This is a genomic window from Azospirillum sp. B21, from assembly GCF_008364825.1.
In the GTDB taxonomy this organism is placed as follows: domain Bacteria; phylum Pseudomonadota; class Alphaproteobacteria; order Azospirillales; family Azospirillaceae; genus Azospirillum.
This window is the reverse complement of sequence record NZ_VTTO01000001.1, coordinates 224,737-280,825: the sequence shown is the minus strand read 5'-3', so window position 1 is coordinate 280,825 and position 56,089 is coordinate 224,737. Positions and strand designations below refer to the sequence as shown.

The window sequence follows — 56,089 nt, the reverse complement described above, 5'->3', positions numbered from 1 at the left end:
ATCGTCCACAATCTGGTGGTCGGCGTTCTGAAAGGAGCGATCACGGTGGACAGCATGCCGGACCAAGGGACCAGCTTCACGCTGCTGTTCCCGTGCCGGACGCCGGGTCAGGACTGACTTATCCTTGTGCCGCGCCCGTCACCCGGATCGGGGCGGAGAAGACATATCCGACGCCATGTACCGACTTCAGCGGGGCAGGGCCGCCGATGGCGCCCTCCACCTTGTGGCGCAGGCGGCCGACGACGGTGTCGATGGAACGGTCTTCCGGGTTCCAGCGGCGATTGTACAGAGCCTGGGAAATCTGGTCGCGAGTCGCCGGCTTGCGCGCCTGGGCGGCCAGCAGGCTGGTCAGCTTCATTTCCATGCTGGTCAGGCTGATGCGGATGCCGGCCGGATTGGTCAGGCTCCATTCCGTGGGGTCCAGCGACCAGCGCGCCTCGTCGATGCCGTCATGGACGGTGTCGGCTGGTGCGGCGGTACCGGCGGCCTGGACTGCCGACTCGGCGGCACGCTCGCTCAGCCGGCGCAGCAGCGATTTAACCTGCGCTTCCAGTTCGCGCAATTCGACCGGCTTCACCAGATAGGCGTCGGCGCCGATCTCCAGCCCGACCACGCGGTCGACGGTGGAACTGCGGGCGGTGACCATGATGATGCCGGCGCCATGGCCGTCGCGCAGACGTGCCGCGATCTTGAACCCGTCCTCGTCCGGCAGGTTCACATCCAGGACCACGATGGACGCGTCGTTGCTCTGGAGCAGACGGTCGAGTTCCGCACCATCGCGTGCGCCGATCGCATGAAATCCGCAGCCCGTCAGGTATTCCACCATGTCGGACCGGAGCGAACTCTCATCTTCGACCACGACGATCGTCGGACCTGCCATGCCGTGCTCTCCCTGTTGCCGCGCCTATGCACACCACTCCAACGGGTGGAACATACCCTAGGATGCCTAAATTTTAAAACAAAGTTGATAAGCCTCGAAAGCGAGCCGTGAACCTGTCCCTGACCTGTCGCAGATGGCGCGTCACAACCTGTCACAAAAGGTGACATCTCTGTAACAGATTCGCGCAAACGGTCCAGGCCTTTCATGCGGCCTGCCGGCCGGTTCGCTGCTGGGGAGCGGCCGCTGCGTCGGTCAGCCGCACGCGGAACCCGAACAGTGTGATGTCGTCGCGCTGTTCGCGGCCCGACTGAAAGCGGTCGAGGGAGGATTCCAACTCCGATTTCAGCCTGTCCAGTGGGCCGGTGCCGCCCTGCCGGAGAATTTCCCGCAGGCGGGCTCTGCCGAAGCTGCGTCCGCGTTCGCCGCCGCTCTGATCGGCCAGTCCGTCGGTTCCCAGGATGAAGGTTTGGCCCGGTCGCAGGAGAATGCTGTGATTCGTGAAGGACGACTCGGCCCCACACCTCCCGGCGGGCTGCCCGGCCGGACGGTAGCCCAGGCTGCGCCGGTCGCCGCGCAGTTCCGTCACGCCATCGCCGGTGACGACCAGCAGGGGAATGCGTGCCCCGGCATAAACCAGCCTCCCTTCGGCCGGTCGGATGTGGCAGAGCGCGAGATCAAGACCGTTGTCGAAGCACTCGTCTCCACTGCGGGCTTCCCCCTCCTGGTGCAGGGTGGCGCGGACCTTGCGGTCGACGGCGGCAAGCACCGCCGCCGGGTCGGACGCGCCCAGAAGGTCCAGTGCGTTGTTCAGCATCGCACTGGCGGTCATCGTCATGAAGGCGCCGGGCACGCCATGCCCCGTGCAGTCGGCGACCGCGACGACATATCCGTCCGGCACCTCCCGGCAGACATAGAAATCGCCGCTGACCACGTCGCGCGGGCGCCACAGGACGAAATGCTCAGTGAGGCCGGCCGACAGCGTGTCGGCGGACGGCAGGATGGCGGATTGGATCAGCTGCGCGTAGTTGATGCTGTCCATGATGGCGCGGTTGGTGGCGGCCAGCGCCTCGGTCCGTTCGCGGACCCGGCTTTCCAGCGTGCCGGTGTGGTCCTGCACGGTGGCCGCCATGCGGTTGAAGCCGTCCGCCAGCACGCCGATCTCGTCGGTGCGGCCGGTGTCCATGCGGGCGCCATAGTCGCCGCGCGCCATGGCGCTGGCCAGTTGGGTCAGCCGGCGCAACGGGCGCAGCACCATGCGGTTCATCGTCAGGCCCAGCACCGCCATCGCCCCCAGCAGCGACAGCACCAGCAGCCCGACCACCGGCACCAGCGCATCCAGGGTGGCTTGCCGGACCTCCGCCGTCGAATAGGCGATCCGCAGGGTGCCGACCGTCTGGACCCGGCCTTCGCGCCCATGCAGGACGATGGGGCGTTCGACGGTGATGCGCTCCGCCTTATCCTCGCTGGTCGCCGTGATCTCCGCCAGCGGCACGTCGCGGTCGGTCTCGAAAACCGTAATGGAGCGGATGGCGGGATCGCGGCCGGTCAGCGCCTCGATCATCCGCTGGGCGCTGCGGTTGTCCAGTTCCCACACCGGGCCGCTCAACGCGTCGGCCTGGGTCGCCGCGACCAGTTCGGCCCGGCGCAGCAGGTCCTGGTGGCGCTGGCCCTCCACGATCCACTCCGACAGCAGCACGGCCGCCGATCCGACGGTCGCGGTCGTCAGCAGGATGGCCCCGGCCACCCGCGCCAGCAGTGAGGAGCGGCGCCTCACGACACGATCCCGCTCCGCCGCCACAGCAACTCAAGGCGCCCGTCCTCGGCAAGGCGGTCGAGCAGCGAATCGAGCCAGGCGGTCGCGACGGCTCCGCCCTGGCGCGTCAGGATGGTGTGCTCGTAGATCTGGTCGGTGCGCTCGGACACCACCAGCTGCCGGGCCAGTTCGGGCTCGCGCTGCAGGAAGCGGGTCAGGAAGGAGCGGGTGACGATGGCGAGATCGGCCCGGCCGGCGACGACGCTGCGGACGTTGCCCTCATGCGTCACCGTGACGCGGGTGCGGAACCGCTGTTCGAGGATCTTCGGATCGGCCTCGAACCCTGCGAATGCGTAATGGAAGCCGAGCCGTCCGAGAATCGACTTGCCGGTCAGATCGTCGAAATAGCGCTGGTCGATGCCGGGGGCCACCCGGGCGATGAACACCTCGGCGTCGCGCAGGAACGGCCGGCTGGCTTCGACCGGGCGGCCTTGCCAGCCCCAATTGCGGCATTCGAAGGCGATCATGTCGAACCGCCCTTGTTCCAGGTCGTCGTACCGCCGCTGCGGCGCGGTGCGGACCATTTCGAACCGGAGTTCAGACTGGGCGGCGTTGAACAGGTCCAGCAGGTCGCGGGTGACGCCGCCACCCGATTCGTCGACGTAAGGGGGAAATTCGTAGGCGCCGACCTTGATGACTGCCGGAGCATTTGCAGGCGCCGCGTGCGACGGACCCGGGCGGCCCGCCAGCAGGGGCAAGAGGGCGAGGAGGGGCAGCGCGGTTCGCAGAACCGTGCGGCGGGATAGCGGTCCCGTCATCGCGTCCCCCCCTCATGTTACCTCACTACAACCAAGATTAATCTACCCCGGTATGCACCTATGTCGCAATGTGGGACATTTCCTGCCGGTGGACACGGCTGGCGACTGACGGAAGTCGGTAAACAGGCGGGCCGAAAATTCCGACCATAACCCCCCGAACTCCCGAGGACTCAGGCCGCTTCCGTTGCGCGCTCCTGCTGGCTGTCGGCCAGTTCGGTAATCTCGCCTCCGCTCAGGGTCTCGCGCTCCAACAGGGCCTTGGCGATGCCGTCGAGCGCGGCGCGATCGGTGCGCAGCAGGCGGCGGGCATGCTCCATCCCTTCATCGGTGATGCGGCGGACCTCTTCGTCGATGCGCCATGCGGTACGCTCGGACCGCGCGCCCGGCTCGGCGGCGGCATGGGCGACATAGCCGATCTCCTCGCTCATCCCCCACGCCGTGACCATGCGGCGGGCAAGGTCGGTGGCGGCGCGGAAGTCGGCCTCGGCACCGGTGGTGACGTGATCGAAGCCGAAGACGATCTCCTCCGCCGCCCGGCCGGCCATGGCGACGGCGATGTCCGCCATCAGCTTGGCACGCGAAACCGAAACGCGGTCGCCCTCCGGCAGCCGCACCACCATGCCCAGCGCGCCGCCGCGCGGGATGATGGTGGCCTTGTGGATCGGGTCGGCCTGCGGGCAGCGCAGGGAAACCAGCGCGTGACCGGCCTCATGGACCGCGATCAGCCGCCGCTCGTGCGCCGACAGGGCGAGGCTGCGGCGCTCGGTGCCCATCAGCACGCGGTCCTTGGCCGCTTCGTAGTCCGCCATGGTGACGACGACCCGGCCCTGGCGCGCCGCCGACAGGGCAGCCTCGTTGGTCAGGTTGGCGAGTTCGGCGCCGGAGAAACCGGGGGTGCCGCGCGCCACGGTGCGGGCGCAGACGTCGGGCGCCAGCGTCAGCCGGCCGGCATGGACGCCCAGGATGGCCTCGCGTCCCGCCACGTCGGGCAGGCTGACATGGATGTGACGATCGAAGCGGCCGGGGCGGAGCACCGCGGCGTCCAGCATCTCCGACCGGTTGGTGGCGGCGATCACCACCACCTCGCCACCCTCCACAATGCCGTCCATTTCCACCAGCAGCTGGTTCAACGTCTGCTCGCGTTCCGAATGGCTGTTCGATTCGCCCCGCTTCCCGGCCAGCGCGTCGATCTCGTCGATGAACAGGATGCAGGGGGCATTGGCGCGGGCCGTCTTGAACAGGCTGCGGACGCGCGCCGCACCCAGTCCTACGAACATCTCGACGAAATCGGAACCCGATGCGGCGAAGAAGGGCACGCCGGCCTCGCCCGCAGCGGCCTTGGCCAGCATGGTCTTGCCGGTGCCGGGCGGGCCGACCAGCAGGATGCCCTTCGGCACGCGGGCGCCGGCCATGGCGAAGCGGCGCGGATCCTTCAGGAACTGCACCGTTTCGCGCAGTTCTTCCTTCGCCTCGTCCACGCCCGCCACGTCGGCGAAGACGGTGTTGGTGTCCTCCGGGCGCACGCGGGTGGCGCGTCCCATGCCGAAGAACTGCCCGCCGCTGAGCAGCAGCCCGCCGATCAGCAGGGCAACCACCAGGAAGGGAGCCGCGCGGTCGAGCACGCGGACCGTCTGCGCCATCAGCCCGTCCGGCCCCTCGTCGAAGGCGATGGCGACCTTGTGGCTGCGCATCTCCTTCAGCAGGTCGTCGGTGACCGGTATCACGATGCGATAGCGGCTGCCGTCGGTGGCCACCGCATGGCCCGTCCCATTGGCGAAGGTTACGGATTCGATCTCGCCGCGGCCGGCCCGTTCGATCAGCGCGCTGTAGGTTGCCGGCTGTTCGTCCGCCCGTTGGCTGTGATCGTACCACGCCGCAAATCCGAGCCACGCGGCGAGCAGGGCGGCCAAGACGGCAAGCGCAATCATCGGGCGTTTCGGCAGCGTAGGCATCTCGGCTCCGCGAAAAGATAGGGACTGGCTTTCGGTCTATGACATTGATGCGGGACATGCCGCCGCCGCGGCAACCGTTAACGCCCCCGGTCCCTTCTTTGACACCGTAAGCGGTGCGTTTGCGGAATGGCCCCTTTTGGATTCGACGGTGATCTCAAGAGGTTGCCGATATGCTTCTGTTCGGACAGTATGCTTTCCCAACCAAAGTGATCCGCCCGAACGATAAGGACCACACCGATATGGCCGAGGCCGCCGCGGCGCCCGCCCTCCAGCTGGACGGCGTGACCTGCACCTTTCCTTCACCCGACGGCCGGGGACGTTCCTATACTGCCGTACAGGGAGCCAGCTTCACCGTCGCGGACGGCGAGTTTGTGTCGATCGTCGGCCCGACCGGCAGCGGCAAGTCGACGATGCTGAACGTCGCCGCCGGCCTGCTCAAGCCCAGCGAGGGCCGCGCGCTTTCCTTCGGGCAGCCGGTGACCGGCATCAATCCCAAGGCTGGCTACATGTTCCAGGCAGAGGCGCTGATGCCCTGGAAATCGGCGCTCGACAATGTCGCCGCCGGGCTGGAGTTCCGCGGCGTCTCCAAGGCGGAGGCGCGGGAGCGTGCGCTGCCCTGGCTGTCCCGCGTCGGGCTGGAGGGGTTCGGCGACCGATTTCCGCATCAGCTGTCGGGCGGCATGCGCAAGCGCGTGGCACTGGCCCAGACGCTGATCGTCGATCCCAAGATCATCCTGATGGACGAGCCCTTCTCGGCGCTCGACGTCCAAACCCGCCAGATGATGGAGAACGAGCTGCTCGACCTCTGGGCGGCGGACCGCAAGTCCGTGGTCTTCATCACCCATGACCTGGAGGAGGCCATCGCCATGTCCGACCGGGTCCTGGTGTTGTCCGCCGGCCCCGGCGCCCGGCTGATCGGCGAGTACCGCATCGACCTGGAGCGCCCTCGCGACGTGGCGGAAATCCGCATGACGCCGCAGTTCCTGGACCTTCACAAGGAAATCTGGGGCCAGCTGCGCGACGAAGTTCTGAAGGGCTACGCCCAGACCAAGCTGCGGTGACGACATCATGAGATCCCATGCCAAACGCCTGCCCGGCCGTCCGGTCATCCTGCTGCTTCAGTTGGGCGTTCTGATCGCCTTCTTCCTGATCTGGCACGTCCTGACCGACACCAAGATCCTCAGCCCGTTCTTCTTCGGCACGCCGGGGGCGGTGCTGGCCCGCACCTGGGCGGATTTCGCTTCGGGCGTCATCTGGTATCACCTTGGCATCACGCTGCTGGAAACGGCGCTGGCCTTCGTCATCGGGACCGTTGCCGGCATCGCCTTCGGCTTCTGGTTCGCCCGCGCGCCGTTGGTCTCCCTCGTCTTCGACCCCTACATCAAGGCGGTCAACGCGCTGCCCCGCGTGGTGCTTGCACCGATCTTCGCGCTGTGGCTCGGGCTCGGCATCTGGTCGAAGGTGGCGCTGGGGGTGACGCTGGTCTTCTTCATCGTCTTCTTCAACGTCTACCAGGGCGTGAAGGAGGTCAGCCCGGTCGTGCTGGCCAATGCCCGCATGCTGGGCGCCAGCTCCCGCGACCTGTTCCGGCACGTCTATCTGCCATCGGCCCTGTCCTGGGTCTTCTCCTCGCTGCACACCGCCGTCGGCTTCGCCATGGTCGGTGCGGTGGTGGGGGAATATCTGGGCTCCGCCGCCGGGCTCGGCTACCGCATCCATCAGGCGGAGGGCGTGTTTGACACCGTCGGAGTCTTCTCCGGCATGCTGGTGCTGACGATCTTCGTCGTCCTGATCGATGCCGCCGTCACCATGATCGAAAAGCGGCTTCTGCACTGGCGCCCGCAGGATACCAGCGGCGGGCAGCACTGATTTCAATTTTCGGGGGGAGGAAAACAATGAAGCTCAAATCGCTGATCGCGGCCGCCGCGGTCGCCCTGACACTCGGAACGGCCGGACTGGCCGCAGCTCAGCAGACGCTTGAGAAGACCGACATCAAGATTGCCGTTGGCGGCAAGCCGCTGCTCTATTACCTGCCGCTGACGCTGGCCGAGCGGCTGGGCTACTTCAAGGAGGCCGGCCTGAACGTCGAGGTCAGCGACTTCGGCGGTGGCGCCAAGAGCCTGCAGGCCCTGGTCGGCGGCTCGGCCGACGTGGTGACCGGCGCCTACGACCACACCATCCAGATGCAGGCCAAGGGTCAGCCCATCGTTGCGGTGGCCCAACTCGGCCGTTATCCCGGCATCGTGCTGGCCGCCGTCAACAAGTCCGGCGCCGTCAAGTCGGTTCAGGATCTGAAGGGCAAGAAGGTTGGCGTGACCGCGCCCGGCTCCTCCACTAACTTCATGCTGAACTATGTGCTGACCTCCATGGGCATGAAGCCTGAGGATGCCTCGGTGATCGGCGTCGGCGGCGGTCCCAGCGCCATCGCGGCGATCAAGCGCGGGGAAATCGACGCCATCGTCAACCTGGACCCGGTCATCAGCCAGGCCCAGGCCGATGGCGACATCACCGTCCTGCTCGACACCCGGACGGAAAAGGGCACCATGGATGTATATGGCGGTCCCTATCCCGCCGCGGTGCTCTACATGAAGCCTGACTTCATCAAGGAGAATCCGAAGACCACCCAGGCGCTGACCGACGTTTTCGTCCGCACCATGCTGTGGCTGAACAAGGCCAGCACCGATGACGTGCTGAAGGTGATGCCGGAGGAGTATTTCCTGGGCAACAAGTCGCTCTACGCCCAGGCTTTCGAGCATTCGAAGCCGACCTATTCGCCGGACGGCCGCTTCACCCAGGTCGGTGCCGATGCCGCGCTGAAGGTGCTGAAGGCCTTCGACCCGGCGGTGGCGTCGACCAGCATCGATTTGTCCAAGACCTACACCAACCAGTATGTCGAGGATGCCCTGAAGCGCCTGCAGAAGTGAGCCTCGCGCTCTGTTCCCGAATACCCATATAAAAAATGTGGGCGCGACATTCCGTCGCGCCCTTTTTCATGCTGCGCTGCCGTTAGACTGGACGAAATCGGTCCTGATTGAACCCCGGTCAGGACCGTCCACCCGACAGCGGAGTGCCCAATGGCCGAGGTGATTTTCTACGGAATGGCCGGTTGCCCGGCGAACGCCAAGCAGAAGCAGCAGCTGACCGCCGCCGGTCACACGCTGGTCGAACGCGATCTTGCCACCGCCGAATTGACCGCCGCCGACCTCCGCGCCTTCTTCGGCGACAAGGACGTCGACGCCTGGTTCAACCGTCGCGCCGCCGCAGTGAAGTCGGGCGCCATGAATCCCGACGGCCTCGACGAGACCGCGGCACTGTCCGCGATGCTGACCGACCGCGACCTGATCCGCCGCCCGCTGATCCAGGTCGGCGACCGCCGCGAGGCCGGCTTCGACCCCACTACGCTGCATGGCTGGATCGGCCTGACCTCCGGCGAAAGCTGCGACGACAAGCACGCCCGCGGCCAGTGCGATCACGGCCACCAGCATTTCGTCAAGGCGCCGGCGGCGTAAGGACAGGCAACCGCCTGACCGCGACTTGCGGCAAGCGCCGACAAGAATCGACACGGATTACACGGATTGGAGCCGGATTTCACGGAACTGTGCAGTGCAGCGCTTTCCGTACCCGCGGGTGCGTTCTGCGGAAACAACCCGATCCGTGTAATCCGTGTCAAAATCCGTGTAATCCGTGTTCCAGCTTGCCCGCGACGATGCGGCTTGGCATTCCAACCACCGCCCCGGACCAGACGAACCTCACTCCGGCGGCACTTCGCGCGGCTTGCGGTCCTCGCCGATGGCGACGTAGGTGAACACGCCCTCCGTCACCTTGATCGGGTCGGAGCCGGAACGCTCGCGCCGCACCCAGGTCTCGATGCGGACGCGTAGCGAGGTGCGGCCGACCTTCTCGATCCGGGCGAAGCAGCTGACCTCGTCGCCGACGAAGACCGGCTTGTGGAAGGTCATCGCCTCGATTCCAACGGTGGCGACGCGGCCGTGGCTGCGCCGCACCGCCACCGTGCCGCCGGCCAGATCCATCTGAGCCAGCAGCCAGCCGCCGAAGATGTCGCCGTTCGGATTGGTGTCCGCCGGCATCGCGATGGCCCGCAGGGCGGGACCATTGTCGAAGTCGTATGCGTGCGCTGCGCTCATGCTTCCTCCGGCGTCACGAAAATTTCCTGCACAAAAGCTTGTGGTACCGCACTATAAACGGCACAGGATGCGCTTGCGCACCCCTGACGAAATTCCTATCATCCCGTCATGAGCGATCTTTTCGAGAACACGGCCCCCAAGGCCGACAGCTACTCCGCCCAGGATATCGAGGTTCTGGAGGGGCTGGAGCCCGTCCGGCGCCGGCCGGGCATGTATATCGGCGGCACCGACGACCGTGCGCTGCACCATCTGGTGGCGGAGGTGCTGGACAACGCCATGGACGAGGCGGTGGCCGGACATGCCAGCCGCATCGACCTGGAGTTGGCCGCAGACGGCACGGTGATGGTCCGCGACAACGGGCGCGGCATCCCCATCGACGACCATCCGAAATATCCGGGCAAGTCGGCGTTGGAGGTCATCATGACCACGCTGCACTCCGGCGGCAAATTCTCCAACAAGGTCTACCAGACTTCGGGCGGCCTGCACGGCGTCGGCCTGTCGGTGGTGAACGCCCTGTCGGACCGGCTGACCGTGGAGATCGCCCGCGAAAAGCAGCTCTACGTCCAGGAATACAGCCGCGGCCTGCCGCAGGGGCCGCTGGCCCACCGTGGCAACGTCAACCGCCGCGGCACCACCATCCGATTCCACGCCGACCCCGAAATCTTCGGCGAGACCGCTCATTTCGAACCGCACCGGCTGTACCGGCTGGCGCGTTCCAAGGCCTATCTGTTCCGTGGGGTGGAGATCCGGTGGAGCTGCGATCCGGCGCTGCTGTCGGTCGACGCCACCACGCCGGCATCGGAGACCCTGCATTTCCCGGGCGGACTTCAGGATTATCTGACCGCTGCGCTGAAGGATCGCAAGACGCTGACGCCGTCGCCCTTCGCCGGTGCGCTCGACTTCCCCAACGGCCAGGGCCGGGTGGAGTGGGCGGTGGCGTGGCCGGACGACGACGAAGGCTTTTCTCACACCTACTGCAACACTGTCCCGACTCCGCAGGGCGGCACGCATGAGGCCGGCCTGCGCACCGCGCTGACCCGCGGCCTGAAAGCCTATGGCGAGCTGACGAACAACAAGCGAGCCGGGCAGGTCACCGCCGACGACGTGATGGGCGACGCCTGCATCCTGCTGTCGGTCTTCATCCGCGAACCGCATTTCCAGGGCCAGACCAAGGAGAAGCTGGTGACGGCGGAGGCACAGCGCCTCGTCGAGACCGCGGTGAAGGACCATTTCGATCATTGGCTGTCCGGCGATCCGCAGAGCGCCAACGCCCTGCTGGAGCGCCTGATCGAAAAGGCGGAAGAGCGGGCGCGCCGCAAGCAGTCGAAGGAGATGACGCGCAAGTCGGCCACCCGCCGTCTGCGCCTGCCCGGCAAGCTGGCGGACTGCTCGCGCAACTCCCCCGAGGGCACCGAACTGTTCCTGGTGGAGGGCGACTCGGCCGGCGGCTCCGCCAAACAGGCGCGCCAGCGCGAGACCCAGGCCATCCTGCCGCTCCGCGGCAAGATCCTGAACGTCGCCAGCGCGTCGGTCGACAAGATGAAGGCCAATCAGGAGCTGAACGACCTGACCCAGGCGCTGGGCTGCGGCATCGGCAAGGATTTCTCGACCGACAAGCTGCGCTACGAGCGGGTCATCATCATGACGGACGCCGACGTCGACGGCGCCCACATCGCCTCGCTGCTGATGACCTTCTTCTACCGCGAGATGCCGGGCCTGATCCAGGAGGGCCACCTGTATCTCGCCCTGCCGCCGCTCTACCGCCTCAGCCACGGCAACAAGCAGGTCTACGCCCGCGACGACGCCCACAAGGACGAGCTGCTGTCGAAGATGTTCAAGGGCAAGAAGCCCGACATCAGCCGCTTCAAGGGCCTGGGCGAGATGATGCCGGCCCAGCTGCGCGACACGACGATGGACCCGTCCAAGCGCTCGCTGCTGCGCGTGGTGGTGCCCAACGCCGCCGATCCGGAGGAAAAGCCCGAATTCGAGCGCACCCGCTCCCTGGTCGAGGAGTTGATGGGCAAGAAGGCGGAGCTTCGCTTCCGCTTCATCCAGGATAACGCGAAGTTCGTGAAGGCGGACGACATCGACGTGTAGGTCATGCTCTTGTCGACGGACCTGTCATCGCCGAGGGCAAGGCGATGAGAGGCCCGGTCTCGGCCGGGGGTTGGGTGGAAAAACCACAAGAGTTTTCTCTGTTTTGGGGAGGACTTAGCCTGGTCTATCATCTGGATCACAGATGTTCCGGGAATTTACCCGCAACGTCTTCCGACCCCGCAGGAGACGCATGCACCCCTTAGCCTTCCCTGGAGCGCACATCCCGGCTGACGCCATCCCGCCGGAGATGGTTGCCGAGGCGCTGTCGTCGCTCACCCCCTTCACCACCGACCTGTTCGTGCCGCGCTACCAGCCTTGCGAGGTCGGGCGCTGGCAGTTGCGGGTGGCGCCGATGCTGGTGAGCTCCGGCTATTGGAGCCCGGCGCTGATGACGACCGGCACCGCCGCCCTGTTCCGGCGCGAGGCGGATGGCGACCCCCGCTGCTGGATGTCGATGACGCCGATGGAGATCGAGAGCCAGGAGATCGGCGTCCGCGCGGCCGCCGGCCATACGGTGGTGATGGGCATGGGCATGGGCTGGGCGGCGGTGAATGCGGCGCTGCGGCCGGAAGTGACGCGGGTCACCGTGGTGGAACTCGACCCTGACGTGATCGAGGTCAACCGGCGCATCGGCCTGTTCGACCAGCTTCCGGCAGAGGCCGTGGCGAAGATCGTCCTCGTCAATGCCGATGCGCTGGAATTCAGAACCGAGGAACCGGCCGACACGCTGATGACCGACATCTGGCTGCCGATCAACGGTGACGAGCGCATGGAGCAGTCCCGGGTCATGGCGCGCAACACCGGCGCACGGCGCGTTTATGTCTGGGGCCAGGAACTGGCGATCGCCCGCCGCGCCCGGATGCTGGGGGTGGAATTGACCGACGCGATGGTGGCGCGCATCGTTGCGGAGTTCGACCTTCCCCTGATCGGGCCGGAACGTCCGGATTATCCGGTCTTGATCGCGTCTGCCGCGGACAAATGGCTGCGGGACATGTAACGGATCCGGTCCATGGCGCAGGGGAGCACTCGCCCATCAGGCAACCGCTCCCCATATCCCGCCCAGCGATACCAACGGACGATCCGATCATGCGCATGCTCCCGCCGCTCGCCGCCCTACTGCTGGGTGCCTCGGTCCTCTCCGCCTGCTCCAACGAGAGGGTGGTGGCGAGCGAACCGGCTCCGGCCTATACGCGTAGCGAGGTCTCCTATGCGGCGGGGAACCGCGACCTGCGGGTGGTCCTGCATGGCGATCCCTTCGGCCTGCCGCCGGAGCGCTTCGCGGAAAAGGTCCTGCCACACATGCAGAACCGCGTGTCCGGGGTGAAGACCAACCTCACCACCACGCCGAACGAGACGGCACGGCGGGATTACAAGGTGGTTCTGGCCTTCAACGTCGCGGAGAACATGCTGAACTCGTCCCTCTGCACCGACGGTCCGATCCCGACGTCGCCGCCGGGTGGCCCCATCGTCGTGCAGGGGGCGTTCTGCCGCTCCGGCGGCGCGCTGACCTCGGCCACCGGCTGGCTTGACCGGCCACAGGGGCCGGACGATCCCGATTTCCGTAGCCTGATCAGCGACATGACCTTCACCCTGTTCCCCAGCCGGCGGGCCGACCTGTTCTGCGGCGCCATCGACTGCTGACGGCAGTCGCGGGCCGTCAGTGCCGCAGCAGCCAGTCGCGCATCAGGGCGGTCACCGCCTGCGGCTGCTCCATGGCCGACAGGTGCCCGCAGTCCTCGAGCAGCACCAGCCTCGCGCCGGGGATTGCCGCCGCCATCTCCTCGTGCAGGGCCGGCGGGGTCAGCAGGTCCTGGCGTCCGCAGACCACAAGCGTGGGGCAGCGGATGGCGGCGAGGCCGGGCCGGCTGTCCGGCCGGCTGATGATCGCCTCCTGCTCGCGGGCATAACCGTCGACCCCCACCCGCTCCATCTGGTCCAGTACCGACTGGACGAAACCTTCGTCCGCCATGCGGTCGGGGTGGATCAGGCGGGGCAGGGCGGCGCGGATCACCTGCCCATAGCGGCCCTGGCGGGCGAGCGCCACGGCCTCGCGCCGGGTGGCGGTCGCCTCCGCCGTGTCGGGGCGGGCATTGGTGTCGAGCAGCGCCAACCTTTCCACCCGCTCCGGCGAGCGGCGCAGCATCTCCAGGGCGACATAGCCGCCCATCGACAGGCCGGCGACGGCGAATCGGTCGGGCGCTGTGGCCAGCACCCTGTCGGCCATTGCGGCGATGGACTCGCACTCCGCCAGTTCGACCACTTGCGGGTCGGCGATGTCTGCGAGGTGGCGGACCTGATGGTCCCACAGAGCCGCGTCCAGCGGCATGCCGGGCAGCAGGATCAGGGCAGGGCGACCGGACGAGAGGCTGTTCGACATCGGGCTTCTCCTGCGCTCACTTGACCAGGGCGCTGACGACCTTGAAGACCGGCGTGCCGGCCCGTTCCATCCACTCGAACAGCACCATCTCGGTGGTGACGATGGTGACGCCGGCGGCGCGCATCCGCTCCAGCGCGGCGGCGTGGTTGGCGGGGGTGCGCGAGGACACCGCGTCGGCGACCAGATAGACCGCATGGCCCTGCTGGCGCAACCCCAGTGCCGTCTGCATGACGCAGACATGCGCCTCCGTCCCGCACAGCACGATCTGCGGACGCTTCAGTTCCTCCACCGCGGCGTTGAAGGCCGGTTCACCGGTGCAGCCGAAGGTAATCTTCTCGATCACCGGGGTGCCGGGCGGCAGGTCGGCGCGCACCGCCTCCACCGTCGGCCCAAGGCCGCGGGGATACTGCTCCGTCACCAGCACCGGCACGGACAGGGCGGCCGCAGCCTTCAACAGCATCCCGGCATGCCGGATGACGCGGTCGGATTCGTGGATGGCCGGCAGCAGGCGTTCCTGGACGTCGACCACCACCAGCACCGATTCCTGGGCACGAAGAATCATCAAATGCACTCGACCGTTCCATTTGGGGCTTGGCGCCCTTACCCAGGGCGCCGGCAATGTCCGCGACTCGCAGCAATGCCGTCGGACAGCCTAGCGCAGGGGATCGATTTCGCCAACGCGGCGTGTTTTCGCGCCTATTTTCAGGTTCGGAACATCGGATCTATTGACATGGCGCTTTGTCTACCTATTCTTCGGCCTCATCCAGGCGTCGAGCGATGACCGCTCGATTTGCGCACTCCAGAACAGAAACAGGTTGGATGCTTTTTTCGGAACTTGGGCTTGGCCCTGACGTCCTGCGCGCCATCGAGGACAAGGGTTACACCCAACCGACGCCCATTCAGGAACAGGCAATTCCCTGTGTCCTGCAACGCCGCGACGTGCTGGGCTGCGCGCAGACGGGCACCGGCAAGACGGCGAGCTTCACCTTGCCCATGATCGACATCCTGGCGTCGGGCCGTGCCCGGGCGCGGATGCCGCGGTCTCTGATCCTGGAGCCGACGCGCGAGTTGGCCGCCCAGGTGTCGGAAAGCTTCGAGACCTACGGCAAGCACCACAAGCTCAGCATGGCGCTGCTGATCGGCGGCGAGACCTTCACCGAGCAGGTGAAGAAGCTCGACCGCGGCGTGGATGTGCTGATCGCGACTCCGGGTCGTCTGATCGACCTGTTCGAGCGCGGCAACATCATGCTGAACGACATCAAGGTCTTCGTCATCGACGAGGCCGACCGCATGCTCGACATGGGCTTCATCCCCGATATCGAGCGCATCGTCAGCAAGCTGCCGAAGAATCGGCAGACCCTGTTCTTCTCGGCAACCATGCCGCCGGAAATCCGCCGTCTGGCCGATGCGTTCCTCACCGATCCGATGGAGATCAGCGTCGCGCCGCCCGCCTCGCCGGCGGAAACGGTGACGCAGGCGATGGTCCTGGTGCACGAGATGGACAAGCGCAAGGCGTTGCGCCATCTGCTGCAGACCGAGGACGTCAAGAACGCCTTCATCTTCTGCAACCGCAAGCGCGACATCGCCGTGCTGCAGAAGTCGCTGGAACGCCACGGCTTCAATGTCGGCGCGCTGCATGGCGACATGGTGCAGTCCAAGCGGACCGAGACGCTGGAGCGCTTCAAGCAGGGCGAAATCACCCTGCTGGTCTGCTCCGACGTCGCCGCCCGCGGCATCGATGTGCAGGGCCTCAGCCACGTCTTCAATTTCGACGTGCCGCTGACCCCGGACGACTATGTCCATCGCATCGGCCGTACCGGCCGCGCCGGCAAGCAGGGCCGCGCCTTCATGCTGGCTACGCCCGACGACACGAAACTGGTCGGCGCCATCACGCGCCTCATCAAGCGGGAGATCCCCATGATCGCCATCGACGGCCTGGAGACGGCCGAGTTCGGCGAGGAAGACAGCAGCTCCCGCGGGCGTGGACGCGGCCGTGGCGGCCGCGCTGCCAAGTCGGAGGGCCGTCCGCCCCGCGGCGGTCGCGAAGAGCGCGCCCCGCGTGAGGAGCGCGCGCCCCGTGAAGAGCGTGCCGCCCGTGAGGAGCGGCCTGTTCGCGAGGAACGGCCCGTCCGTGAAGAGCGGTCCAGCCGCGACGACCGTCCGGTTCGCGAGGAGCGTCAGCCCCGCGAATCGCTGGCCGCCGCCGAAGCACGCCGCAACAACGACCCGCGCCGCGATCGTGATCGTGACCGTCGCCGTCGCCGTGACGACGACGACGATGACGTGCCGGTGATCGGTTTCGGTGACCACATGCCGGCCTTCATGCTGCGCTCCGCCCGTCCGCGTCCGTCCGCCGAAACCTCGACCGAACAGTCGCAGGAGGGCTGAGCCCGTGCAGACCATCTTCGTCATGGTCAAATGCGATCTCGGCAAGGCCTATGAGGTCGCCGATCAGGCGGTGCAGCTGATTGAACAGGTGTCGGAGGTGCATTCCATCTCCGGCCAGTACGACCTGCTGATGAAGTGCTATCTGAAGCAGGACGACGACATCGGCCGCTTCGTGACCGAGCATGTTCAGACCCTGCCGGGAGTCCGCGACACCTTCACGCTGATTGCGTACAAGGCCTTCGCCTGAGTACAAGTGGTTTGAAATTGGAAAGGCCGGGCATTTGCCCGGCCTTTCTGCTTTTCGGAGAGGATCGGCAGCGGCCGGCCTTACCAGCCCACCACGATCCGCGCATGCGACGGTACCGGCACGATCCCGTCCACCGCCTGCGCGTCGAACCGCCGTGCGATGTCCGCCTCCAGCGCGCCGCGCCGTGCTGCGTCCAGGCCGCCCAGCCGGTGGCCGAAGCTCATGTCCAGGGCAGCGCGCCAGAATGGCTGGCCGGCCGGCGCCTTGCGGACCGGGGTCAGGTCGGTCTCCGCGGTCTCGCCGAATCCCGCGGCACGCATAGCGTCGGCGAGCAGTCCGGGCTCGGCAAAGCGGAACAGCGGGTCCAGACTGCCATCCTCGCCCAAATGGGCGGCCACGACATCGCCGATCTCGGCGAACAGGCCATTGCCGGCGCGCGGTCCCCACACCATGAAGGCAGCCCTTCCACCAGGGCGCAGCACACGACGGACTTCACGCAGCGCGGCTTCCACCGCCGGCACGAACATGATCCCGAAGCGGCAGGTCACGCGGTCGAAGGCGGCATCGGCGAAGGGCAGGGCGGTCATGTCCGCCGCGGTGAAGGCTGGCGCCGCTCCATCGACGTCACGGGCACGGCGCACCGCGCCTGCCATCATGCCGGGCACGAGATCGCTGCCGACCACCAGCCCGTCCGGCCCGACCCGACGAGCGGCGCTCAGCGCCGGCTCGCCCGCACCGGACGCAAGGTCGAGCAGCCGTTCGCCCTCCGCCAGTCCGGCGGCGTCCAGCAGCGGGCGGTTCAGCTTGTCGGCCAGATCGGCCATCGGGTCGGCCCAGCGGTCCCAGGCGTCGGCGCTGGCGGCCCAGCGGTCGCGCTCGCGGGCGGCGTCGGGACTGGCGGAGTCGGAAAGCAGTGTCGCGGTCAATGAAGAAGCCTCGCCGTGCCGGACACGCGCTGGACCGTGTCGGCATCGCTCAGCCGCTCACCGAGAGCCGTCAGCTCGTCGGACATCTTGCGGTTGGCGTCGGTCAGTTGCTGGATGCGGGTCTGCGCCGCCTGATGCTGCGCAGACAGGGTCGCCACCGTCTCCGTCAGCTTGCGGATTTGCCGGGACTGGCGCGCCGACGCCTCGTTCAGGCTGCGGCGGATCGACCCGACGGCCACCAGCACGACAAGGCTGATGGTGACGCCGGCCGCAATGGCGACGATGCCGATCCCGGTGAACCAGTCCATGGGCGGCAAGCTTCCGCCCATTTCACCAATTGGTCAAGGTGCCTGACAATCCGTTGCCGGCACGCAGACGGCGAAAACCCGGCGCCGTTTCAGGCGCCGGGTTCATTTGGTCGAGGGTCCGTTTGGTGGACGGCGGGCGGTCAGCCGACGGTGCCGCTCACCGGACGCTCGGCCTTCATGCGCAGTTCCTTCAGGTGGTCGCCGAAGGCGCGCAGGACCGGCATAATGCGCTGGGTCTGGTCGGCCGTGACGTGAGCGTCCGTCTTCAGCACGATGGACGGCGCCTCGCTCATCAGACGCTTGGCGCGCATCGGGCCGACCTTGTCGTCGAGGAACATGGCCATGCCCATCAGAATGCCCAGCGTGACGTCGTCCGGAGCCTTGGGCAGGGCCAGGACTTCATGAAGTTCGTTCAGCAGCGTGTAGGCGACGATGGAGGTGCGTTCGATGGTGTCGACGTCGGCGGCCATAGGCATCGGGCAGGTCCTCGGGAAACGTTCGGATGAAACGTTGCGGGTGAGACGCTGGCGGGTGACGCGGGATGGCGTCCTTGTCCGAGACGCCAGCACTTGCGAAATCCGTCGTTCCCCGAGGGTAATCGTCACTTTATAACCAAAGTGTTAACCAAACGCGCTCCGAGTCGCCCGAGTCGCATTTTTCCGAGTCGCAATCTGTCGTTCTCAGCGCTTTCCGCTGCTGCGCGCCCTGGTCGAAAGCGACAGCTCGGCAACCTCTTCTCGCGCGGTGCTGACCACGCCGGCGGACTGCACGATTCCGCGGTTGAAGGGGTGATAGCTCTGCGCGTAGATGCTGCGGATCTTGACGACGTAATCCTGCGTCTCGCGGTAGGGCGGGATGCCCTTGTACTGCAGGACCGCCCCCTCGCCGGCATTGTAGCCGGCCAGCGCATGGGTGACGTTGCCGTCGAAATAGGCCAGCAGCCAGCGCAGGTACTTCATGCCGCCGCGCAGATTCTGTTCCGCGTCGAACGGGTTGGTGACGCCGAAGCGTTCCGCCGTCTCCGGGATCAACTGCATCAGCCCCTGGGCGTTCTTGTTCGACACGACGTCGACGCGATAGCCGGATTCAACCGCGATGACTGCCAGGACGAGATCGGGGTCGAGGCCGTAAGTCGGCGCCATCTTCTGCACCATGGCGCGGATTTCGGCCGGCGGTTTGCGGATGATGCCCCAGCGCAGGTTGGGCGGTTCGCAGCGGTCCGGGGTCTTCACGGTGCTGCTTACGCTGCCCACCAGCCGTTCCGCCTGTTCGCTGCCCAGCGCGGCGGCCTTCCTCAGCCAGGCGCGGCCGAGCTCTGCGTCCTTGTTGACGCCGCCCACGCCGGCCATGTGCATGCGCCCGGCCATCAGTGCAGCGTCGGCATAGTCCTGACGCGCCGCACGGCAGTAGAGGGATAAGGCGAGCCGCGGGTCGGCCTTTACCCCGTCGGCCCGTTCGTAATGCTGCGCCAGCTCATACTGGGCACGGACGCTGCCCTTGTTGGCGAGGGCCTCCAGCGCTGCGACGGTCTTCTCCGCGACGCCGGCCTTGGCGGGAACGGCAGCCAGCACCCCCGGAAGCATCAGGGCGGCGGCCAGCGCGCCGATGCGCGCACGGCTGGAGACCTGTCGGCGGGTACGCTGCAGGGTTGCAGAAGCGCGCGACGCGGACGGCGTACCGCAAAGGTTCGTGTGGTGTTCCACCGGACCCCCCTGTATGATTTTATTGAAGCCGTTTGAGACCATCGAAAGGTCGAGGTCAGAACTCACAGGGAGGACGCCGCTGCGGCTGCTGCACCTACCGGCAGAGTTGACGGCATAATGCGAAACGGAAGGCTGGCTGCCTGTCACTACGTCACCAGTACTGCTTGATGTGGCGCCGCCAATAAAAAATTCATAGACCGATCGAGATGTTTCGGTCGGTCTTTTTCTTTTCATGTTGGTCATGCGTCCTCCAATCGTGTTGGAGAGATAACGAAAGACCAAATTTAAAGCCAACGCCCGAACGGTGATCGCCCTGGGATACACGGGGTACTCTAGGGGTAATCTGGCCCGATTGTATGACCCACTAGCCTTTTTCCCAACTGGCAGCCCCTTTGTACGCTCATTACGTAGGGATCGGGCCAGATAATCGGCTGCAAATTCGGCGGCCCCGGACGAAGGAAGCACACCTCGTCCGGGGCCGTCGCGCCGGAGGCCCCGGCAGTGCCGGAGAACCGCGAAAGTGGTCGGTGCGGCTGTGGCGAACGGCATTGAAGGAGGCATCGTTTCACCGATGGCGAACCACGTCGCGACCACCTTGAGCCACCGAATGCGCGGCCCGGCCCCGGTCGAGCCTGTAGCCTTCGGCGCCGAGGCCGTCGGCCGGACCCGTTCGGACCGCGCGCCGACGTACACTGACAAGCACCCCACCGATGCCCGTAACGGCCGTGCCGCCACTGATGGCGCGCAGAATGCCGCGGCTCAGACGGAGACCCATTTGAACGTTCATGCCGAGGCCATCGAGGCCGAAGCCGGAAGCGATGCGGCCAAGAACGACGCAACCGAGATGGACGCGGCCCACATCGACCCAGCCGACGGTACGCCTGCCGACGAATTCCGTCCCGATCCCAATGCACCGCCGGATCCGGCGGTGATCCGGCAGATCGAAGAGGAAATCCCGCGCCTGCGCCGTTTCGCCCGCGCCATGGTGCGCGATGCCACGCTGGCCGACGATCTGGTCCAGGAATGCCTTGAACGTGCGCTGTCCCGCCTGCATCTGTGGCGCCCCGGCACCAACCTGCGCGCCTGGCTGTTCACCATCCTGCGGAACCTGCACATCAACGGCGTCCGCCGCCGCCAGCCGGTGGTTGACATCGACGCCGAGGCGCAGGCCGCCATCGGCGCGGCCCCCGGGTCGCAGTTCGTGCGGATGGAGCTTCGCGACCTGCGTCGCGCGCTCGCCCTGCTGCCGAACGAACAGCGTGAGGTCGTGCTGCTGATCGGACTGGAAGGGATTTCCTACAACGAGGCGGCCGATATTCTCGGCATTTCGATCGGGACGGTGAAGTCGCGCCTCTCACGCGGCCGCCGCGCGCTCCGCCTGCTGATGGAAGGCCGCGATCCCGGGGAGGACGCGGACGCCTGATCCAAAGCAGCGTCCATCGTGAAACACGGGGTGTCCGGTGGTCGGGCGCCCCGTTTTCATGTCCGGCCCCCGTCTCCGTCTTTGACAGCGGGCATAAAAAAGAACGGCGGCGTCCGGGGGAGACGCCGCCGAAGGCGGGGACAATCGAAGCGCCGCCCTGGCTCGCCAGCCCTGACGTCACCTCTTGGGGGGAGAGAGTGTGTTGCAGCCTCAGGAGATGCCGCAATCAACCGGGCGGTCCGCCGATGGTTCCATCCCCTACGGGAAAGGCCATGAGCGGATCGCCCGGTGGATGCCGTGGCACTACCGCCGCCGGACCAGCCCCATGATCAGGCTGATGGCGAACAGCACCAGGAACAGGAAGAACAGGATCTGCGCGACGCCGGAGCTGGCCGACGCGATCCCACCGAACCCGAGCGCGCCGGCGATGAGCGCGATGACGAAGAAAACAAGAGCCCAATAGAGCATCATACCCTCCCTCGCTCGGCCGAAGATCTTCACAGGACTTCGGGCGTCGCGCATTAGACAAGTCGTGGCCGCATCCGCCGTCCCGTCGTCTCCGCACCCCGATGTCTTCCTGTTCGGGAAGACGGGCCAAGGTGACGGTAAGCACAGCCGGTACGGCGGCATTCGAAGTACAGAACAATGCCGTGGGCACGATGTTCCCGCGTCCTGTATCAGCCGAAATACCCGTGCGCTCACGGACCACGGAGATCTGGCATTTATGCAACAACCTGCGCCCTCGGGCGTTTCCTTTCCCTGACGGCCGGCGGTTCGACCTCCGGCGACGCCGCGGCCTTGTCGCGGCGACCATCCGCAGGAGAGGGAAAGATGAAGACCAAGCTCTGGCTGGCGGCTTTCGCCGTCACGCTCGCGGCGGCTCCGGCCGCGATGGCGCAATATACCTATTCAAGCACCTATTCCGGCAGCACGGGCGCCGACCGCTCGATGTCGACCGGCCTGGGAAGCTCCGGCGGAGCCTCGTCCGATATGCGCGCCCGCCGCGTTCCCGGCCAGAAGCCGGTCGAGTTGCAGCAGACCACGCTGCTGAATCAGCTCAGCGCCGCCGGCTATGTGTCGGTGCGTGATTTCCGCAAGGATGGCGACCGGTACGTTGCCAGCGCGATGGACCGGCAGGGTCAATGGACGACCGTGGTCCTCGACCCGCATGCCGCCACAACGACGCCCACCGGTGAAGTTGTCCGTTGACTTCAGTTCAACAGGCGGGACCATGTGCCGGCGAGGCGGCCGTAGCCTCCCGGCACCCGCACGTCATAGAGCGGCAGCGGCTGCTGCAGGCGCTGCCCGGCATCGCGCCCCAGCGTGCGCACCGCCGTCTCGACGGTGCCGCCGACCGGCATCCAGCCCGATGCCCCGATCGGCACCACCAGCGCCAGCCCCCAATCCATCCGCCCGCCGAAGCGGCTTTGGGCACCGTCCGGCCCCTCGGTCCAGGTGGAGTGGGCGGTCAGGCCGATGCCACCGTCGAAGCGCCGCATCACCTCCACCGTTCCACCCCAGTCTCCGCCTAGATAGCGCCCAAGCCGCAACGCCGTGGTGGTGCCCGCCCCCGGCGCCTCCCAATAGAGGCTGGCATGGCCGGTGCCGCGCGCATCGCCGCGGTCGATGCCGAACAGGCTGTCCGGCCGCCGCTTCCAGACGTGATTGAGGTCGAGGCCGATGGCCCAGCGGGCGGCAAGCGGCTGGTACAGCGCCTCCGCCCCGATGCCGCCATACATCTCCTCCAACTGGCCCAGCGACAGCCGGGTGGTCAGCCCGTCCGCCGGGTTGGAGAGCCACGCCGCATAGGCATGGTCGAGCGCCAGCGGGCGCTCCACATAGCGCGGCAGATCGCTGCGCACAGGACGGGCGGCCGGCAGGGCGTTGGTGTCCAGCAGGTCGAGGTCACTGCCGGCGTCGATGCGCAGGCCACCGCCCAGCACCAGCCCGCGTACGGGCTCGCCGCGCAGCATCACATCGGTGTGGGTGCGCTGGGCGAGCGTGGTTCCCAGTTCCGCCAGATCGAAGGTCGCGACCAGCCGGGTCGACAGGTCGAGCCGTGGACGCCAGTCCGGCACCGGGCCGGCGGACGGCTCTATCAAGGTCGTGCGCCAGATCTCCTCGGAACTGCCGCGGTGACCGGCGGCGCGCTCCAGGTCGCGGCGCAGCAGCGTTGTGGCGGCGGACAGGATCCCGGCGGCGCCGGTGACCACGCGCAATCTCTCCACCTGCGGCGGAGCGAGATCGGCGAGCAGCCGTGCCGCGTCACCGACTTCACGGGCCAGCGGCAGCCGTCCGCCGCCGGCTGGGTCGAGCCAAAGGGTCGCCATGTCGCCGTCGATGCGAACGGAACGGACAGGCAGTCCGCGGCTGCGGGCGACCAGCGCGATGGCCTCTGCCGACAGCCCAGCCCCCTCCGCCGGCCGCGGCCCGACCGCCGGAGGAGGGCGTTCGAAGCGGTCGGCATCCACCGCCGGATCGAAGCGGACCGACAGGCGCAGCATCAGTCGCCGTCCCTGCTCATAGGCGGCACCCAGATCGGCCCAGGATGCCGGGCGCCAGGACAGGCCGAGGCTGTAGCGGCTGCCGGGCTCGAATCCCGGCTCGTCCTGCCGTTGCGCCCGAAAGCGGTCGCCGGATGACTCAAGCTTCAGGCTCAGCCCTTCCAGCAGTCCCATGGCCGGCATGTGCCATTCCGCCCCGCCGAACAGGGCCACCCGTTCGCCGCTGAACCATGCCCCCGGTCCACGGCTGGTCGGCCATGCCGACGGGTCGCGGTCGCGGCGGAACCGGCCGCTCAGGAAGCGCAGCGGATTGCGCAGGTGCCCGGCCTCGCCCAGCGTTCCCCATCCCATGCCGACCGTCAGGTCCACGTCCCACCAGCGGCGCGACAGGGCGATGTACTCGCCGGCAAAGCGCCCCTTGCCCGGCAGGTCGAGCCCGGATCCGGTGACGTCCCGCCCGCCGACGACCAGCGCCGGCCCGCGTTCGTCCTCCCGCCGCAGGCGAAGCTTGAGGTCAAGGCCGGGTTCGCTGAGGCCGTAATAGCCGGGATAGGCGCTGTTGCGCGCCGTGACTTCCAGCCAGGGCAGCGGCTGCGCGGAGATGGCATAGTGACGGTGCAGGTCGCCGAGCGCCGTCAACCCGCCGCTCATCGATCCGTCGGGCGCCATCCGCGCATTCGGCATCTGCAAAAGCCCGATTCCGCCCCAATCGGACAGACTTGATCCGGACAGGCTGGATCGCCCGTCGTGGGCAAGTGCAGGAAAGGCGGCTGCGAGGATGATGAGGGCGAAGATGCGCACGCAGTGATCGCGAAGGAACGGATATCTCGTCCGATCCTTCGCTTTTCATGCGTATGGATGCAACCGAAAAGACAATGGTGACCGTCAAATAGCGCTCTTACGGCGCTTCGACCACTTCGAAGTCGTGGGTAATGGTTGCGGTCTGGCCCAGCATGATGGAGGCGGAGCAGTATTTCTCCGCCGACAGCGCGATGGCACGCTCCACCTTGGCCGGATCCAGCTTGCGGCCGGTCACCGTGAAGTGGACGTGGATCTTGGTGAAGACCTTCGGGTCGGTCTCCGCCCGCTCGGCCTCGATGGAAGCGACGCAGTCGGTGATCTGCTGGCGGCCCTTCTCCAGGATCATCACGATATCGAAACAGGTGCAGCCGCCCATCCCGATCAGCAGCATTTCCATCGGACGGATGCCGGCGTTGCGACCGCCGGATTCGGGCGCGCCATCCATCACCACGGCATGGCCGCTGCCGGATTCGCCGACGAACATCTTGCCGTCCACCCAGGTGACGCGCGCCTTCATGACCAATTCCTTCGTTCACGGTTGGTGTGAGTGACCGCGCGAAGCTAGGCGCCGCAGCGGATCGGCGCAAGAGGGGGCGGACCACCGTTGCGCGGCTCTTGCCCTCCCGCGACGGCGGGCCCATGGTTGCGTGTGCTGCAATGCACCTTCCGACGAGGCTTTCCACCATGCCGCATGGACACATCCACGGCGGCCATTCCCATGGCGGTCACACCCACGGCACCCATACCCATGGGAGCCATCATCACGCCCCCGCCCGCTACGACCGTTCCTTCGCCTTGGGTGCGCTGCTGAACATCGGGTTCGTGGTGGTGGAGGCGGTCTATGGCCTTCTTGCCAACTCCACCGCGCTGCTGGCGGATGCCGGGCACAACCTCAGCGACGTGATGGGACTGCTGCTGGCCTGGGGGGCGGTGTGGCTGGGACGGCGGCTGCCGAAGGGGCGCTACACCTACGGCTTCGGGAACGCCTCGATCCTGGCGTCGCTGCTGAACGCGATGATCCTGCTGATCGCCGTCGGCGCCATCCTGCTGGAGGCGGCAACCCGGCTGGTGGAACCGCAACCGGTGGCGGAAACCACGGTGATGGTGGTGGCGATGATCGGCATCGTCATCAACGGCTGGACGGCCTGGCTGTTCATGGGCGGACAGAAGCAGGACATCAACCTGCGCGGCGCCTATCTGCACATGGTGGCGGACGCGGCGGTGTCCGCCGGCGTGGTGGCGGCGGCGCTGGCCATCCGCTTCACCGGCTGGTTCTGGCTGGACCCGGTGACCAGCATCGTGATCGCGCTGGTGATCATCGCCGGCACCTGGGGATTGCTGCGCGATTCGGTACGGCTGGCGATGAATGCGGTGCCCGACGGCATCGACCCGGCGGGGGTGGAGCGCTATCTGGCCGGACTGCCGGGCGTCGCCGCGGTGCATGACCTGCACATCTGGCCGATCAGCACGACGGAAACCGCGCTGACCGCCCATCTCGTCCGTCCCGGCATGAACCAGGACGATGCGCTGCTGCTGGAAATCTCGTCGGTGCTGAAGGACCGCTTCGGCATCGGCCACGCCACCATCCAGGTGGAACATGACGGCAGCTGCTGCCGTCTGGCTCCGCCGGACGTGGTGTGAGCGGTCAGGCCTGTTCGCGGGCGAGGCGGCGGGCGTTCGCCCGCACCTTGCGGTAGGCGGGATTCATGCTGGCGGCAGCCAACGCCGCCGTCGTTTCCATCAGGTGCAGGTTGGCGTGGATGCCGGCATCGACGGCATCGGCCAGCAGGCGCTGCTGGACGTCGACGATCTCCACCGGATTCTTGCATGCGGCAAGTCCGCCGATGGTGACGGCAGCCGCCTGGGTCTGCTTCGTCACCATGGTGAACCAGGCCTGTCCGAACTCGCTGATGCCGGTGGCGACGGCGTGGAAGGCCTCCACCATCGCCTCGACCTTTTCGGAGCCCATGCGGATGAATTCCGGGTTGGCGAAGTCGATGGGGTTCGACATCGCCGCCGCCATCATCGCCGTGCGGTAGCCGATTGTCTGCGCTGCCGCGACGCCCATTTCGCTGCTGCGAAGGCCGGTCTTGGTGAACTGGCCCGCCACCGCCATAAGCCGGTCGGTGGGATGGCCGTTGCCGGAATTCTGTCGTGACATGGGCGTCGCCTCTCTCAAATCGTTGCCGGAACCGGAGCTTCAGCGTCAACGCTGCACTGCAGCATAAGTTCCGGCACGATCTTTACGCCTCGGCGAGCGCGCGGTCGAGATCTTCGATGATGTCCTGCGGGTCCTCGAGACCAACGGACAGGCGCAGCAGGCCGGGTTCGATCCGGGCGGCGACCTTTTCCTCGTCGGTCAGCTTGGAATGGGTGGTGGTGGCGGGGTGGGTGATCAGGCTCTTCGAATCGCCGAGATTGTTGGAGATCATCACCATCCGCAGGCCGTTCAGGGCATTGAACGCCTCGGTCTTTCCGCCCTTCAGGAAGACCGACAGCATGTTGCCGCCGCCGGTCATCTGCTTGCGCACCAGATCGTATTGCGGGTGGCTGGGCAGCAGCGGATAGAGCACCTGGGCGACCTTCGGATGGCTTTCCAGGAACTCCGCCACCTGCAGCGCCGCCGCCGACTGGGCGTGCACGCGCAGCTCCAGCGTCTCCATGCCCTTCAGCAGCAGCCAAGAATTGAAGGGGGAAATGGTCGGGCCGGTGTTGCGCAGGAAGGGGTGGATCACTTCCGAGGCGTATTTCCCGTCCTTGGCCAGGATGACGCCACCCAGACAGCGGCCCTGTCCGTCGATGTGCTTGGTCGCCGAATAGATGATGACATCGGCGCCGAAGTCGAACGGGCGCTGAAGCACCGGCGTTGCGAAAGCGTTGTCGGCGACGACCACCGCGCCGGCCTTGTGGGCCAGCTTGCAGACCGCCTCCAGGTCGACGACCTCCAGGCCGGGGTTCGACGGGGTTTCCAGGAAGACCGCCTTGGTCGGCTTGGACAGCGCCTCTTCCCACTCCGCTAGATTGGTGCCGTCGATGAACACCGTTTCGATGCCGAAGCGGCTGCACAGCTCCTTGAGGACCCAGTAGCAGGAAATGAAAAGTGCCCGCGGCGCAACCACGCGGTCGCCGGTCCGTAGCCCGCTCATCAGCGCGCCATGCACCGCCGCCATGCCGCTGGCCGTGGCATAGGCCCACTCCGCCCCCTCATATTCGGCCAGCCGGTCCTCGAACATCGCCGAGGTCGGGTTGCGGAAGCGCGAATAGACGTGGCGCGAGCCGTCGTTGGCGAAGGCGTTCTCCGCCTCCTCGGCCGAACCGTAGACGAAGCCGGAGGTCTGGTACAGCGCTTCGCAGGTCTCGTCGAACTGCGAGCGGCGGATGCCGCCATGGACCAGCTTGGACCGCGGGCGCAGGCCCGAAACGTTCGGATTGCGATGATCGGTGCGCGACATTCCGCCACTCTCCCCTGATGATCGCCGGTGGGGCAGGGCCGGCCGCAAACGAAAAAAGCCCCGACCGATCGGGTCGAGGCGCAGACGCGGCTCGGACCTTTTTAGCGGGTTGTTTTACGTGGCCCGCAAGCCGGTCGACCAAATCACCACGTGGGTTCGCTTGTACGACCGCCTATGACCGCCGTCAAGTGGGGTAGCCCCGCATCTTCACCCCCTCTCCTCTGCAGGAACGGGAGATTTCGACAGCATCCCCTTCATGTCCCCCAGGCTTGCCCCGCCCAGTGCCACCGCCAGCACTCCGAAGGCCGCGGCACCGCCGGCGACCAGAAGAGCCAGGGCGGCGAAGCGCATTGCGGTGGACGGCGCCTCCAGCCACGGGGTCAGCAGCGTGCCGCCCAGCGCCAGCACCGCCCCCATGCCCACGGCCGCCGCGGCGATGCGCGGGGCGCGGCGTTTCAGCCGGTCGTCCAGGTCGAACAGGCGCCGCTTGCGCATCGCCGCAATCAGCAGCCCGACATCCAGCCACGCCGTCAGTCCGGTCGCCAGCGCGATGCCGACATGTTGCAGCCACGGCATCAGCGCCAGTGCCAGTGCGGCGGTCGCAACGGTCACGATGATCGCGACGCGCACCGGCGTCACCGTGTCGTGGCGGGCGAAGAAGGCGGCATTCAGCGACTTCACGATCACATAGGCCGGGATGCCGATGGCATAGGCGGCGAGCGCCATTGCGGTGGCATGCGCCTCGTCCGGGCCGAAGGCGCCGCGCTGGAACAGGACGGACACCATCGGCGCCCCCGCCACGCCCAGCGCGACCGCGGCAGGAAGGCCGAGCAGCAGGCTGAATTCCAGCGCGCGGCTCAGATAATGACGCACCATCCTCTCATCCCCGGCGGCGGCATGGCGGGCCAGCACCGGCAGCAGGGCGGTACCGATGGCGATGCCGATGACACCCAGCGGCATCTGGTTCAGCCGGTCGGCATAATAAAGGAACGAGACGGCGCCCGACGGCAGGAGCGAGGCGAGCACGATGTTCAGGAACAGGTTGATCTGCATGACGCCGGCTCCGATGGCCCCCGGCCCGATCAGCCGGAACAGCCGCCGCATGCTGTCGGTCATCCGGGGCCACCGCAGGCGAAGCGTCACGCCGGCATTGCGGCAGGCCCAAGCCATCCATCCGACCTGCACCGCTCCGGACAGGGTGACCGCCGCCGCCATGGCGATGCCCGGCTCCAGCCCCAGCCGCGGCGCGATCAGCAGGGCCGCGACCAGGGTCAGGTTGAAGGCGATGGGAGCGGCGGCGAAGGGACCGAAGCGGTCCAGCGCGTTCAGCACGCCGCCCAGCAGCGCCACCAGCGAAATGAGCGCCAGATAGGGAAAGGTCAGCCGCGCCATGTCCACCGCCAATGCGAACTTGGCGGGCTCGTCGGAGAAGCCGGGGGCGAGACCATGCATCAGCCAGGGCATCGCGACCACGGCCGCCAGTGTGAAGGGCAGCAGCACCGCCAGCAGCATCGCCAGCGACTCTTCCGCGAAGCGCACGGCGGCGGCCCGGCCGCGTGTCTGCAGTTCCGCGGCGAACAGCGGGATGAAGGCGACGCCGAAGGCGCCTTCCGCGAACAGGCGGCGGAACAGGTTGGGCAGTTTCAGGGCGACGAAGAAGGCGTCGGCCACCGGACCGGCGCCCAGGACCGCAGCGGTCAAAATGTCGCGTGCGAAGCCGGCCAGCCGGCTCAGCAGGGTCAGTCCGCCGACGGTGGCGATGGCGCGGGCAAAGCTCATTCACGCGGTATAGCGGCCGGCCGGAGCGCCGCAAAGCCGGCATTTCGGCGGGTTGACCGACGGGGTGGTGCGCTGGAGCGCATAGCCGGAGCGTTCGAGGTGAGCCGTCGCCACGACCGGTTCGCATGGGTGGAGCAACTTCGTTGCGCTGCCACCTTCCCGGTAACGCCGTTGCGTCCGCACCTGCGTTGCGGCATGCTTGCGTTCGCCTGCCGCCGCCGTCCGCCTTTCGCCGATGGACGCGGCAGGCGGACGATCCACTGCGTTCGGGGTATACGTGAAGCGGGCGCTCTGGCTTTTCTCCGGTTTCGGCGGGCGATTGGTCCTGCCCGCCTTGGCGGTCGTGCTGGCGATCGCCGCCCTGTGGTGGATTCTGCTCGACCGGCTGGAGCGGGAGGAGCGGCTACTGGACCTCACGGTCCATGAAAAGACCGCCGTCGTCGCCCGGCTGGTGGAGGAGCATGCGATCTCCACCTTCCGCCGGGTCGACGACCTTCTGCTGGATCTGATCGCCAATACGGAACGCAACCGGTCCATGCGCCTGGACACCCGCCGCGCCTTCGAGGAAGGGCTGGTGGTGGGTGTGCGCGTTTACGATTCTGCCGGGTTGCTGACCATGGGCGGCGGACGGGCGACCTTCCAGGGCAGCGTCACCGACCGTGACGAATTCCGCATCGCCCGCGACAGCGCGCCGCGCGGGCTGGTGATCGGCATGCCCTATGCGTCGTCGGAGACTCAGGATGCCCTGATCCCCGTTTCGCGCCGGCTGGAGAATGGCGACGGCACCTTCGCCGGCATCGCCGTGGCCGACATTCCTGTCGAATCCTTCGTCCGCTATTACCGGGTGCTGGGGCTTCCTCCGGATGGGGCGGCGGCGCTGCTGCGCACGGATGGCGTCATCATCGCCCGCAATGTCAGTTCCAATTCCGTGTCCGGCCGTGGCACCGCCAACTCCGAACTCTGGCATGCGGTGAAACAGAACCCCATCGGCCACCTTCGCATGGTCAGCCCGGTCGACGGGGTGGAGCGCATCCTGGCCTTCCGATCGCCCCCGGACTATCCGGTCATCGCGATCGTCGGCGAATCGGTGGAAACGGTGTTCGGACCCTGGCGTGACAATGCCCGCCTTTATATCGGCTGGGCGGTCGCCACCACGGTGGTGATCCTGCTGTTCATCATCGCCTTCATCGTCGAACTGCAATGGCGGCGCCACACCGACCGGGCCCTGCGCGTCCGCAACCGTGCGCTGGCCTGGAGCAACGACGGCATCATGATCGCCGACGCTACCCAGCCGGGCATGCCCATCGTGTATGTCAACCCGGCGCTGGAAAAACTGCTTGGCACGCCGATGTCGGGCCTGATGGGCAGCGGCGCCCTGACGGCGCTGGAGCGGGCCACGAACGACCGGGCGGCTCTGCAGCCGCTGCGCGACGCCATCGTCGTCGGCCGCGACGCGCGGGTGGAACTGGCGCGGGCAGGCGACGGTCCGGAGGTTCCCCGCTGTCTGGAACTGAGCGCCTCGCCGGTGCGCGATCACGACAACCGGCTGGTCAGCCTGATCGCGACCGTCCGCGACATCTCCGAGCACAAGCGCGCCCAGGCGGCACTGGCCGACGCCCGTCGGGAGGCCGATCGCGCCAATGTCGCCAAATCGAAATTCCTCGCTGCCGCCAGCCACGACCTGCGCCAGCCCGTCCAGTCGCTGATGCTGCTGATGGAGGTGCTGTCCGGCCGTGTCACGGATGGAATGACGCGCAACGTTCTGGGCACCATGGAGCGGGCGCTCGGCGCGCTGAAGATGCTGCTGGACGGTCTGCTCGACGTTTCCCGGCTGGAGGCCGGCGCCGTGGTGCCGGAGGTGGAAGTGTTCGCCCTGTCAGAGGTTATGGACCGTGTGGCCGCGAACAGCCGGTCCGTCGCCGTCCAGAAGGGGCTGATCCTGCACATCGTGCCCTGCCGCGCCCATGTGCGCAGCGATCCGATGCTGCTGGGACGCATCCTGCAGAATCTGGTGGAAAACGCGCTGCGCTACACCGACAGGGGGCGCATCCTGATCGGCTGCCGCCGCCGTGGCGGGAAGTTGCGAATCGAGGTGTGGGACACCGGCATCGGCATCCCGGCCGACCAGCAGGACGACATCTTCCAGGAGTTCGTGCAGGTCGGCAATGCCAGCCGTAACCGCGACCAGGGTCTCGGCCTCGGGCTGGCAGTGGTGCGGCGGCTGTCGGTCATGCTCGGCCATTCAGTGGCGGTCCGCTCCATGCCCGGACAGGGCTCCGTCTTTTCGGTCGAAGTGCCGCTGGCCGCGCCGCCCACCGCCAAGGAACTCTCCCCGGCTTCCGCGCCGCGTCCGGCCTTCGCGACCACAGTGCTGGTGATCGAGGATGACGGGATCGTGCGCGAGGGGCTGCGCGCCATGCTCGCCGAATGGGGCTACACGGTGCTGGCGGCCGAATCCTGTGCCGAGGCGCTGGATCTCGCCCATCGCGGACCGCCCCCCGACCTGATCGTCGCCGATTACCGCCTGCGCGACGGCCGCACCGGGACCGAAGCGATCCGCGAGGTTCGTCTTGCCCTCGGCCGCATCCTGCCGGGCATCCTGGTCACCGGCGATACCGCGCCCGCCCGCGCCCAGGAGGCGGAGGCCGGCAATTTCCGCGTCATGCACAAGCCGGTGATCGCCGCCGACCTGCGCCGTGCCGTCGCCGAGGCGCTGGAGCCGCTGCTGCGCGAACGCCAGACGGTGGCTTGAGCTCGGATTTGACGCCTCAGACGAGGTCCGGCGCCTGCCGCGGCACCCGCAGGATGAAGACGGCACCCCCTCCGGCGGCGTTGTCGGCGGCGTTACCGGCGCTCAGCTGACCGCCCAGCGTCTGGGTCGCCAGATTGTAGGCGATGTGGAGCCCCAGCCCGACGCAGCCGGCATGGCGTGCGGTGGTGAAGAAGGGATCGAAGATCCGCGGCAGGTCGGCCTCGAGGATGCCCTGTCCGTCATCGCTGTGCACCACCTCGATCCAGTCGTCGCCGTCGGCGTGGATGTCGATGACGATCCGGCCGCTCTGCTCCGGGCGGAAGGCATGCATCAGCGCGTTGCGCACCAGATGGGTCAGCACGCGGGCGAAAGCTCCGGGGAAACTCTCCAACTGAAGCGCTTCCGGACAGATCAGCTCCACCCGGTGGCCGGACGAACCGATCTGCGTGTGCAGGCTCAGCAGCACATCCTCGGTGTATTCGCGCAGGTAGAAGGTGCGGCGCTCGTCGCCGGTCTGGTCGGCGGCCACCTGCTTGAACATGTGGACCAGCGATGCGATCCGCTCGGTGTTGCCGACCAGAAGCTGACCCGCCTCCTGCGCCACCTCCAGGAAGCCGGCAAGGGCCGAGCGGGTCAGCGCGTTGGCGGCGAACTGGCGTTTCACGTCTTCCGCCCGGCTCAGCAGGTGCGAGGCGGTGGTCAGCGCCACGCCGACCGGCCCATTGACCTCATGCGCCACCCCGGCAACCAACTGGCCGAGCGAGGCCATCTTCTCGGTCTGCACCAAGCTGTCCTGGGCGTCCTGCAGGTCGCGATAGGCCTGCTCCACCCGGTCCTTGGCAGCGCGCAGGGCGTCCGCGGCGCGTGCCCGTTCGGTGGTGTCGAGCATCACGCCGAACAGGTGGGTCAGACGTCCATCCAGGTCGAAGCGGGGCGCAGCGGAGGAGGAGACGTAGCGAACCTCTCCCGCCGGATCTATCACGCGGTATTCGACGTAGACGCGCTTGGAATTGCCGATCACGCTCTCCAGCATGTTGCCGAAGGACAGGCGGTCGTCGGGGTGGAGGATATCCAGCAGGCGGTCGAAGGTCGGTTCGAACCGTTCCGGGTCCTGGCCATAGATGCCGAAGGCCTCGCGGTTCCAGACCAGCCTGCCGCTGTGGATGCCGTATTCCCAATAGCCGAGATGGCCGGTGCGGTAAGCCTCCTCCAGCCGCTGCTTGGCGGCCTCCAGCTGTGCCGCCGCCTCGGCCCGTTCGGTGCTGTCCATCATCACGCCGAAGACGTGGGTCAGCCGGCCATCCGCATCCAGCCGCGGCGCGCAGGAGGAGGAGACGTAGCGGACCCGCCCGTCGCCGTCATGGACACGATACTCGACATAGACCCGCTTGGGGTTGTCGACGACGCTTTCCAGCATGTTGCCGAAGCGCGGCCGGTCGTCGGGATGCAGAATGCCCAGCAGGGCATCGAAGCCCTGGGCGAAGCGGTCGCGGTCCTGACCCAGCACGGCAAGGGCGGCGTCGGTCAGCATCAGTGCGCCCGATCGGATGCCGTATTCCCAATAGCCGAGCTTGGCGGTGTGATACGCCTCCTCCAGCTTCTCGGTCGCCAGATCAAGGCTGCGGGTGGTGTGGCGCTGGTCGGTGACGTCCTCCACCGTCGCGATCCAGGGAGGGCCGCCGACACGGACCAGCAGGTCGCGCGGCTCGCCCGTACCGGCGCCGGTGGAAACCTCCTGCACCGTACCGGGGGGCGCCTCGGCCAGATCGGCCGGCATGGCGTCCGCGCTGCCGTAGCGGGTAAGGAAACAGCGGTTGCCGCACAGCCGGCCCTCGGCGTCACGCATCAGAGCGGGAACGGGCAGGACGTCGAACAAAGGATCCGGCATCGGGTGGTTCTCCGCCCCCGGAGCCCCCGCCGCATCCCTGGTCCCATCCACTGCCGTCATGTGCATCTCCACAGCCGGCGCCCGTCCGTGGGCGCCACTGTCGCCGGACACTACACAAGCAATTTTGCCAGTCCTATGACCAATTCGACGCGAATTGTCGCTAGCCCATATCGGTATCGATATGGACCGGATGCGGCGGCTGCCGGTTCAGGGACTCAGGGAATCAGGGCGTTGAGGTCGAAATCCTGCGCGAACGCGATCATCGCACCGCAGGCGCCGGGCGAGTTCACCCGCATCACGCCGCCACCGACCACGGTCGGCACCTTGCTCTTCTGCAGGGCTTGCTGGGCTTTCACCGGATCGGCGACGCGCACGACAAAGCCGGCGAAGAAGGGAAGGGGGGTGGCGAAGGCCGGATCGGCCGTCCAGGCCCAATGCAGCCGGTCCGGCGTGGCGACCAACACCGGGACCTGTCCGTCGCCGCTGCCGACCGGCTCCACCACGCGGGCGGCCCCGCGGTCGGTGACCGTGCCGCCCAGCAGCCGGGCATAGGTCGCGGCCACCGCGTCGGGATCGGCGGCGGCGATGACCAGCGCTTCCAGCCCGATGGCGCTGTTGGCATGCTCAAGCTGGTCGGGGCGCCAGACGAGGTCCGGCGTGTGATGCTGGCACAGGAAGACACGGCCGGCCGGCGTGGCGGCAGGATCGATCTGGGTGATGGTGAAGCTGGCGTCGCGCGTGCCCTCCGGCAGTTCCACGGGCCGGCCGAAATCGACGGACTCCGGCGCGGGGAAGCCGGCGGCGGACAGCGGCCCGGCGGCGGCGCGGGCATCCGGCGTCTTCAACGCGATGGCGGCGATGCCCTCGCGCTGGCGCAGGAAGGCGGCGTAATGGGCGTTGACTGGACGCTGTTCCTCGATGCCCAGCAGTTCCAGATAGGTGCCGGTCGGGAACAGGATGGTGTGGTTGGCGGATTTCAGCTGCGTATGGTGCCCACGCGGCGTCACCGTGAATCCAAGCCGGCTGTAGGCATCGCGCGCCGCGTCGAGGTCGCGGGTCGCGATGACCAGATGGTCCAGTCCGGTGATGCCGTCGATGCTCATGGCGTCCTGCCGCTGTCGGTTTGCTGTGCCGCCAGCGATAGAACAGCCGGCCCGCCGCGGCAAGGGCGAAGCGGCCGGGCCTCAAGCTGGGAAGGCCCGGCCTTGCAGGTCACAGCGCCTGCTGCAGCTCCGGCAGGGCCTTGAACAGGTCGGCGACGAGACCGTAGTCGGCGACCTGGAAGATCGGCGCCTCCTCGTCCTTGTTGATGGCGACGATCACCTTGCTGTCCTTCATGCCGGCCAGATGCTGGATCGCGCCTGAGATGCCGACGGCAACATACAGGTCCGGCGCCACGATCTTGCCGGTCTGCCCGACCTGATAGTCGTTGGGCACGAAACCGGCATCGACGGCGGCGCGGCTGGCGCCCACCGCAGCGCCCAGCTTGTCGGCGATGGCCTCCAGCAGGTGGAAGTTGTCGCCCGACTGCATGCCGCGCCCGCCGGAAATCACGATGCGGGCGGAGGTCAGCTCCGGACGCTCCGACTTCGACAGCTCGGCCGAGACGAAGCTCGACAGGGCCGGGTCGGCCACGGCGGCGACGCTTTCCACCGGGGCGCCGTTGGTGGCGGCGGCAGCCTCGAAGGCGGTGGTGCGGACGGTGACGACCTTCACCGCATCGGCCGACTGTACGGTGGCGATGGCGTTGCCGGCGTAGATCGGCCGCTCGAAGGTGTCCGAAGAGATCACGGCGGTGATGTCGGAGATCATCGCCACGTCGAGCAAGGCGGCGACGCGCGGCAGCACGTTCTTGCCGGTGGAGGTGGCGGCGGCGAGGACATGGCTGTAGCCGGGGGCCAGCGACACCAGCAGGGCCGCCACCGGCTCGGCCAGAGCGTGCTCGTAGGCCGGGTCGTCGGCGAGCAGCACCTTGGCGACGCCGGCCAGCTTGGCGGCGGCATCCGCGGCGGGGGCGGCATTGCGGCCGGCGACCAGGATGTGGATGTCGCCGCCGAGCTTGGCGGCGGCGGTCACCGCATGGGCGGTGGCGGGCTTGAGGCTGGCGTTGTCGTGGTCGGCGAGGATCAGGATGGGCATGGGGCGGGTCCTTGGTTGGCGGGTGGCGAGGTATCGGCTGCGGGCTCCGGATTGCCCCCTCCCCATCCCTCCCCCGCTTTGCGGGAGAGGGGGTAGGACGCTTGTCGGCGTGACGTAAATGCCGAAGCGGCGGAGTTCCCTCTCCCGCGAGAGCGGGGGAGGGTTAGGGAGGGGGCACCCGGTGCAACCAGTCCTCAGATCACCCGCGCCTCGTTCTTCAGCTTGTCGACCAGGGTGGCGACGTCCGGCACCTTGATGCCGGCCTGACGCTTCGCCGGCTCAGCGACCTTTACCGTCTTCAGCCGCGGCGTCACATCGACACCCAGCGCATCCGGCGAAACCGTCTCCAGCGGCTTCTTCTTCGCCTTCATGATGTTCGGCAGGCTGGCGTAGCGCGGCTCGTTGAGGCGCAGGTCGGCCGTCACCACCGCCGGCAGCTTCAGCGACACGACCTCAAGCCCGCCGTCGATCTCGCGCGTCACCGCCACGGCGTCACCAGCCGGCGCGACCTTCGAGGCAAAGGTGCCCTGGCCCCAGCCGAGCAGGGCCGCCAGCATCTGGCCGGTCTGGTTGCAGTCGTCGTCGATCGCCTGCTTGCCGAGGATGACGAGGCCGGGGGCCTCCTTCTCGACCAGGGACTTGAGGACCTTGGCGACCGCGAGCGGCTGGGTCTCGACGTCGGTCTGCACCAGGATGGCACGGTCGGCACCCATCGCCAACGCCGTGCGCAGCGTCTCCTGTGCCTGGGTCGGGCCGACGGACACCACGACGATCTCGGTCGCTTTGCCGGCTTCCTTCAGGCGGACGGCCTCCTCGACGGCGATCTCGTCGAAGGGGTTCATCGAGAATTTCACGTTGGACGTCTCGACGCCGCTGCCATCCGCCTTGACGCGGACCTTCACGTTGTAATCGACGACCCGCTTCACGGGCACCAGCACCTTCATGATGGCGTGTCTCCTCTCGGATGGTGTTCTTGATTGGACTCAGGCGGCGGACAGACTTTGCCCACGCAAGGCGGCGACCGCATCGGGGACCGGCGGGGAGGCGGCGGTGGCGCCCAATGCGGCGAGAACCTCGGCGGGTGCGACCACGCCATTGGCACCGACGAAGGCGCCCTGGACGACGGCCAGCGCGGCCAGTCCGCCCCGCGTTTCCATGCGGTGTTCGATGAAGATGTACTTGTCGTCCCAGCACAGGACCCGGCTGACCAGAGTGAAGCGCTGGAACGGCCGCAGCGAGCGGCGGTAGCGGATGGTGGCCCCGCCCAGCACCGGCTGCCACCGGTTGCGCAGGATCGCCGGCCCCAGCCCGACGCGGATCATCAGATCGGTGCGCCCCAGATCCATCACGCTGAAATAGCGCGCGTTGGTCATGTGCAGGTTGATATCCAGATCGGTCGGCCAGACCCGGAACCGCAGCGTCGACGGCTCCAGCAGCCCGGCGCGGCGACCGCGCAATGCCGCGAGGATGGCGGCGGCGGCAACCGCCAGCAGTCGGAAGATCAGGTTCATGACCGCTCCCCCGCATCAACCGGGTGGGAGGCGACTGCCGCCTGAGGCCGAGACTGTCCCTTCATGCTCCGATCCCTCGTCAGGGCCGGCCGGAGCGCGTCGGGCGCCCGGCCGGTCAGCTGTCCTTCGCGGCGGCCTTCAGCTCCGCCAGGGTGTTGGTGACCTGCACCTCGATGTCGTGCAGTTCCTGCACGGTGGCCTCCAGATCCTCGCGCTGTTGGGCGAGATCCTTCAGCCGCTTCTGCACGCGCTTCAACAGGTTCTTCTGCTGCTCCACCCCGCCATTGACGTTGTAGAGGTCGAGATATTCGCGGATCTCCGCCAGCGAGAAGCCCAGGCGCTTGCCGCGCAGGATCAGCTTCAGCCGGGCGCGGTCGCGCTTCGTATAGACCCGGTTGTTGCCGACACGGTTGGGCGCCAGCAATCCCTTGACCTCGTAGAAGCGCAGAGCTCGCGGCGTGATGCCCAGCTCTTCCGCAAGCTGGTTGACCGTGTAGAGCTGTTCCATCCCTGGGCAGACCTTTTGTTCGTGTCCGGCACAATGCGCCTGTCGTTTGGTAGCACAGCTGCCGTCGCGTGATAAGGCTTCCCTTTACGTCCGGGTCAGGATGGTGACTTTGGGTCATCCTCCGTTCGACAGAGCCTGCTGGGCCTCGGCGATCAGCTCCTTCTTCGACAGCTTGCCGACGGCGGTCTTCGGCAGCTCCTCGCGGAATTCGATGGCGGTCGGCATCTCGATGCGGGAGATCTTGTCGCGCAGGAAGTCGCGCAGGGCTTCGGCGGTCAGGGTGGCACCCGGCTTCAACTGTACGAAGGCCTTCGGCGTCTGACCGCGGTAATCGTCGGGCAGGCCGATGACGCAGGCGGCGACCACGTCGGGATGCTGGTAGATCGCCTCCTCGATCATGCGCGGATAGACGTTGTAGCCGCTGCAGATGATGAGATCCTTCAGCCGGTCGAGCAGGAAGACGTAACCGTCCTCGTCCATCGTCCCGACATCGCCGGTCAGCAGGAAGCCGTCGACCACGGTGCGGTCGCTTTCCTCCGCCCGGCCCCAGTATCCGGCCATGACGTTGGGGCCGGCAATCGCCACCTGACCCTTCTCGCCGATGCCGAGCTTGCGGGCCGGGTCCTCCAGATCGCGAATTTCGATGGTGATGCCGGGCAGCGGCAGGCCGATCGAGCCTTCCTTGTTGACGCCGCTCAGCGGGTTGGCGGCACAGACGGGGGAGGCTTCCGACAGGCCGTAGCCTTCGATCAGGACGCAGCCGGTCGCCGTCTCGAACTGGCGCTTCAACTCCATCGGCAGCGGTGCGCCGCCGGAGATGCAGTAGCGGATCGAGGTCATCGGATAGCGGGCGACCTGCGGGTGGCCCAGCAGCGCCTTGTACATGGTGGGTACGCCGGGGACGAGGGTCGGCTTGCGCTTGGCGATGGTCTTCAGCACCTGCTCCGTCTCGAAGCGCGGCAGCATGATCAACTCGGCCCCGCAGGCCAGCCCCATGTTCAGCACCACGGTCATGGCGAAGACATGGAAGAAGGGCAGCACTGCGAGCATGCGTTCCTGGCCCAGCGCCACAGTGGGGAACCAGGCCTGCACCTGACGCGCATTGGACAGCAGGTTGTGGTGGGTCAGCATCGCGCCCTTGGGCACGCCGGTGGTGCCGCCGGTGTATTGCAGGACGGCAACGTCGCGCAGCCCGTCGATGCGCACCGGGCGCAGCGTGCCGTCATTCGTCAGCAGGCTGTCGAAATCGAGGTGACGGTTGTCGCGCGGCACCGCGGCGATCTCGCTACGCTTCAGCACGCGGAACAGCGCACTCTTCACCGCCGGCAGGATGGTCGGCATGCGGCAGACGACGATCCGCTTCAGCGGCGTGCGGTCCAGCATCGCCGCGACGCGCGGATAGATCTGCTTGAGGTCCAGCGTCACCATGATCTCGGTCTGCGAGTCGGTGATCTGGTGCTCCAACTCGCGCTCGACATAGAGCGGGTTGTAATTGACCACGGTGCCGCCGGCCTTCATCACCGCGAAATAGGAGATCACGTAGGTCGGGCAGTTGGGCAGGCACAGGCCGACCCGAACCCCCGGCCCGACGCCCAAATCCTGGAAGCCGCGGGCGGCGCGGTTCACCAGATCCAGCACTTCGGCGTAGGTGTAGCGGCGGCCCAGGAAGTCGAGGCAGGGGCGGTCGGCATAGCGTCCGGCCGCTTCCTCGAACAGCATGTGCAGCGGCATCGGCGCGAAGTCCTGGTCCCAGGCGATCCCCTTGGGATAATGCGCCAGCCAGGGCCGGGCGGAGTCGGTAGCGGCGTCGGATGCGGCGGCGGAGGTCGGGTGGGCACTCTGCGCAAGCGGCTCGGGCATGTTTCGCTCCCCTCGGCGGTGGCGCGTTCCGGATCACCTGACAGCCGAAATCGAGAGGCGGCGGGCGTCTGAAACGCTTTCGTTATGACGTTGACGTAAACGTAATGTGCGCCTACTGTCAAGACCAGTCCTACGAACAATCCTGAGGGCACGCTTTCATGGTCGACGACATTCTGCAGGAACTGCGTAGCCGCAGCGGCGATCTGCGCTCGCTCAACGCCTCGGTCCGTTTCCTGCTGGGCAAGGAGGGCGAGGTGATCCGGGTCGATGGCCGCGCCAATCCGATCAGCATCAGCCGCGAGGATGCCGAATCCGACTGCACCATCCGCATCTCGCCGGAAAACCTGCAGAAGCTGATCAACGGCAAGCTGAACCCGATGCTGGCCTTCACCATGGGCAAGCTGAAGGTCGAGGGATCGATGAGCGTCGCGATGAAGCTGGCGCAGCTGCTGGACGACTGAGCGGCCGCAAGAGCCGCCGACCGCACCGAACCGGGAGGAAACACACATGACGACGATGCGCACCAAATGCGCCACCCTGTCCGCTGCCCTGATGGCGGCCGCGCTGCTGACCGGCCTGACGGGCACCGCCGCTGCCCAGGGGACGGCCCAGGGAACAGCACGGACGTTGAGCTATCAGATCCTGATGGGCGAGGATCCCATCGGCAACGAACAGGTGAAGATCGAACCGCAGGGCGACCGCACCAAGGTCACCGTCACCGCCACCACGCGGGTGAAGGTGCTGTTCATCAACTTCCGCTACGACCACAAGCGGGAGGAGCTGTGGAAGGGCGGCGTTCTGGAGTCGATGACCGCCACGACCGACGACGACGGTACGCCGCACAGGATCGAGATGGCGCGCGAGGCCGCCGGCTATCGCCTGACGGTGGACGGCAAGACCCAGCAGGCGCCAGCCGGCACCCTACCGCTGACCCTGTGGACTCCGCAGGTGCTGAAGCACACCCAGCTTCTATCGGTGATCGACGGCGCCCCCTACAAGGTCGCGGCGCGCAAGGTCGGGGCTGAGCCGGTGGAGGCCGGCGGCAAGGCCGTGGAGGCCGCTCACCACCGCATCGAAGGCGATGTCGAACGCGACCTGTGGTTCGCGGCGGACGGCACGCTGCTGAAGACGCGCTTCAAACGCAGCGGCTATGATATCACCTATGTCCTGAAGTGATCGCCGCCCATTGAGGACCCGATGCCCATTTTCCTGTTTCCCGACGAGCCTTTCTGGAACGAGGAGGCCGACGCCGTGGAGTTTCCGGTGCAGGTCGGGGAATATCTGGGCCGGGTCTTCGTCACCCGCCGCACCCTGCAGGGCATCGTCGGCCATACACCGAAGCCGGACGAGGCGGTTCAGCAGGTCTGCATGAACCGCGCCCTGTTCGAACGGGCGACCGAACAGCGCATCCTGGCGCGCGCGCTCGATCCCGATGCCAACATCCACCTGACCGGCCGCGACCTGCACCGCGCGGCCGGTTAGGGAGCGCTCCTCACCCCAGCCGGGCGTAGCGGCCGCGGAAATACAGCAGCGGGTCGCCGTCCTCGCGCGAGGTCAGCTTGCGCACGCGGCCCAGCACGATGACGTGGTCGCCGCCGTCCAGCAGATGCTCGCGGTCGCATTCCAGCGTCGCGAGGCAGCCGGTCAGCAGGCGCACGCCGCCGCGGCCGGTGGTGGTCTCCAGACCGGACCAGCGCTCCTGCAGATCGCGGCGGGAGAAGCGGTTGGACAGTTCCTCCTGGTCGGCAGCCAGGATGTTGACGGCGAAATGCGGCGCGACGTTGAAGGCTTCGAAGGACATCGCCGCCCGGCCGAGGCAGAACTGCACCAGCGGCGGATCCAGTGACACCGAGGAGAAGGAATTCACCGTGACCCCCAGCGGCAACCCGTCGGGGGCGATGGTGGTGATGACGGCGATCCCGGTGGCGAAGCAGCCGAGGGCGGAGCGGAACGCAAGCGGATCGATCGGCTGTTCGGTGGTCATGACGTCCTGTGATACGGGCCAAAGTGGAGGGGGCGGGCAGGGCAACCGCCGACGGCCTTGGAGCCGCCGAAGATGACACTCAAAGTAGGAGATACCGGGAATTAGTCCAGCGCGCCACCCGGCGCAAGCCGCATCTCGGCCGTGCGCAACGTCGTTAAACGGATCTTAATGAAACCCGGTCAGGGTTTTGCCGCAGCGGACGGCCGCTGCTTTCGTCGCGGCATCCATCGGGGGCCGCGCGCGAAAATGGGCCTTCGGGCCGCGAACCATTCGCCACGGCCAGGGCATGAGCGGGAATTCCGGCGGCAACGAGCGGCCGATCATCATCAAGAAGAAGAAGGGCGGGCACGGCGGCCACCATGGCGGCGCGTGGAAGGTTGCCTATGCCGACTTCGTGACCGCGATGATGGCCTTCTTCCTGCTGCTGTGGCTGCTGAACGTCACCACGTCCGACCAGCGCAAGGGCATCGCCGACTATTTCTCGCCCGTGTCGGTCAGCCGGGAACAGTCGGGCTCCGGCGGCATGCTGGGCGGCAAGACCATCACGGTGCCGGGTGCGCAGATCTCCCCCAGCTCGCCCATGTCGGCCGACGTGCCGGTGTCGGGACCGCCCGGCTATTCCTCGCAGCAGACCGAGGACGCCGACGACCCGACCGAGTCCGCGACCGGCCCCGGCCAGGGCACCGGTCCCGGCCGGTCTGGCACGGAGGCCGCCGCCAACGGCGCCGCAGCGGATGCGGATGTCGCCGACCAGAAGCCGAGCGAGACCCGCGCCGAATTCCAGAAGCGGATGGAGGAACTCGCCAGACAGTTGGGCATTCCCGGCCAGAAGCCCGGCGAGAAGCTGTCCGATTTCGGCGAGCGGGTGAAGGAGGCGATGGAGAGCCTGCAGGGTGCGGCCAAGGAGGCCCGCCAGTTCCAGCAGGCTGCGACCGAAATCCGTCAGGCCATCCAGTCGGTGCCGGAACTGGAGCCGCTGGCCCAGAACCTGATGATCGACCAGACGCCGGAAGGCCTGCGCATCCAGATCGTCGATCAGGACCGCGTGTCGATGTTCCCCGGCGGTTCCGGCCAGATGTATCCGCAGACCCGCCAGCTGGTGCAGCAGGTGGCCAAGGCCCTGTCCAAGCTGCCCAACAGGCTGTCGATCAGCGGCCATACCGACTCCACGCCCTTCCCTGCGGGGTCGGGCCGCGACAACTGGGATCTGTCGACGGAGCGGGCGAACGCCACCCGCCGCGCCCTATTGTCCGGCGGCATCGATCCGACGCGAATCCAGGACGTCGTCGGCAAGGCCGACCGCGACCCTCTCGTCGCCGACCAGCCCAACAGTCCGCGCAACCGGCGCATCACCATGGTGCTGCTGCGCGAAACCCAGGCGGCACCAGCCGCCGGGGGCCAGTCCGGGAATGCCGCCGCTCCCAATGCTGCGGCGGGCGCGACCAAAGCACGATAACACTTTCGCGCCATTGGTACTTTGGCGCTAATTTCCGAAAGCCTCTGCGTCCGAATTCTTGCTTTGTCATTGCGTCGCACAACGGCGCACGCGTTTGCCCTGTTCAAAGCGCGCGGCGATGGGTCATACTTCCTGCACAATGCGACATGGCCGGGGCGATGCCGCCCGGCCCGCGATGATCGGTCAGATACAAGCGCGGGGGAGTCTGTGAGCGTACCCGAGGGCAAACCGTCCGACCTTTTGTCATCCTACAATCCTGGCCTGTACTTCGACGAGTTGTTCGGAGCCATGGATTTGCCGGCCGAACATACGGCGCTGATCCGCCAAAGGCTGGCCGCACTCGACTTCGATGAACTGCGCCGCCGCGCGCAGGATGCGGAGCGGGAGCTTTACAATCTCGGCATCACCTTCATCGTCTATTCCGACAAGGACGCCGTCGACCGCATCCTGCCGTTCGACGTCATCCCGCGGGTGATCTCCGCGCCGGAATGGTCGCATCTGGAGGCCGGCGTCACGCAGCGGGTCGCCGCGCTGAACCTGTTCCTGCACGACATCTATCACGACCAGAAGATCCTGAAGGACGGTGTGATCCCACGGGATCTGGTCGAAGGGAACCATAATTTCCGCCCGCAGATGATCGGGCTGGACGTTCCCTTCAACACCTACATCCACATCATGGGCACCGATCTGGTGCGCGACCGCCATGGCACCTTCCGGGTGCTGGAGGACAATGGGCGCGTGCCGTCTGGCGTCTCCTACGTCGTTGAAAACCGCCACATGATGCAGCGGGTCTTCCCCGACCTGATGCAGGACATCGGCATCCGCCCGGTGGACAATTACGGCCACAAGCTGCTGGATGCGATGGTGGAGATCGCGCCGGTCGACGACCCCCAGGTGGTTCTGCTATCGCCGGGCACCTACAACTCCGCCTATTTCGAGCACATCTTCCTGGCGCGCGAGATGGGCGTTCCGCTGGTCGAGGGCCGGGACCTCGTGGTCGATAACGACCGCGTCTTCATGAAGACGACCAACGGTCTGGCCCCAGTCCATTCGATCTATCGCCGGCTGGACGACGCCTTCCTCGATCCCAAGGCCTTCAACCCCGACAGCCTGCTGGGCGTGCCCGGCATCCTGGAGGCCTACCGCAAGGGCAATGTCGCGCTGGCCAACGCCATCGGCACCGGTGTTGCCGACGACAAGGCGGTCTACTGCTATGTCCCGCGGATGATCAAATACTACCTGGACCAGGATCCGATCATCCCCAACGTCGACACCCGCATCTGCCGCGAGCCGGACGCCCTGCAATACACGCTGGACAATCTGGCCGATCTGGTGGTGAAGCCGGTGGGCGAGGCCGGCGGCTACGGCATCACCATCGGCCCGCGGGCCAGCAAGGCGGAACTGGAGGATTGCCGGACCAAGCTGCTGGCCGATCCGTCCAACTACATCAGCCAGCCGGTCGTCGACCTGTCGGTCTGCCCGACCGTCTGCGACGACGCCATCGAGCCGCGCCACGTCGATCTGCGGCCCTTCGCCATCACCGGCAAGAGCACCTGGGTCCTGCCCGGCGGCCTGTCGCGCGTGGCGTTGAAGAAGGGCACGCTGATCGTCAATTCGTCCCAGGGCGGCGGCTCCAAGGACACCTGGGTTCTGGAAGGTGGTGCGGCATGAACCTGCTGTCCCGTTACGCCGAGTGCATTTTCTGGATGGCCCGCTACATGGAGCGGGCCGAAAATCTGGCCCGCATCCTGGACGTGCACGAGACCTTCGCGCGCGACACCCGCGGGGCCACCAACTGGTTCTCCATCGTCCAGCTGAACGCCGACGAGAAGGACTTCTTCAGCCGCCACGACCGCCCGACGGCGGAGGCGGTGATCCACTATTACATGTTCGACCCGCAGAACCGGAATTCGCTGCTGTCGATGCTGCGGATGGCGCGGGAGAACGCGCGGACGCTGCGCCCCTGGATCTCGACGGAGATGTGGACGCAGATCAACGTCTTCCACAACAAGCTGCTGGAGATGTCGGTCAAGGACGTGGCGACGCAGAACCTGTCCAAGGTCTGCACCTGGATCAAGGAGGAATGCCAGACCCACACCGGCATCACCGAGGGCACCTTCTACCGCGACCAGGGCTGGTACTTCTACCAGATGGGCAAGTATATCGAGCGGGCCGACCAGACCACGCGCCTGCTCGACATCAAGTACCACACGCTGCTGCCCTCCCCGGTCGAGGTCGGGTCCACGCTGGACGTCAGCCAATGGACGACAGTCCTGCGCTGCACCGCCGGATACCACGCCTTCCGCCGCGTCTATCCCCGTGGCATGTCGCCGGCCACCGTCGCCGGCTTCATGCTGTTCAACGAGGGGTTCCCGCGGTCGGTGGTGATGTGCGTGCGGCAGATCGACGGGGTGCTGACGCGGATGCGCTCGCGCTACGACCTGCGCGGCGGGTCGGCGGCGATGGAGCGGGTGGACGAGCTGCTGGCGGCCCTGCTGTCCCGGCCGATCGACGCGGTGCTGCGCGACGGCCTGCACGAGTATCTCGACTGGATCCAGCTGCAATTGAGCGTCATCACCACCGAGATCGCTCAGGCCTTCTTTGGCGTCCAACCGCCTCTGGCGGTTCAGAGCCAGTCGCAGTAAGCTGCCGGTCCGGCGGAGGGGCGGCGACGCTCCTCCGTATCGTCCTCACTGTCGTGGTGGTTGTCGGTCAGAATGTCGGTCATCCAGCCGCCGCAGCGTCCCCTGCAGCAATTCTTCCGGTCGGGGCCCATGCCCTGCCCCTATCTGCCGGGGCGTGTGGAACGCAAGCTGTTCACGCGCCTGATCGGTCCCTACGCGACGGAGGTGAATTCCACCCTGTCGCGGGCCGGCTTCCGCCGCAGCCACGACATCGTCTATCGCCCGGTCTGCCCCAACTGCCAGGCCTGCGTGCCGGTGCGCGTACCAGTTGCGGAATTCGCGCCGTCGCGGTCGCAGCGGCGGGTGCTGAAACTGAACGCCGGGGTGACGCTGGCCGAGCGGCCGGCCTACGCCACGTCCGAGCAGTACCGGCTCTTCTCGCTCTACCAGAACTCCCGCCATGGCGATTCCGACATGGCCCGCATGGCGATGGGCGATTTCGCCGCCATGGTGGACGAGGGCAGGGCGGACACCAGCCTGCTGGAAGCCCGCGACGAGCGCGGCCAGCTGGTGGGCTGCATGCTGACCGACCGGCTGTCGGACGGTTATTCAGCAGTCTACAGCTTCTATGATGCGGCGCAGGACCGCCGCAGCCTCGGCACATTCATGATCCTCGGCCTGATCGAACGGGCCCGACTGGCCCGCATGCCCTATGTCTATCTCGGCTACTGGATCGCCCACAGCCGCAAGATGGCCTACAAGGCGAAGTTCCACCCGCTGGAATGCCTGGGCGAGGACGGCTGGCGCACCGCGGACATCCCGGCGGACGAGTGACACGGCTCCGGAGCCGGCGCATCCGGTCCGCACCGCAGCCGGCTCTACGGGTTTCTACGTAGCTCCAACGTAGCCCTTGCCGGTGAATGCCCGGAAAGGAATAGTCCCGTCCAATCCTATCTTTTGGTATACCCTCCGTCCGAGAGAGGGTTGCGACCTGCCGCGCCCATGCGGCTGCAACAAAAGCAAAAGGGGACGGCCAAGGCCGCGCCCCCTGCAACAGGGAGGTTTCTCCTTTGAGAGGTCTGCTCAAACTAAGCGGGCTGATCGATGCCGTGAACGAGGGCATCGGCAAGCTGGCATACTGGCTCGTGCTGGTCGCCGTCATCGTCAGCGCCGCCAATGCGGTCATCCGCTATGGGCTCAATACCAGCTCCAACGCCTGGTTGGAGCTGCAGTGGTATCTGTTCTCGGCCGTGTTCCTGCTGTGCGCCGGCTATACATTCCTGCGCAATGAACACATCCGCATCGACATCGTGATCGGCCGCTTCTCCAAACGGGTGCAGGCCTGGGTCGACATCTTCGGGATCCTGGTCTTCATGTTCCCGATGACGATCCTGATCATGGTGCTGTCCTGGCCGATGTTCCTGGACAGCTACATCACCCACGAGATGTCGAGCGATGCCGGCGGCCTGATCCGCTGGCCCGCGAAGATTCTGGTCCCGGTCGGCTTCTTCCTGCTCACCGCACAGGGTGTGTCGGAGCTGATCAAGCGTGTCGCCTATCTCACCGGCCATCGTGACGAGCCGGGCGAGAAGATGCACAGCCATTCCTAAGGACCGGGAGCGCCCCTGATGGTCGAGTTCGTAACCGCCAATATGGCGCCGCTGATGTTTGGCGCGCTGGTGCTTTTCCTGTTGATGGGTTTCCCGGTCGCCTTCGCGCTCGCCGCGAACGGCCTCGTGTTCGGTCTGATCGGCATCGAGCTGGGTCTGCTGACCCCGGCGCTGATGCAGGCTCTGCCGGAACGCGTGTTCGGCATCATGCGCAACGACACGCTGCTGGCCATTCCCTTCTTCACCTTCATGGGCCTGATCCTGGAACGCTCCGGCATGGCCGAGGATCTGCTCGACACCATCGGGCAGCTGTTCGGCCCGATCCGCGGCGGTCTGGCCTATGCGGTGATCTTCGTCGGCGCGCTGCTGGCGGCGACCACCGGCGTCGTCGCCGCGTCGGTGATCTCCATGGGCCTGATCTCGCTGCCGATCATGCTTCGCTACGGCTATGACCGCCGGATCGCGACCGGCGTCATCGCCGCGTCGGGCACGCTGGCCCAGATCATCCCGCCGTCGCTGGTGCTGATCGTGCTGGCCGACCAGCTCGGTCGGTCGGTCGGCGACATGTATGCCGGCGCGCTGGTCCCCGGCCTCGTGCTGACCGGCCTTTACACCGGCTACATTCTGCTCACCAGCATCATCCGCCCGTCGGCGGTGCCGGCCCTGCCGCCGGAGGCCCGCACGCTGCGTGGCTTCCAGCTGCTTCTCCGCGTCATCACCTCGCTGGTGCCGCCGCTGGTGCTGATCTTCCTGGTGCTGGGCACCATCTTCCTCGGAATCGCCACCCCGACGGAGGGCGGTGCCATGGGTGCCGCCGGCGCCATCCTGCTGGCTCTGGCCAAGCGCCAGCTCAGCTGGGGCCTGATGCGCCAGGCGATGGACTCCACGGCCAAGCTGTCGTCCTTCGTGGTGTTCATCCTGATCGGTTCGACCGTGTTCGGTCTGGTCTTCCGTGCCGTCAACGGCGACCTCTGGGTCGAACATCTGATGACCAGCCTGCCGGGCGGCCAGTTGGGCTTCCTGATCGTCTGTAACATCCTGATCTTCGTCCTGGCTTTCTTCCTCGATTTCTTCGAGCTGGCCTTCATCATCGTCCCCCTGCTGGGGCCGGTGGCGGACAAGCTGGGCATCGACCTGATCTGGTTCGGCGTGCTGCTGGGCGTCAACATGCAGACCAGCTTCATGCACCCGCCCTTCGGTTTCGCCCTGTTCTTCCTGCGGTCAGTGGCGCCGAAGACGGACTACATAGACAAGATAACCGGGCAGAAGATCGCGAGGATCACCACCGGCCAGATCTATTGGGGTGCGGTGCCCTTCGTAGTCATCCAGCTCATCATGGTCGCTCTCGTCATCTCCTTCCCGCAGATGGTGGATGCCGGCCGCGACAAGGGCCCGGCGATCAACTTGGACGATGTGAAGATCGAGATTCCGGCCTTCGACAACCAGGACGTGGCTCCGCCCTTCGGCGCTCCTGCCGAGCCGGAGAACAATCAGGCCGACGACATCATGAAGCAGCTTCAGGGCAAGTGACGGCGATAGCCTGAATGGAAACCTGAACGAAAATGGGGGCCGGTTCGTCCGGCCCCCATTTTATTTGTGCGTTTCCAGCGGGAAAGGGTCAGCGAAAGAGATCAGCGGGGTTGGGTGGCCCCGGTCCAGTTGGTCGGCGCCGTGCCGCCGCTTGCGAGGGGAGCCCCATAGCCCGGACCGCCGCCAAGCGACATCATGCGGTCGCTGACGCCGCTGGGCGGCAGGGCCGCGAACTGCTCCACCGTCATACCAGTGAGAATCACGGCCTGACGGTTGTGGGCGTAGCGCAGGTTTTCACTGTTGACCGTCACCTTGTGCTCTGTCGGGTAGCGGGGAGCCCCGACGGTGACGATCGCCTGCTCCACCCGGTTCGTCGGCCCGATCACCAGATCGGAGACATTGCCCAGGATGCGCCGACCGTCCGGCGTCTGCACGGTCAGGCCGACCAGCTCGATCGGCGGTCTGGTCGCAACCTCCGCCGAGGGAACGCCGCCCATGTCGGAGGAACCGGCGCAGGCGCCCAGCGCCAATGCCGACAGGAGAGGCACCGACAGGAGGAAGTGGCGCGGTCGGAAGGAATGGCGGCGTTGGTCCATCGGTTCTTGGCCCTTCTTCTGGCGGCGCGCCTTCAAAGGGCGCAGGTGTGTCCGCCAGTGCAACAGCGCAAGCCGTGCCGGAGGTCCCGCGCGCCGATGGGGTGACCCCATCGCCCGCGGGCGCCCTCCGTCCGGACAGGTCAGGTGAAGATGAAGTCCTGGCCGGCGCTGAGCCCGATCTGATCGACCGTCAGCGACGAGCCGTCGGTGAAGGCGAAGGTCGTGGCCGAACCGCTGCTGGTCATCCCCATCTCCCAGGCGCGATAGCCATGGAACTCGATCTGGTCGATGCCCTTCTCGAAGTAATTGATCGTATCGGTGCCGAAGCCGCCGGTCGCCTGTTCGATCAGGAAGCGGTCGACCAGACCGTCGGTGTAGCTGACCATGCTGTCGTTGCCGGTGCCCGGCTGGAACAGGTCGGCGCCGCCGTCACGGTAGCTGTCGTACAACATGTCGTTGCCGCTGCCGCCGATCATGGTGTCGTTGCCGCGCATGCCCTTGACGATGTCGTCGCCGGTGCCGCCATTCAGCCAGTCGTTGCCCTCGCCACCGAACAACTGGTCGTTGCCGGCATCGCCCCACATCGAGTCATTCCCTGGCTCGTTCCCATAGGGATCGCCGAGCCAATCGTTGCCGTCGCCGCCATAGAACTTGTCGTTGCCCAGCCCGCCGATCAGCGAGTCGTTTCCGCGTTCGCCATACAGCAGATCGTTCCCGCCGGCGCCGTTGATACGGTCGTCCCCGTCCAGACCGTCGAGACGGTCGTCAGTTGCGGTGCCGGTCATGGTGTCGTTGTTCGAAGTCCCCCAGAACTGGCGCATGGCGTCTCTCCATCAGTGCCGTTAACGTGCTGTTAACGATTAACCAGATGTTAACCATGGGTCCGGGGCGGTCGAAAAGCGATAAAGGAGCAATACAAAGGGGATTTGAGGAAATGACACAGATGTTCATACATTGATTAAATCATCGGTCCATTATGTTTCTTATTTCGATGCATTTGTGACTGACTGCGGGTTGTTGTTGAGACAGAAAGCGGGTTTTCTCTCCCATATGGACAGGCTTCCGCTTGCAAAAGGACACCGTTCGTCGGGCCGAAGGGCCTGTTGCGCAAAGGAATGCCCTATGCCCCGGTCGGAAGACAGTGACGGAGCAGATCGTCCGAAAGAGGTTCGGCGGCGCAAACGCGCCATCCGTTGACCGAGATTGTGAAGCCGGCGGCCGGGCAAAAAATAACCGGGCGTTCATAGGAACGCCCGGCGCAGTCATATACAGGGAGGGTTAGAGACAAGAGAGTTTCTATACCCTTCGGCTGGGGCGTAGCGTTGATGTGGATCAACGATCGATCGCAAACCCTCACCGCGGTGGCAGCGACTCGTCTCCCGTCCGACCCTCTCAGCCGTGGCTGTGCGAATGCCCGCCATAGAGGATGGCCGGATCGGTCTCGACCTCCTGGATGGTCTCCAGCCGCCCGTCGCGCCAGGCGCGATAGAAGCAGCTGCGCCGTCCGGTGTGGCAGGCGACGCCGTCCTGCTCCACGATCAGCAGCAGGGTATCGCCATCGCAGTCGACCCGGAAATCAATCAGCCGCTGCACCTGACCCGAGGTCTCCCCCTTGCGCCACAGCCCGCCGCGCGAGCGCGACCAGTAGCAGACGCGGCCGGTCGCCAAAGTCTCGACCACCGCATCGCGGTTCATCCAGGCCATCATCAGGATCTCGCCGGTGCCGTCCGCCTGGGCGATGGCGGGCACCAGCCCGTCGGCGGTGAAGCGGATGGCGGCCAGAACATCTTCGAACGGGGCCGAATCAAGAGACGGTGTGTCCGTCATGGCAAGTCACTCCTCACAGGTCCGCCGGCCGCTTACAGGGCGGCGGACATCCGGCGGAAGCCGGCGTCCAGGTCGCGGATCAGATCATCGGCGCTTTCCAGCCCGGCATGCAGGCGCAGGACCTGCCCCGGATCGGTCCAGCGGGTGGCGGAGCGCACGGCGGCAGGCCGGGTCGGCAGGATCAGGCTTTCGAAGCCGCCCCAGCTGTAGCCCATGCCGAACAGCTCCATCCCGTCCAGCATCGCCGCCAGCGCCTTGCGCGGGACCTGGTTGATGACGATGGAGAACAGGCCGCTCGACCCGGTGAAGTCGCGCTTCCACAGGGTATGGCCGGGAAAGTCGGGACGGGCGGGGTGCAGAACGCGCGTCACCTCCGGCCGGGCCGACAGCCAGTCGGCGAGCGCCAGCGCACTTTCCTGATGCTGGCGCATGCGCACCGCCAGCGTCCTCAGGCCGCGCAGGCCGAGATAGAGGTCGTCCGGGCCGCCGCAGATGCCGAAGCGGGTCGCCGCCTTCTTCACCGCGGTCCAGCTCGCCTCGTCGCGGCAGGTGACGACACCCAGCATCGCATCGGCATGGCCCACCATGTATTTGGTCGCGGCATGGATGGACACGTCGACGCCATGGTCGAACGGGCGGAAGAACAGCGGGGTGGCCCAGGTGTTGTCGATCATCACCGTGGCGCCGGCCTTCTTCGCCGCCACGGCGATGGCCGGCACGTCCTGCACCTCGAAGGTCAGCGATCCCGGCGATTCGAGGAAGACCACGCTGGTGTTGGGCCGCAGCAGCGCGTCGATGCCGGCGCCGATGCAGGGATCGTAGAATTCCACCTCGACGCCGTAGGGGGCCAGCGTCTCCTTGGCGAAGCGGCGCGTCGGGCCATAGGCGCTGTCGGTGATCAGCACATGGTCGCCGGCCTTGGTGAAGGCCGACAGGGCGACCGCGATGGCGGCAAGCCCGGAGCCGGTGTTCACCGCCTTGAATCCGCCCTCAAGCGCCGCCGCGGCCTCTTCGAAGGCGAAGGTCGTGGGCGTACCCATGCGGCCGTAATGCACGCCTTCCAGCGTGTTGCGGTCGCTTTCCTCCAGCGCGTCGAGGGTCGGGAACAGCACGGTCGAACAGTGATAGACCGGCGGATTGACGATGCCGTGGTTGTTCCGCGGATCGCGGCCGGCGTGAACGAGAATCGTGTCCTGCGTGACGTCCTTCATCGACTGTCCGTTTGGCTGGAGCGGTAGCCCGGTCCGCTTTGAGTCGCCCATCGGTGAGGTAGCCTCCCCGGGGCAAAGGCGGCACGGCCGAACATTGTGTCATCCCGGAAGCCCTGCGGCCATCACCGATTGTGCCGGGGAGGCCGCCGGCCGTCGGGATCTTCTGGTAACACCACCAATGCACGGAGGATTCGACAAGTCGGATCAAGTTGATGCACTCTTGATCCACGCGCATGGCTGCGTCGCGATCCCCACAGGGTCGGCCTTGGTGCCGGCTTGTCGGGAGCAAACGGCCGGCGTCGTCAGGCGCGTCGTCAGACCGCTCAAATGCGAAGAACGCAAGAACAGGGTGGAGTTCATAATATGAAGTCAGGGTTCCTGGCCGCCGCCGCAGCGGCCGTGGTCGTTTCCGCCAGTGTCGCCGCCGGTGCTGCGACGCTCGACACCGTCAAGCAGCGCGGCTTCGTTCAGTGCGGCGTGAACGCCGGTCTGCCGGGCTTCGGCAACCCCGACAGCGCCGGCAACTGGACCGGCCTCGACGTCGACTATTGCCGTGCCGTCGCCGTCGCCATCTTCAACGACCCGAACAAGGTCAAGTTCACCCCGCTGTCGGCCCAGCAGCGCTTCCCGGCCATCCAGTCCGGCGAAGTCGACCTGCTGTCGCGCAACACGACCGCCACGCTGACCCGCGATACCTCCGTCGGCCTGAACTTCGCCCCCGTCACCTATTATGACGGCCAGGGCTTCATGGTTCCGAAGAAGCTGGGCGTGAAGAGCGCCAAGGAGCTGAACGGCGCCACCGTCTGCGTCCAGTCCGGCACCACGACCGAACTGAACCTGGCTGACTATTTCCGCGCCAACGGCATGAGCTACAACCCCGTCGTCATCGAATCGAACGACGAGGTCAACGCCGCCTACTTCGCCGGCCGCTGCGACGTGCTGACCACCGACGTGTCCGGTCTGGCCGGTACCCGCGCCGGTGTCGCCCCGGTTCCGGACGACCACGTCATCCTGCCGGAAGTCATCTCCAAGGAGCCGCTGGCCCCGGCCGTGCGCCATGGCGACGACCAGTGGTCCGACATCGTCAAGTGGACGGTCTTCGCGACCATCCAGGCCGAGGAATTCGGCATCACCTCCAAGAACATCGACGAGTTCACCAACTCCAAGAACCCGGACGTCCAGCGCTATCTCGGCACCACGCCGGGCATGGGCAAGGCTCTGGGCCTGGACGAGAAGTGGGCCTACAACGTCGTGAAGAAGGTCGGCAACTACGGCGAGATCTTCGACCGCAACGTCGGTCCGGGCACCCCGCTCAAGCTGGAGCGCGGCTTGAACGCCCTGTGGACCAAGGGCGGCCTGATGTACGCCCAGCCGTTCCGGTAAGACACGGCACCGTTTGAAGCGCCGCCCGCAGGCCCGTTGCCGGGGGCGGCCTTCCGGTACTTTTGAGGAGCGGTCGCGAAGGGTGCCGGTGAAGCGCCCGCGCAGGGGACCGCATTGGGAGACATGTCGCATCCCCTACGGTGTGGGAAATGCCCGGAAGAACGTCCGGGACCGCGTGGGCACCGTATGGGACGCGATGGTTGGGGGAGAGTAGTCCGTGGCGACCGAGACCCGGACCACCCAAGGCGCTCCGCCGCCGGGTGGCGTATCGTTTTCCCTCAGCGACCCGACGTTCCGCGCCATCGTCTACCAGATCCTGGTGGTCGGCGCGGTCGTCCTGGTCGGCTGGTTCCTGATTTCCAACACGCTCGACAACCTCGCGCGGCGCTCGATCGCGACCGGTTACGATTTCCTGGAGCGTGAAGCGGCCTTCGGCATCGGCGAATCGCTGATCGACTATTCGCCGAAGGACAGCTATGGCCGTGCCTTCCTGGTCGGCGTGCTGAACACGCTGAAGGTGTCGATCATCGGCGTCATTCTGGCGACGATCATCGGCACGATCATCGGCGTCGCCCGCCTGTCCAGCAACTGGCTGATCGCCAAGCTCGCCTCGACCTATGTCGAGGTGGTGCGCAACATCCCGCCGCTGCTGCAGCTGTTCTTCTGGTATGCGCTGGTGTCGGAAAGCCTGCCGCCGGTGCGCCAAGCCCTGAACCCGCTGCCGGGCGTCTTCCTGTCCCAGCGCGGCCTGCGCGTGCCGGTTCCGGCACCCGATCCCGTCTGGGCCAACATGGGTATCGCCCTGCTGGTCGCCATCGTCGTCGCCTGGGGCGTATCGCGCTGGGCCAGGGCGCGGCAGGCACGGACCGGGCAGACCTTCCCGGCCGGCTGGACTGGTTTGGGCCTGATCGTCGGCCTGCCGCTGCTGACCTGGATCGCGGGCGGTGCGCCGGCGGCTATGGATGTGCCGAAGCTGGCAGGCTTCAACTTCGCCGGCGGCGCGGCCATCTCGCCCGAGTTCTTCGCCATCCTGACCGGCCTGACCATCTACACCGCGGCCTTCATCGCCGAGGTGGTGCGCAGCGGCATCATAGCGGTCAACTGGGGCCAGACGGAGGCGGCGCGCGCGCTCGGCCTGCCCAGTGGCCCGACGTTGCGCCTCGTCATCCTGCCGCAGGCGTTGCGGGTGATCGTGCCGCCGCTGACCAGCCAGTATCTCAACCTGACCAAGAACAGCTCGCTGGCGCTGGCCATCGGCTATCCGGATCTGGTGTCGATCGCCAACACGACGCTGAACCAGACCGGTCAGGCGATCGAAGGCGTGACGATGATCATGGGCACCTATCTGGTCATCAGCCTCAGCATCTCGATCTTCATGAACTGGTACAACAAGCGCATCGCGCTGGTGGAGCGGTAACGGCCATGACCGACAACGTGCAAAGCGTCGGCCTGCCGGACGAGCGTCCGCCGGCCAACACCGTCGGCCCGCTCGCGTGGCTGCGGACCAATCTGTTCAACACCTGGTACAACGCCATCCTGACCGTGCTGGTGCTGGCCCTTCTGGCGTCGGCGGTCCCGCCATTCGTCAACTGGCTGCTGATCCGCGCCCACGGGTTCGATTCCTCCTCCACCGTCTGCCGGCAGGATGCCGGCGGCG

General features: G+C 66.7%; 55 protein-coding genes and 1 riboswitch (2 of these 56 running past the window's edge). Of the genes, 26 read left to right on the top strand and 29 right to left on the bottom strand.

The features are described 5' to 3' along the window. Positions 1-117 carry the 3' portion of an ATP-binding protein gene (locus FZ983_RS01335; protein WP_149221837.1) on the top strand. Its footprint begins 909 nt before the window's first position, so 117 of the gene's 1,026 nt are visible here — the last part of the coding sequence; the start codon falls outside the window, past its left edge; the stop codon is at positions 115-117. A gap of 1 nt (position 118) precedes the next feature. Here FZ983_RS01335 and FZ983_RS01330 read toward each other — a convergent pair whose 3' ends face one another. The 4 genes from FZ983_RS01330 to ftsH form a co-directional block, all read right to left on the bottom strand. After that, positions 119-880 (bottom strand): response regulator transcription factor, encoded by a 762-nt coding sequence (locus FZ983_RS01330; RefSeq protein ID WP_149221836.1) that lies wholly within the window; start codon positions 878-880, stop codon positions 119-121. Positions 881-1,082: 202 nt separating this feature from the next. Further along, positions 1,083-2,654, bottom strand: coding sequence for a SpoIIE family protein phosphatase (locus FZ983_RS01325; RefSeq protein ID WP_149221835.1), 1,572 nt, complete (start codon positions 2,652-2,654; stop codon positions 1,083-1,085). Continuing rightward, positions 2,651-3,451 carry an ABC transporter substrate-binding protein gene (locus tag FZ983_RS01320; protein ID WP_149221834.1) on the bottom strand — a complete coding sequence of 267 codons (801 nt, stop codon included), beginning with the start codon at positions 3,449-3,451 and terminating at the stop codon, positions 2,651-2,653. Before FZ983_RS01320 ends, FZ983_RS01325 begins: the two co-directional genes overlap by 4 nt. Before the next feature lie 170 nt (positions 3,452-3,621). Further along, the gene (gene ftsH / locus FZ983_RS01315; RefSeq protein ID WP_149221833.1) at positions 3,622-5,403 is read right to left on the bottom strand and encodes an ATP-dependent zinc metalloprotease FtsH; all 1,782 of its coding nucleotides are present in this window, start codon (positions 5,401-5,403) and stop codon (positions 3,622-3,624) included. 239 nt (positions 5,404-5,642) lie between these two features. On the opposite strand from ftsH, the gene FZ983_RS01310 reads away from it, so the two are divergent. The 4 genes from FZ983_RS01310 (at position 5,643) to FZ983_RS01295 (ending at position 8,912) form a co-directional block, all read left to right on the top strand. Then, a complete protein-coding gene (locus FZ983_RS01310) occupies positions 5,643-6,464 on the top strand; it encodes an ABC transporter ATP-binding protein (protein ID WP_149221832.1) in 822 nt (273 codons plus the stop codon). Positions 6,465-6,471: 7 nt separating this feature from the next. After that, a complete protein-coding gene (locus FZ983_RS01305; RefSeq protein WP_149221831.1) occupies positions 6,472-7,272 on the top strand; it encodes an ABC transporter permease in 801 nt (266 codons plus the stop codon). 26 nt (positions 7,273-7,298) lie between these two features. Beyond that, positions 7,299-8,327, top strand: a complete 1,029-nt coding sequence (locus tag FZ983_RS01300; protein ID WP_149221830.1) for an ABC transporter substrate-binding protein — start codon at positions 7,299-7,301, stop codon at positions 8,325-8,327. 150 nt (positions 8,328-8,477) lie between these two features. Further along, entirely contained in the window at positions 8,478-8,912 is a 435-nt protein-coding gene (locus tag FZ983_RS01295) for an ArsC/Spx/MgsR family protein (protein ID WP_149221829.1), read from the top strand. A gap of 240 nt (positions 8,913-9,152) precedes the next feature. On the opposite strand, the gene FZ983_RS01290 is transcribed toward FZ983_RS01295, so the two are convergent. After that, positions 9,153-9,548 (bottom strand): acyl-CoA thioesterase, encoded by a 396-nt coding sequence (locus tag FZ983_RS01290; RefSeq protein ID WP_149221828.1) that lies wholly within the window; start codon positions 9,546-9,548, stop codon positions 9,153-9,155. A 108-nt stretch (positions 9,549-9,656) separates the two neighbouring features. Here FZ983_RS01290 and parE point away from each other — a divergent pair, with 108 nt between their 5' ends. From parE to FZ983_RS01275, 3 genes are all read left to right on the top strand, one after another. Next, positions 9,657-11,645, top strand: coding sequence for a DNA topoisomerase IV subunit B (gene parE / locus FZ983_RS01285; RefSeq protein WP_149221827.1), 1,989 nt, complete (start codon positions 9,657-9,659; stop codon positions 11,643-11,645). Positions 11,646-11,835: 190 nt separating this feature from the next. Beyond that, positions 11,836-12,642: a hypothetical protein gene (locus FZ983_RS01280; RefSeq protein ID WP_247883520.1), complete on the top strand. Its 807-nt coding sequence runs from the start codon at positions 11,836-11,838 to the stop codon at positions 12,640-12,642. Positions 12,643-12,731: 89 nt separating this feature from the next. Next, positions 12,732-13,286, top strand: a complete 555-nt coding sequence (locus FZ983_RS01275; RefSeq protein ID WP_149221826.1) for a hypothetical protein — start codon at positions 12,732-12,734, stop codon at positions 13,284-13,286. Positions 13,287-13,302: 16 nt separating this feature from the next. Here FZ983_RS01275 and FZ983_RS01270 read toward each other — a convergent pair whose 3' ends face one another. Together FZ983_RS01270 and FZ983_RS01265 are read right to left on the bottom strand one after the other, a co-directional pair. Continuing rightward, the gene (locus FZ983_RS01270) at positions 13,303-14,022 is read right to left on the bottom strand and encodes an alpha/beta fold hydrolase (protein ID WP_149221825.1); all 720 of its coding nucleotides are present in this window, start codon (positions 14,020-14,022) and stop codon (positions 13,303-13,305) included. Between the two features lie 16 nt (positions 14,023-14,038). Continuing rightward, the gene (locus FZ983_RS01265; RefSeq protein ID WP_149221824.1) at positions 14,039-14,584 is read right to left on the bottom strand and encodes a hydrolase; all 546 of its coding nucleotides are present in this window, start codon (positions 14,582-14,584) and stop codon (positions 14,039-14,041) included. 257 nt (positions 14,585-14,841) lie between these two features. Between FZ983_RS01265 and FZ983_RS01260 the strand changes: the two genes are divergently transcribed. Together FZ983_RS01260 and FZ983_RS01255 are read left to right on the top strand one after the other, a co-directional pair. Further along, entirely contained in the window at positions 14,842-16,410 is a 1,569-nt protein-coding gene (locus tag FZ983_RS01260; RefSeq protein WP_149221823.1) for a DEAD/DEAH box helicase, read from the top strand. 4 nt (positions 16,411-16,414) lie between these two features. After that, complete coding sequence (locus FZ983_RS01255; RefSeq protein ID WP_045580201.1) at positions 16,415-16,657, top strand: Lrp/AsnC ligand binding domain-containing protein; 243 nt, start codon at positions 16,415-16,417, stop codon at positions 16,655-16,657. Between the two features lie 80 nt (positions 16,658-16,737). On the opposite strand, the gene FZ983_RS01250 is transcribed toward FZ983_RS01255, so the two are convergent. The 4 genes from FZ983_RS01250 to FZ983_RS01235 form a co-directional block, all read right to left on the bottom strand. After that, complete coding sequence (locus FZ983_RS01250; protein ID WP_149221822.1) at positions 16,738-17,583, bottom strand: methyltransferase domain-containing protein; 846 nt, start codon at positions 17,581-17,583, stop codon at positions 16,738-16,740. Then, positions 17,580-17,891, bottom strand: a complete 312-nt coding sequence (locus tag FZ983_RS01245; protein ID WP_149221821.1) for a bZIP transcription factor — start codon at positions 17,889-17,891, stop codon at positions 17,580-17,582. Before FZ983_RS01245 ends, FZ983_RS01250 begins: the two co-directional genes overlap by 4 nt. 140 nt (positions 17,892-18,031) lie before the next feature. After that, positions 18,032-18,367 carry a hypothetical protein gene (locus tag FZ983_RS01240; RefSeq protein WP_014247927.1) on the bottom strand — a complete coding sequence of 112 codons (336 nt, stop codon included), beginning with the start codon at positions 18,365-18,367 and terminating at the stop codon, positions 18,032-18,034. A 204-nt stretch (positions 18,368-18,571) separates the two neighbouring features. Continuing rightward, on the bottom strand, positions 18,572-19,594 hold the full coding sequence (locus tag FZ983_RS01235) for a transglycosylase SLT domain-containing protein (RefSeq protein WP_247883519.1): 1,023 nt from the start codon (positions 19,592-19,594) through the stop codon (positions 18,572-18,574). A gap of 571 nt (positions 19,595-20,165) precedes the next feature. Here FZ983_RS01235 and FZ983_RS34570 point away from each other — a divergent pair. Further along, a complete protein-coding gene (locus tag FZ983_RS34570; RefSeq protein ID WP_247883518.1) occupies positions 20,166-21,017 on the top strand; it encodes a sigma-70 family RNA polymerase sigma factor in 852 nt (283 codons plus the stop codon). Between the two features lie 303 nt (positions 21,018-21,320). Here the strand turns inward: FZ983_RS34570 and FZ983_RS01225 are convergent, their stop codons facing one another. Next, positions 21,321-21,485: a DUF1328 domain-containing protein gene (locus tag FZ983_RS01225; protein ID WP_014247924.1), complete on the bottom strand. Its 165-nt coding sequence runs from the start codon at positions 21,483-21,485 to the stop codon at positions 21,321-21,323. Positions 21,486-21,848: 363 nt separating this feature from the next. Here FZ983_RS01225 and FZ983_RS01220 point away from each other — a divergent pair, with 363 nt between their 5' ends. Continuing rightward, positions 21,849-22,226, top strand: a complete 378-nt coding sequence (locus FZ983_RS01220; protein WP_149221820.1) for a hypothetical protein — start codon at positions 21,849-21,851, stop codon at positions 22,224-22,226. A 2-nt stretch (positions 22,227-22,228) separates the two neighbouring features. Here the strand turns inward: FZ983_RS01220 and FZ983_RS01215 are convergent, their stop codons facing one another. After that, on the bottom strand, positions 22,229-24,322 hold the full coding sequence (locus FZ983_RS01215) for a YjbH domain-containing protein (protein WP_149221819.1): 2,094 nt from the start codon (positions 24,320-24,322) through the stop codon (positions 22,229-22,231). A gap of 97 nt (positions 24,323-24,419) precedes the next feature. Beyond that, on the bottom strand, positions 24,420-24,839 hold the full coding sequence (locus FZ983_RS01210; RefSeq protein ID WP_149221818.1) for an OsmC family protein: 420 nt from the start codon (positions 24,837-24,839) through the stop codon (positions 24,420-24,422). Positions 24,840-25,006: 167 nt separating this feature from the next. Between FZ983_RS01210 and FZ983_RS01205 the strand changes: the two genes are divergently transcribed. Continuing rightward, positions 25,007-25,963: a cation diffusion facilitator family transporter gene (locus FZ983_RS01205; RefSeq protein WP_149221817.1), complete on the top strand. Its 957-nt coding sequence runs from the start codon at positions 25,007-25,009 to the stop codon at positions 25,961-25,963. A gap of 4 nt (positions 25,964-25,967) precedes the next feature. Here FZ983_RS01205 and FZ983_RS01200 read toward each other — a convergent pair whose 3' ends face one another. The 3 genes from FZ983_RS01200 to murJ all read right to left on the bottom strand — a co-directional run bounded on the left by FZ983_RS01200 (position 25,968) and on the right by murJ (position 29,553). Then, positions 25,968-26,483, bottom strand: coding sequence for a phasin family protein (locus FZ983_RS01200; RefSeq protein ID WP_149221816.1), 516 nt, complete (start codon positions 26,481-26,483; stop codon positions 25,968-25,970). 82 nt (positions 26,484-26,565) lie between these two features. Next, a complete protein-coding gene (gene metZ / locus FZ983_RS01195) occupies positions 26,566-27,774 on the bottom strand; it encodes an O-succinylhomoserine sulfhydrylase (RefSeq protein ID WP_149221815.1) in 1,209 nt (402 codons plus the stop codon). A gap of 80 nt (positions 27,775-27,854) precedes the next feature. After that, a riboswitch (SAM riboswitch) is annotated at positions 27,855-27,934 on the bottom strand. Between the two features lie 47 nt (positions 27,935-27,981). After that, positions 27,982-29,553 carry a murein biosynthesis integral membrane protein MurJ gene (gene murJ, locus FZ983_RS01190; protein WP_149221814.1) on the bottom strand — a complete coding sequence of 524 codons (1,572 nt, stop codon included), beginning with the start codon at positions 29,551-29,553 and terminating at the stop codon, positions 27,982-27,984. A gap of 277 nt (positions 29,554-29,830) precedes the next feature. On the opposite strand from murJ, the gene FZ983_RS01185 reads away from it, so the two are divergent. Next, the gene (locus FZ983_RS01185; protein ID WP_247883517.1) at positions 29,831-32,305 is read left to right on the top strand and encodes an ATP-binding protein; all 2,475 of its coding nucleotides are present in this window, start codon (positions 29,831-29,833) and stop codon (positions 32,303-32,305) included. Positions 32,306-32,321: 16 nt separating this feature from the next. Here the strand turns inward: FZ983_RS01185 and FZ983_RS01180 are convergent, their stop codons facing one another. From FZ983_RS01180 to FZ983_RS01150, 7 genes are all read right to left on the bottom strand, one after another. Beyond that, positions 32,322-34,253 carry a PAS domain-containing protein gene (locus FZ983_RS01180; protein ID WP_247883516.1) on the bottom strand — a complete coding sequence of 644 codons (1,932 nt, stop codon included), beginning with the start codon at positions 34,251-34,253 and terminating at the stop codon, positions 32,322-32,324. Between the two features lie 155 nt (positions 34,254-34,408). Then, a complete protein-coding gene (locus FZ983_RS01175) occupies positions 34,409-35,296 on the bottom strand; it encodes a VOC family protein (protein ID WP_149221813.1) in 888 nt (295 codons plus the stop codon). 109 nt (positions 35,297-35,405) lie between these two features. After that, positions 35,406-36,332 carry an FAD-binding protein gene (locus FZ983_RS01170; protein ID WP_149221812.1) on the bottom strand — a complete coding sequence of 309 codons (927 nt, stop codon included), beginning with the start codon at positions 36,330-36,332 and terminating at the stop codon, positions 35,406-35,408. A 194-nt stretch (positions 36,333-36,526) separates the two neighbouring features. Beyond that, positions 36,527-37,276 carry an electron transfer flavoprotein subunit beta/FixA family protein gene (locus FZ983_RS01165; RefSeq protein WP_149221811.1) on the bottom strand — a complete coding sequence of 250 codons (750 nt, stop codon included), beginning with the start codon at positions 37,274-37,276 and terminating at the stop codon, positions 36,527-36,529. Between the two features lie 39 nt (positions 37,277-37,315). Continuing rightward, a complete protein-coding gene (locus FZ983_RS01160) occupies positions 37,316-37,843 on the bottom strand; it encodes a thioesterase family protein (protein ID WP_149221810.1) in 528 nt (175 codons plus the stop codon). A gap of 115 nt (positions 37,844-37,958) precedes the next feature. Continuing rightward, positions 37,959-38,351, bottom strand: a complete 393-nt coding sequence (locus FZ983_RS01155; protein WP_111066436.1) for a MerR family DNA-binding transcriptional regulator — start codon at positions 38,349-38,351, stop codon at positions 37,959-37,961. 114 nt (positions 38,352-38,465) lie between these two features. Further along, on the bottom strand, positions 38,466-40,211 hold the full coding sequence (locus FZ983_RS01150) for a long-chain fatty acid--CoA ligase (RefSeq protein ID WP_149221809.1): 1,746 nt from the start codon (positions 40,209-40,211) through the stop codon (positions 38,466-38,468). Positions 40,212-40,369: 158 nt separating this feature from the next. On the opposite strand from FZ983_RS01150, the gene FZ983_RS01145 reads away from it, so the two are divergent. Genes FZ983_RS01145 through FZ983_RS01135 form a run of 3 tightly spaced genes read left to right on the top strand, consistent with a single transcriptional unit; the run spans position 40,370 to position 41,693 of the window. Then, positions 40,370-40,672 carry an SCP2 sterol-binding domain-containing protein gene (locus tag FZ983_RS01145; protein ID WP_149221808.1) on the top strand — a complete coding sequence of 101 codons (303 nt, stop codon included), beginning with the start codon at positions 40,370-40,372 and terminating at the stop codon, positions 40,670-40,672. 46 nt (positions 40,673-40,718) lie between these two features. Then, complete coding sequence (locus FZ983_RS01140; RefSeq protein ID WP_149221807.1) at positions 40,719-41,387, top strand: DUF6134 family protein; 669 nt, start codon at positions 40,719-40,721, stop codon at positions 41,385-41,387. A gap of 21 nt (positions 41,388-41,408) precedes the next feature. After that, complete coding sequence (locus FZ983_RS01135) at positions 41,409-41,693, top strand: DUF1488 domain-containing protein (RefSeq protein WP_149221806.1); 285 nt, start codon at positions 41,409-41,411, stop codon at positions 41,691-41,693. 10 nt (positions 41,694-41,703) lie between these two features. Here FZ983_RS01135 and FZ983_RS01130 read toward each other — a convergent pair whose 3' ends face one another. Further along, entirely contained in the window at positions 41,704-42,195 is a 492-nt protein-coding gene (locus FZ983_RS01130) for a flavin reductase family protein (protein ID WP_149221805.1), read from the bottom strand. Positions 42,196-42,481: 286 nt separating this feature from the next. Here FZ983_RS01130 and FZ983_RS01125 point away from each other — a divergent pair, with 286 nt between their 5' ends. From FZ983_RS01125 to FZ983_RS01100, 6 genes are all read left to right on the top strand, one after another. Continuing rightward, positions 42,482-43,651, top strand: a complete 1,170-nt coding sequence (locus FZ983_RS01125; RefSeq protein ID WP_149221804.1) for a flagellar motor protein MotB — start codon at positions 42,482-42,484, stop codon at positions 43,649-43,651. A 288-nt stretch (positions 43,652-43,939) separates the two neighbouring features. Then, positions 43,940-45,322 carry a circularly permuted type 2 ATP-grasp protein gene (locus FZ983_RS01120; RefSeq protein WP_247883573.1) on the top strand — a complete coding sequence of 461 codons (1,383 nt, stop codon included), beginning with the start codon at positions 43,940-43,942 and terminating at the stop codon, positions 45,320-45,322. Next, complete coding sequence (locus FZ983_RS01115) at positions 45,319-46,296, top strand: alpha-E domain-containing protein (RefSeq protein WP_149221803.1); 978 nt, start codon at positions 45,319-45,321, stop codon at positions 46,294-46,296. The genes FZ983_RS01120 and FZ983_RS01115 overlap by 4 nt, the downstream gene beginning before the upstream one ends. A 72-nt stretch (positions 46,297-46,368) precedes the next feature. Beyond that, a complete protein-coding gene (locus FZ983_RS01110; protein WP_149221802.1) occupies positions 46,369-47,109 on the top strand; it encodes an arginyltransferase in 741 nt (246 codons plus the stop codon). A 236-nt stretch (positions 47,110-47,345) separates the two neighbouring features. Then, positions 47,346-47,885 carry a TRAP transporter small permease subunit gene (locus FZ983_RS01105; protein WP_149221801.1) on the top strand — a complete coding sequence of 180 codons (540 nt, stop codon included), beginning with the start codon at positions 47,346-47,348 and terminating at the stop codon, positions 47,883-47,885. An 18-nt stretch (positions 47,886-47,903) separates the two neighbouring features. Continuing rightward, complete coding sequence (locus FZ983_RS01100) at positions 47,904-49,415, top strand: TRAP transporter large permease subunit (protein WP_149221800.1); 1,512 nt, start codon at positions 47,904-47,906, stop codon at positions 49,413-49,415. Between the two features lie 101 nt (positions 49,416-49,516). Here FZ983_RS01100 and FZ983_RS01095 read toward each other — a convergent pair whose 3' ends face one another. The 4 genes from FZ983_RS01095 to metC all read right to left on the bottom strand — a co-directional run bounded on the left by FZ983_RS01095 (position 49,517) and on the right by metC (position 53,049). Next, positions 49,517-50,011, bottom strand: coding sequence for a PRC-barrel domain-containing protein (locus FZ983_RS01095; protein ID WP_149221799.1), 495 nt, complete (start codon positions 50,009-50,011; stop codon positions 49,517-49,519). 140 nt (positions 50,012-50,151) lie between these two features. Then, entirely contained in the window at positions 50,152-50,832 is a 681-nt protein-coding gene (locus FZ983_RS01090; RefSeq protein WP_149221798.1) for a calcium-binding protein, read from the bottom strand. A gap of 571 nt (positions 50,833-51,403) precedes the next feature. Then, entirely contained in the window at positions 51,404-51,838 is a 435-nt protein-coding gene (gene hisI, locus FZ983_RS01085; protein ID WP_149221797.1) for a phosphoribosyl-AMP cyclohydrolase, read from the bottom strand. Positions 51,839-51,870: 32 nt separating this feature from the next. Further along, positions 51,871-53,049 carry a cystathionine beta-lyase gene (metC, locus tag FZ983_RS01080; protein ID WP_149221796.1) on the bottom strand — a complete coding sequence of 393 codons (1,179 nt, stop codon included), beginning with the start codon at positions 53,047-53,049 and terminating at the stop codon, positions 51,871-51,873. A gap of 363 nt (positions 53,050-53,412) precedes the next feature. On the opposite strand from metC, the gene FZ983_RS01075 reads away from it, so the two are divergent. The 3 genes from FZ983_RS01075 to FZ983_RS01065 form a co-directional block, all read left to right on the top strand. Then, on the top strand, positions 53,413-54,432 hold the full coding sequence (locus FZ983_RS01075) for an amino acid ABC transporter substrate-binding protein (RefSeq protein WP_149221795.1): 1,020 nt from the start codon (positions 53,413-53,415) through the stop codon (positions 54,430-54,432). A gap of 217 nt (positions 54,433-54,649) precedes the next feature. Then, positions 54,650-55,849 carry an amino acid ABC transporter permease gene (locus tag FZ983_RS01070; protein ID WP_149221794.1) on the top strand — a complete coding sequence of 400 codons (1,200 nt, stop codon included), beginning with the start codon at positions 54,650-54,652 and terminating at the stop codon, positions 55,847-55,849. 5 nt (positions 55,850-55,854) lie between these two features. Next, on the top strand, positions 55,855-56,089 hold the 5' end (the start) of the coding sequence (locus FZ983_RS01065) for an amino acid ABC transporter permease (protein WP_149221793.1). It continues 872 nt past the right edge of the window; only the first 235 of its 1,107 coding nucleotides appear in the window; it begins with the start codon at positions 55,855-55,857; its stop codon lies beyond the right edge, outside the window.

Coding starts and splice junctions, on each gene's coding strand:
- FZ983_RS01330 (WP_149221836.1), bottom strand. CDS start 880: ATGGCAGGTCCGACGATCGTCGTGGTCGAAGATGAGAGTTCGCTCCGG.
- FZ983_RS01320 (WP_149221834.1), bottom strand. CDS start 3,451: ATGACGGGACCGCTATCCCGCCGCACGGTTCTGCGAACCGCGCTGCCC.
- ftsH (WP_149221833.1), bottom strand. CDS start 5,403: ATGCCTACGCTGCCGAAACGCCCGATGATTGCGCTTGCCGTCTTGGCC.
- FZ983_RS01310 (WP_149221832.1), top strand. CDS start 5,643: ATGGCCGAGGCCGCCGCGGCGCCCGCCCTCCAGCTGGACGGCGTGACC.
- FZ983_RS01305 (WP_149221831.1), top strand. CDS start 6,472: ATGAGATCCCATGCCAAACGCCTGCCCGGCCGTCCGGTCATCCTGCTG.
- FZ983_RS01300 (WP_149221830.1), top strand. CDS start 7,299: ATGAAGCTCAAATCGCTGATCGCGGCCGCCGCGGTCGCCCTGACACTC.
- FZ983_RS01295 (WP_149221829.1), top strand. CDS start 8,478: ATGGCCGAGGTGATTTTCTACGGAATGGCCGGTTGCCCGGCGAACGCC.
- FZ983_RS01290 (WP_149221828.1), bottom strand. CDS start 9,548: ATGAGCGCAGCGCACGCATACGACTTCGACAATGGTCCCGCCCTGCGG.
- parE (WP_149221827.1), top strand. CDS start 9,657: ATGAGCGATCTTTTCGAGAACACGGCCCCCAAGGCCGACAGCTACTCC.
- FZ983_RS01280 (WP_247883520.1), top strand. CDS start 11,836: ATGCACCCCTTAGCCTTCCCTGGAGCGCACATCCCGGCTGACGCCATC.
- FZ983_RS01275 (WP_149221826.1), top strand. CDS start 12,732: ATGCGCATGCTCCCGCCGCTCGCCGCCCTACTGCTGGGTGCCTCGGTC.
- FZ983_RS01270 (WP_149221825.1), bottom strand. CDS start 14,022: ATGTCGAACAGCCTCTCGTCCGGTCGCCCTGCCCTGATCCTGCTGCCC.
- FZ983_RS01265 (WP_149221824.1), bottom strand. CDS start 14,584: ATGATTCTTCGTGCCCAGGAATCGGTGCTGGTGGTGGTCGACGTCCAG.
- FZ983_RS01260 (WP_149221823.1), top strand. CDS start 14,842: ATGCTTTTTTCGGAACTTGGGCTTGGCCCTGACGTCCTGCGCGCCATC.
- FZ983_RS01245 (WP_149221821.1), bottom strand. CDS start 17,891: ATGGACTGGTTCACCGGGATCGGCATCGTCGCCATTGCGGCCGGCGTC.
- FZ983_RS01240 (WP_014247927.1), bottom strand. CDS start 18,367: ATGCCTATGGCCGCCGACGTCGACACCATCGAACGCACCTCCATCGTC.
- FZ983_RS34570 (WP_247883518.1), top strand. CDS start 20,166: ATGGCGAACCACGTCGCGACCACCTTGAGCCACCGAATGCGCGGCCCG.
- FZ983_RS01225 (WP_014247924.1), bottom strand. CDS start 21,485: ATGCTCTATTGGGCTCTTGTTTTCTTCGTCATCGCGCTCATCGCCGGC.
- FZ983_RS01220 (WP_149221820.1), top strand. CDS start 21,849: ATGAAGACCAAGCTCTGGCTGGCGGCTTTCGCCGTCACGCTCGCGGCG.
- FZ983_RS01210 (WP_149221818.1), bottom strand. CDS start 24,839: ATGAAGGCGCGCGTCACCTGGGTGGACGGCAAGATGTTCGTCGGCGAA.
- FZ983_RS01205 (WP_149221817.1), top strand. CDS start 25,007: ATGCCGCATGGACACATCCACGGCGGCCATTCCCATGGCGGTCACACC.
- FZ983_RS01200 (WP_149221816.1), bottom strand. CDS start 26,483: ATGTCACGACAGAATTCCGGCAACGGCCATCCCACCGACCGGCTTATG.
- metZ (WP_149221815.1), bottom strand. CDS start 27,774: ATGTCGCGCACCGATCATCGCAATCCGAACGTTTCGGGCCTGCGCCCG.
- murJ (WP_149221814.1), bottom strand. CDS start 29,553: ATGAGCTTTGCCCGCGCCATCGCCACCGTCGGCGGACTGACCCTGCTG.
- FZ983_RS01180 (WP_247883516.1), bottom strand. CDS start 34,253: ATGACGGCAGTGGATGGGACCAGGGATGCGGCGGGGGCTCCGGGGGCG.
- FZ983_RS01175 (WP_149221813.1), bottom strand. CDS start 35,296: ATGAGCATCGACGGCATCACCGGACTGGACCATCTGGTCATCGCGACC.
- FZ983_RS01170 (WP_149221812.1), bottom strand. CDS start 36,332: ATGCCCATCCTGATCCTCGCCGACCACGACAACGCCAGCCTCAAGCCC.
- FZ983_RS01165 (WP_149221811.1), bottom strand. CDS start 37,276: ATGAAGGTGCTGGTGCCCGTGAAGCGGGTCGTCGATTACAACGTGAAG.
- FZ983_RS01160 (WP_149221810.1), bottom strand. CDS start 37,843: ATGAACCTGATCTTCCGACTGCTGGCGGTTGCCGCCGCCGCCATCCTC.
- FZ983_RS01155 (WP_111066436.1), bottom strand. CDS start 38,351: ATGGAACAGCTCTACACGGTCAACCAGCTTGCGGAAGAGCTGGGCATC.
- FZ983_RS01150 (WP_149221809.1), bottom strand. CDS start 40,211: ATGCCCGAGCCGCTTGCGCAGAGTGCCCACCCGACCTCCGCCGCCGCA.
- FZ983_RS01145 (WP_149221808.1), top strand. CDS start 40,370: ATGGTCGACGACATTCTGCAGGAACTGCGTAGCCGCAGCGGCGATCTG.
- FZ983_RS01140 (WP_149221807.1), top strand. CDS start 40,719: ATGACGACGATGCGCACCAAATGCGCCACCCTGTCCGCTGCCCTGATG.
- FZ983_RS01135 (WP_149221806.1), top strand. CDS start 41,409: ATGCCCATTTTCCTGTTTCCCGACGAGCCTTTCTGGAACGAGGAGGCC.
- FZ983_RS01130 (WP_149221805.1), bottom strand. CDS start 42,195: ATGACCACCGAACAGCCGATCGATCCGCTTGCGTTCCGCTCCGCCCTC.
- FZ983_RS01125 (WP_149221804.1), top strand. CDS start 42,482: ATGAGCGGGAATTCCGGCGGCAACGAGCGGCCGATCATCATCAAGAAG.
- FZ983_RS01120 (WP_247883573.1), top strand. CDS start 43,940: ATGGATTTGCCGGCCGAACATACGGCGCTGATCCGCCAAAGGCTGGCC.
- FZ983_RS01115 (WP_149221803.1), top strand. CDS start 45,319: ATGAACCTGCTGTCCCGTTACGCCGAGTGCATTTTCTGGATGGCCCGC.
- FZ983_RS01110 (WP_149221802.1), top strand. CDS start 46,369: ATGTCGGTCATCCAGCCGCCGCAGCGTCCCCTGCAGCAATTCTTCCGG.
- FZ983_RS01100 (WP_149221800.1), top strand. CDS start 47,904: ATGGTCGAGTTCGTAACCGCCAATATGGCGCCGCTGATGTTTGGCGCG.
- FZ983_RS01095 (WP_149221799.1), bottom strand. CDS start 50,011: ATGGACCAACGCCGCCATTCCTTCCGACCGCGCCACTTCCTCCTGTCG.
- FZ983_RS01090 (WP_149221798.1), bottom strand. CDS start 50,832: ATGCGCCAGTTCTGGGGGACTTCGAACAACGACACCATGACCGGCACC.
- hisI (WP_149221797.1), bottom strand. CDS start 51,838: ATGACGGACACACCGTCTCTTGATTCGGCCCCGTTCGAAGATGTTCTG.
- metC (WP_149221796.1), bottom strand. CDS start 53,049: ATGAAGGACGTCACGCAGGACACGATTCTCGTTCACGCCGGCCGCGAT.
- FZ983_RS01075 (WP_149221795.1), top strand. CDS start 53,413: ATGAAGTCAGGGTTCCTGGCCGCCGCCGCAGCGGCCGTGGTCGTTTCC.